At 39.3% G+C, this 41,823-nt stretch carries 36 protein-coding genes, 1 tRNA gene and 2 pseudogenes; 18 read left to right on the top strand and 21 right to left on the bottom strand.

Annotated features, from left to right (window positions below):
* Positions 1 to 318: 318 nt before the first annotated feature.
* Together FNW02_RS31325 and FNW02_RS31320 are read left to right on the top strand one after the other, a co-directional pair.
* Positions 319 to 744: pseudogene (locus tag FNW02_RS31325) on the top strand (beta/alpha barrel domain-containing protein); the annotation flags it as partial.
* Positions 745 to 1,220: 476 nt separating this feature from the next.
* Positions 1,221 to 1,595 (top strand): hypothetical protein, encoded by a 375-nt coding sequence (locus FNW02_RS31320; protein ID WP_348535473.1) that lies wholly within the window; start codon positions 1,221 to 1,223, stop codon positions 1,593 to 1,595.
* Positions 1,596 to 2,167: 572 nt separating this feature from the next.
* Here the strand turns inward: FNW02_RS31320 and FNW02_RS31315 are convergent.
* The 3 genes from FNW02_RS31315 to FNW02_RS31305 all read right to left on the bottom strand — a co-directional run bounded on the left by FNW02_RS31315 (position 2,168) and on the right by FNW02_RS31305 (position 4,409).
* The gene (locus FNW02_RS31315) at positions 2,168 to 2,443 is read right to left on the bottom strand and encodes a hypothetical protein (RefSeq protein ID WP_191761348.1); all 276 of its coding nucleotides are present in this window, start codon (positions 2,441 to 2,443) and stop codon (positions 2,168 to 2,170) included.
* A gap of 733 nt (positions 2,444 to 3,176) precedes the next feature.
* Positions 3,177 to 4,061 (bottom strand): indole-3-glycerol phosphate synthase TrpC, encoded by an 885-nt coding sequence (gene trpC / locus FNW02_RS31310; protein ID WP_191761342.1) that lies wholly within the window; start codon positions 4,059 to 4,061, stop codon positions 3,177 to 3,179.
* Positions 4,062 to 4,130: 69 nt separating this feature from the next.
* Positions 4,131 to 4,409, bottom strand: a complete 279-nt coding sequence (locus tag FNW02_RS31305; RefSeq protein WP_191761341.1) for a HetP family heterocyst commitment protein — start codon at positions 4,407 to 4,409, stop codon at positions 4,131 to 4,133.
* A 2,125-nt stretch (positions 4,410 to 6,534) separates the two neighbouring features.
* On the opposite strand from FNW02_RS31305, the gene FNW02_RS31300 reads away from it, so the two are divergent.
* Complete coding sequence (locus FNW02_RS31300; protein WP_191761340.1) at positions 6,535 to 7,422, top strand: response regulator; 888 nt, start codon at positions 6,535 to 6,537, stop codon at positions 7,420 to 7,422.
* A 271-nt stretch (positions 7,423 to 7,693) separates the two neighbouring features.
* Here FNW02_RS31300 and FNW02_RS31295 read toward each other — a convergent pair whose 3' ends face one another.
* The 3 genes from FNW02_RS31295 to rsmA form a co-directional block, all read right to left on the bottom strand.
* Complete coding sequence (locus FNW02_RS31295; RefSeq protein WP_191761339.1) at positions 7,694 to 8,023, bottom strand: DUF3082 domain-containing protein; 330 nt, start codon at positions 8,021 to 8,023, stop codon at positions 7,694 to 7,696.
* Positions 8,024 to 8,095: 72 nt separating this feature from the next.
* On the bottom strand, positions 8,096 to 9,049 hold the full coding sequence (gene ispE / locus FNW02_RS31290; protein WP_191761338.1) for a 4-(cytidine 5'-diphospho)-2-C-methyl-D-erythritol kinase: 954 nt from the start codon (positions 9,047 to 9,049) through the stop codon (positions 8,096 to 8,098).
* A gap of 33 nt (positions 9,050 to 9,082) precedes the next feature.
* Positions 9,083 to 9,898, bottom strand: coding sequence for a 16S rRNA (adenine(1518)-N(6)/adenine(1519)-N(6))-dimethyltransferase RsmA (rsmA, locus tag FNW02_RS31285; protein ID WP_191761337.1), 816 nt, complete (start codon positions 9,896 to 9,898; stop codon positions 9,083 to 9,085).
* Positions 9,899 to 10,080: 182 nt separating this feature from the next.
* On the opposite strand from rsmA, the gene FNW02_RS31280 reads away from it, so the two are divergent.
* The 4 genes from FNW02_RS31280 to FNW02_RS31270 all read left to right on the top strand — a co-directional run bounded on the left by FNW02_RS31280 (position 10,081) and on the right by FNW02_RS31270 (position 11,078).
* Positions 10,081 to 10,308 carry a type II toxin-antitoxin system RelE/ParE family toxin gene (locus FNW02_RS31280; protein ID WP_348535472.1) on the top strand — a complete coding sequence of 76 codons (228 nt, stop codon included), beginning with the start codon at positions 10,081 to 10,083 and terminating at the stop codon, positions 10,306 to 10,308.
* A 74-nt stretch (positions 10,309 to 10,382) separates the two neighbouring features.
* Positions 10,383 to 10,481, top strand: a complete 99-nt coding sequence (locus FNW02_RS40255) for a helix-turn-helix transcriptional regulator (protein WP_431356830.1) — start codon at positions 10,383 to 10,385, stop codon at positions 10,479 to 10,481.
* A 3-nt stretch (positions 10,482 to 10,484) separates the two neighbouring features.
* On the top strand, positions 10,485 to 10,694 hold the full coding sequence (locus FNW02_RS31275) for a HigA family addiction module antitoxin (protein WP_348535476.1): 210 nt from the start codon (positions 10,485 to 10,487) through the stop codon (positions 10,692 to 10,694).
* Between the two features lie 108 nt (positions 10,695 to 10,802).
* Positions 10,803 to 11,078, top strand: coding sequence for a Pepco domain-containing protein (locus FNW02_RS31270; RefSeq protein ID WP_225226029.1), 276 nt, complete (start codon positions 10,803 to 10,805; stop codon positions 11,076 to 11,078).
* 115 nt (positions 11,079 to 11,193) lie between these two features.
* Here FNW02_RS31270 and FNW02_RS31265 read toward each other — a convergent pair whose 3' ends face one another.
* Positions 11,194 to 11,832, bottom strand: a complete 639-nt coding sequence (locus FNW02_RS31265; RefSeq protein WP_191761336.1) for a Uma2 family endonuclease — start codon at positions 11,830 to 11,832, stop codon at positions 11,194 to 11,196.
* A 223-nt stretch (positions 11,833 to 12,055) separates the two neighbouring features.
* Here FNW02_RS31265 and FNW02_RS31260 point away from each other — a divergent pair.
* Positions 12,056 to 12,633 (top strand): annotated as a pseudogene (locus FNW02_RS31260) (Uma2 family endonuclease).
* Between the two features lie 123 nt (positions 12,634 to 12,756).
* On the opposite strand, the gene FNW02_RS31255 reads toward FNW02_RS31260, so the two are convergent.
* Complete coding sequence (locus tag FNW02_RS31255; protein ID WP_191761335.1) at positions 12,757 to 14,226, bottom strand: site-specific integrase; 1,470 nt, start codon at positions 14,224 to 14,226, stop codon at positions 12,757 to 12,759.
* Positions 14,227 to 14,522: 296 nt separating this feature from the next.
* Here FNW02_RS31255 and FNW02_RS31250 point away from each other — a divergent pair, with 296 nt between their 5' ends.
* Complete coding sequence (locus FNW02_RS31250; RefSeq protein ID WP_191761334.1) at positions 14,523 to 15,155, top strand: superantigen-like protein SSL4; 633 nt, start codon at positions 14,523 to 14,525, stop codon at positions 15,153 to 15,155.
* A 51-nt stretch (positions 15,156 to 15,206) separates the two neighbouring features.
* On the opposite strand, the gene FNW02_RS31245 is transcribed toward FNW02_RS31250, so the two are convergent.
* Positions 15,207 to 15,527 carry a CopG family transcriptional regulator gene (locus tag FNW02_RS31245; RefSeq protein ID WP_191761333.1) on the bottom strand — a complete coding sequence of 107 codons (321 nt, stop codon included), beginning with the start codon at positions 15,525 to 15,527 and terminating at the stop codon, positions 15,207 to 15,209.
* Entirely contained in the window at positions 15,524 to 16,114 is a 591-nt protein-coding gene (locus tag FNW02_RS31240) for a ParA family protein (protein WP_191761332.1), read from the bottom strand. Before FNW02_RS31240 ends, FNW02_RS31245 begins: the two co-directional genes overlap by 4 nt.
* Positions 16,115 to 17,835: 1,721 nt before the next feature.
* Between FNW02_RS31240 and FNW02_RS31235 the strand changes: the two genes are divergently transcribed.
* A complete protein-coding gene (locus FNW02_RS31235; protein ID WP_191761331.1) occupies positions 17,836 to 19,503 on the top strand; it encodes an MBL fold metallo-hydrolase in 1,668 nt (555 codons plus the stop codon).
* A gap of 66 nt (positions 19,504 to 19,569) precedes the next feature.
* On the opposite strand, the gene FNW02_RS31230 is transcribed toward FNW02_RS31235, so the two are convergent.
* The 8 genes from FNW02_RS31230 to FNW02_RS31195 form a co-directional block, all read right to left on the bottom strand.
* A complete protein-coding gene (locus FNW02_RS31230) occupies positions 19,570 to 19,881 on the bottom strand; it encodes a DUF6679 family protein (protein ID WP_162397257.1) in 312 nt (103 codons plus the stop codon).
* 213 nt (positions 19,882 to 20,094) lie between these two features.
* Positions 20,095 to 20,259: a hypothetical protein gene (locus FNW02_RS31225; protein WP_191761330.1), complete on the bottom strand. Its 165-nt coding sequence runs from the start codon at positions 20,257 to 20,259 to the stop codon at positions 20,095 to 20,097.
* 186 nt (positions 20,260 to 20,445) lie between these two features.
* A complete protein-coding gene (locus FNW02_RS31220; RefSeq protein WP_191761329.1) occupies positions 20,446 to 20,661 on the bottom strand; it encodes a hypothetical protein in 216 nt (71 codons plus the stop codon).
* A 314-nt stretch (positions 20,662 to 20,975) separates the two neighbouring features.
* The gene (locus tag FNW02_RS31215; protein ID WP_191761328.1) at positions 20,976 to 21,764 is read right to left on the bottom strand and encodes a Nif3-like dinuclear metal center hexameric protein; all 789 of its coding nucleotides are present in this window, start codon (positions 21,762 to 21,764) and stop codon (positions 20,976 to 20,978) included.
* A 77-nt stretch (positions 21,765 to 21,841) separates the two neighbouring features.
* Entirely contained in the window at positions 21,842 to 22,591 is a 750-nt protein-coding gene (locus tag FNW02_RS31210) for a hypothetical protein (RefSeq protein WP_191761327.1), read from the bottom strand.
* Between the two features lie 302 nt (positions 22,592 to 22,893).
* Positions 22,894 to 23,307, bottom strand: a complete 414-nt coding sequence (locus tag FNW02_RS31205; RefSeq protein WP_191761326.1) for a secondary thiamine-phosphate synthase enzyme YjbQ — start codon at positions 23,305 to 23,307, stop codon at positions 22,894 to 22,896.
* Between the two features lie 12 nt (positions 23,308 to 23,319).
* A complete protein-coding gene (locus FNW02_RS31200; RefSeq protein WP_191761325.1) occupies positions 23,320 to 24,402 on the bottom strand; it encodes a glycosyl transferase in 1,083 nt (360 codons plus the stop codon).
* Positions 24,403 to 24,655: 253 nt separating this feature from the next.
* Complete coding sequence (locus FNW02_RS31195; RefSeq protein ID WP_191761324.1) at positions 24,656 to 25,846, bottom strand: aminotransferase class V-fold PLP-dependent enzyme; 1,191 nt, start codon at positions 25,844 to 25,846, stop codon at positions 24,656 to 24,658.
* A 133-nt stretch (positions 25,847 to 25,979) separates the two neighbouring features.
* Here FNW02_RS31195 and FNW02_RS31190 point away from each other — a divergent pair, with 133 nt between their 5' ends.
* The 8 genes from FNW02_RS31190 (at position 25,980) to ftsH2 (ending at position 37,359) form a co-directional block, all read left to right on the top strand.
* Positions 25,980 to 27,440, top strand: coding sequence for a TM0106 family RecB-like putative nuclease (locus FNW02_RS31190; protein ID WP_191761323.1), 1,461 nt, complete (start codon positions 25,980 to 25,982; stop codon positions 27,438 to 27,440).
* A 274-nt stretch (positions 27,441 to 27,714) separates the two neighbouring features.
* Positions 27,715 to 28,899: an esterase-like activity of phytase family protein gene (locus FNW02_RS31185; RefSeq protein WP_191761322.1), complete on the top strand. Its 1,185-nt coding sequence runs from the start codon at positions 27,715 to 27,717 to the stop codon at positions 28,897 to 28,899.
* A gap of 351 nt (positions 28,900 to 29,250) precedes the next feature.
* Positions 29,251 to 30,846: a serine/threonine protein kinase gene (locus FNW02_RS31180; protein ID WP_191761346.1), complete on the top strand. Its 1,596-nt coding sequence runs from the start codon at positions 29,251 to 29,253 to the stop codon at positions 30,844 to 30,846.
* 102 nt (positions 30,847 to 30,948) lie between these two features.
* Complete coding sequence (locus FNW02_RS31175; RefSeq protein WP_191761321.1) at positions 30,949 to 32,472, top strand: protein kinase domain-containing protein; 1,524 nt, start codon at positions 30,949 to 30,951, stop codon at positions 32,470 to 32,472.
* Between the two features lie 132 nt (positions 32,473 to 32,604).
* Positions 32,605 to 32,678, top strand: a tRNA-Asp gene (locus FNW02_RS31170).
* Positions 32,679 to 32,861: 183 nt separating this feature from the next.
* Positions 32,862 to 34,304, top strand: a complete 1,443-nt coding sequence (gene gltX / locus FNW02_RS31165) for a glutamate--tRNA ligase (protein ID WP_191761320.1) — start codon at positions 32,862 to 32,864, stop codon at positions 34,302 to 34,304.
* A gap of 193 nt (positions 34,305 to 34,497) precedes the next feature.
* A complete protein-coding gene (locus tag FNW02_RS31160) occupies positions 34,498 to 34,995 on the top strand; it encodes a hypothetical protein (RefSeq protein ID WP_191761319.1) in 498 nt (165 codons plus the stop codon).
* Positions 34,996 to 35,472: 477 nt separating this feature from the next.
* Positions 35,473 to 37,359: an ATP-dependent zinc metalloprotease FtsH2 gene (gene ftsH2 / locus FNW02_RS31155; RefSeq protein WP_191761318.1), complete on the top strand. Its 1,887-nt coding sequence runs from the start codon at positions 35,473 to 35,475 to the stop codon at positions 37,357 to 37,359.
* Between the two features lie 715 nt (positions 37,360 to 38,074).
* Here ftsH2 and FNW02_RS31150 read toward each other — a convergent pair.
* From FNW02_RS31150 to FNW02_RS31140, 3 genes are all read right to left on the bottom strand, one after another.
* Positions 38,075 to 38,689, bottom strand: a complete 615-nt coding sequence (locus FNW02_RS31150) for a hypothetical protein (RefSeq protein ID WP_191761317.1) — start codon at positions 38,687 to 38,689, stop codon at positions 38,075 to 38,077.
* Between the two features lie 177 nt (positions 38,690 to 38,866).
* On the bottom strand, positions 38,867 to 39,511 hold the full coding sequence (locus FNW02_RS31145) for a sigma-70 family RNA polymerase sigma factor (RefSeq protein ID WP_191761316.1): 645 nt from the start codon (positions 39,509 to 39,511) through the stop codon (positions 38,867 to 38,869).
* A 717-nt stretch (positions 39,512 to 40,228) separates the two neighbouring features.
* Positions 40,229 to 41,677 carry a WD40 repeat domain-containing protein gene (locus FNW02_RS31140; RefSeq protein WP_348535475.1) on the bottom strand — a complete coding sequence of 483 codons (1,449 nt, stop codon included), beginning with the start codon at positions 41,675 to 41,677 and terminating at the stop codon, positions 40,229 to 40,231.
* Between the last annotated feature and the right edge of the window lie 146 nt (positions 41,678 to 41,823).

Below are 41,823 nucleotides of genomic sequence, written 5' to 3'. Positions count from 1 at the left end.
CCGTTTTGAAGGGTTTGCTTTTTCGCTCAATAGCTGCTCTTTTTTAACTTCAGCTTAGTTAATTATTTTAATTGACGCATGCCACTTGCTCTATCATGGCTTTCAAACTATAATCTTTTCATGGTTCAGTTGCCTTTGCGAACTGCGCTTTCCAGCGCCCTCTCTCAGGCACTTATCCAATATAACGAGCCTACATAAGTTTGTCAACTGTTTTTCCATCTATTTTGGAAAAATACTTTTGCCATCGTCTGTAATCAATACACCGCCAGCTTTTTAGCCTATATTATTTCTCAATATCCATTAGGAAGCTACAAAGTTTTGACCAATTTTGCTGTTTTGCCGCCAAGGCTTGTGTTAGACCCACTCTTGCGTGACTGGCTTTTGGAAGATCTTGGCCGCGGCGATCGCACTACTAGTGGTCTGTTAGCCCCAGATGCAACTTCAGCAACAGCGAGGTGGATCGCAAAAGCACCTGGGCTGATTGCTGGCTTACCTGTTGCAGCTAGAGTTTTTCAGCTTTTAAATCAAAAAATTAGCTTTGTGGCACTTACCACCGAGGGTGCAAGGTGTGAACCCGGACAGCTCGTCGCGAAAATTGAAGGTTCCCTTGATGCTTTGCTGAGTGGCGAACGCCTTGCTCTCAATTTAGTTATGCGTTTGAGTGGTATTGCTACTCTCACTAATCTTTATGTTCAAACAATTGCCGATTTTCCTGCTCAACTCGTCGATACCCGCAAAACTACGCTAAGGGATAACTTTTGATGAGTTTAGCTAAAAATTATAAGTGGTACGAACAGCTTTTAGGAAAATATAGTTATTACTGAAAATGTGTCAGGAACCGATGACGACAAAAAAGTTAGATTGATCAATATATTTACAGTATTTTCAATTATTTTTAACTAAATCAAACTACGTATTTATATCTAATTTTTACTAGTTAAAGTATCAGGATATATAGCTTTTAAGAGTGCTTTGGTAAGCGCTCCCATAACATAGTATATGCTAAATCATCCTTTATAGCTATACTGGACAAGCTTTCAGAACTAGAGATATGTAGTTAGCAAGAACAGGTATAAGTAAATATAATCTTCGTGTATCTCCCAAAGTTTGACTTACAGTGGTTTCACTGCGCTCAAGCTTATAACAATAAGTATAAAAAGGATATAGAGTTTACATCTTTATTACTTATGTTTTTGAAGAGATTTAGTAGTGTATTAGCAGTGATTGCATTATCAGTTAGTGGTACAGCGATCGCTCAGACAACTAATAACTATATTTATATTGAAGTGGGCACAGATAGTCATGGGAATCCAATTACTCTAGATTTGTCATCTATCAAAGGAACCGAGTATATCCTCTTATATAAGCATGGTGATAAAACAGTAAAAACAACTCTTTATGCTTCCTGTAATGAAGGTAAATTGTTTTCAAAAAGAGTTTCTCTTTATACATCAACTGGACGACTAACTAGTGATAATAACACCGAGCGAGAGATTTTTCCAAAGCCTGGGACTGCTGATGCTGGCTCTATGGAGATTGTTTGTCAGGCAGCAGGCATACACAAGGATTACTCAACTCAAAACCAAAAATTTTGAGCAAACCTACTTAATTCAGTGGATATAGTAAGTAAAAAAAGTAGAGAAAAAGGAGAACGTTATCTACAAAAAAGTAGAATATTACCTTTATATAACTAAATAGTGCGAAATTTGTACTATTTAATTACAATAAATCTTAATACTTATCCCCTTGATTTATACTGGGGATATTTTTGTATATGAGTGTTTTATTTTATTTATAAAAATTGTCCATATGCTGTACAGGCGCAATTAGACAAAGTATCTGTCAATAAAAAAGTATATAATACTTGTTCATAAAAATCTTAAACAAGTTGTTTCAATTAACACATAATTACAATTAAAAACTTCAAGAAAATGTTAATAAAATTATAAAAATATAATATACATAAAAACGGAAGAGCAAATTACTCTCCCGATTGACTTTTTAACTAATATCAATATCTACAACAATGTACTTAATATTTAATCAAAATACAATGTAAAACTCTTTGCCTTACTGAAAGATTGATTTTTAACTTTTCAGTACAAGTTTATAGAAAATTAATATAAGCTATTAGCTTTTATGTGTCATTTAATGACTACTGACAATTCTAAAATGTGAAATAGCTCCAGTTATGGCTGCTGCCTCCACTATAGTTATAGCTTCCACTATGGCTGCTACCTCCACTATAGTTATAGCTTCCACTATGGCTGCTACCTCCGCTATATTTGTAGCCTCCACTATGGCTGTTACCGTAGCTTCCAAAATATTTACCTCCCTCGATAGTTTGCATTTCTTGAGTGGCTAGTTCATTAAGAAAGCTTTCCGAATCACGAAACAGATCATAACCAGCAGATTGTAGTTCTGAAATTTTTACATTAGTCATTGGGCTAAGTCCTTTGTTCTAAAGTAAGTATTTTTACATCACAAGTAAGATTAGACTATGTTTCGTCTAACCCTAATTCTGATGCTTGCAAATTGCCTGAAACAAATCAAGTATTTAGAATTAATTGCTTAGACATAATTAATAGAGTTTTGGCTATATATATTTTGAGACTAGGGTTTGAGTTACCAAAAAAGATATTCATTGAAAATTTGCTGAGCTCAATTATTAATTGACCACGGTATAGTTGTTACGAAGTAGCTTTATCTTCTTAGAGTTGAGATGAAAGTTACAAAAATTGGTGCACTACAGCAAATTTATCATTTAGAAAAGAATTGTTGAGTTTAATTGGCTGTAAAATCTACTTAAAAGCCAAATATAAAGCTTTCTTTCTTCAGTCACTATTGGTATGGTGAGCGATATTGGAAGCAGTGATGCCAGAATGACCAGGAATAAATAAAAAAGGCTGTAATTGCCGAAGTAGCAATATTTACTATTAAATCCTTTAGACATTAATTGTTAAGATTTTTGCACAAATAAATAAAGCATAATTACTTTGATTATGTCTCACAATATTATTTTTGGTCAAAATCCTAGAGTTGTATTTGTGGTTATTGAAATTTCACAATTACTTTATCAATCCTGATTGATGGAAGTAAATTTTTATTAAAAGGAAACTAGTATTGAGATAGTTGCCATGATTTAAGAGAAGAAACTAAATCTCCTGTTTACCAGGTTATCTTCCTTTTGCTCCTTTTTTGAAGGAGTCGTTGTAAGCTGGAGAATCAAGTCTGAGCAAACTACGCACAGCGTGCTCTAAATCGTCCTCTTCAACTAAAGATTCTCCCATTACAACTGCTTGTGTACCAGCCTCAACGACAAAAGATAAATCAGCAGGTGTATATAGCCCTGATTCACTAACGACCATAATGCCCAAACTTTGAAGTTGCGATCGCCTAGCTGCTAGTAGTTGCTGAGTGGTATTGATGTCGATGCTAAAATCTTCTAGACTCCGGTTGTTAATTCCTACTAAACGTACGTCATCAAGCTTTAAGACTCGATCCAGCTCAGCTAAGGTATGTACTTCTACTAAAGCATTCATTCCCAAATAGTGAATTACTCCCAACAAGTGTTGGAGTTCTTTATCTGAAAGAATTGCTGCGATCAACAGCACTGCATCTGCGCCTGCTGCACGTGCTAAATAAATTTGGCAAGGGTCTAAAATGAAGTCTTTGCATAATAGAGGCAGTGATACTCGATAGCGGATAGCACGCAAATTCTCAAAACTGCCTTGAAAAAATTCCTGGTCTGTAATGACAGAAATACAAGTTGCGCCACCACGCTGATAGGCTCTAGCGATCGCCACTGGGTCAAAATCTGATCTGATAATTCCTTGAGTTAAAGACGCTTTTTTCACCTCTGCAATGATGCACGGTCGGTAAGGACTTTGTTGTAAAGCAGTGAAGAAATCTCGCACGGTTGGAGCAGCACTCACCTGGCGTGGAAAAGAAGCCCAAGTCATCTCTTGCTGGATCTGTGCGACTTCATGCTTTTTCTGCCATACTATCTCTTTGATAGGAGGTTGCAAACGGCTATTAGGGGTAGTAGCGAAGTAAGTCATAAGCTGCTGTGAATAGGGAGTTCAATATGTTATCTTTCCCAACTTGGCATAACATCACGTTTGTATTTTTCAGAGTTGAAGCCAAGTTGATTTGAGATCAAACGCTTCTACCGTCTCACTATCAGTTTGATTTGGCTTTGAGCTTGTAACTAGGCAGTTGTTTTTGAGCAACCGATAATAAGTGCGGTAAGGTATGTATTCTATCGGGTTATAGCCAACAAAACGCAGGATTAAAACACATGCCCAGGAATATTTTCCCGCAAGAATTGCGTTAATAATTTGCTCAATCTGTTCATTATTGATTTTTCTACCCATTTGTGTTTGGTAATCAGTAATGTTTTGAGTCATAGTATGCACCTTTTTGTGTAAATTAAAACTAATCTATGTCTGACAGAATTTCTCCTTTATTTACCGAATTTACCTAGTCATTTTATTTCTGTAAGGGAGCAAAATATATAAATTTCTGCTGAATATTAGGTAGTAATGTAAATCACAAAACATAATAACTTTTATCAGAATATTTTGAATTAATATAATGCAAATGTTTGATGCTCAAGCCAGTTTAACTATATGAAAAAGAAAATTTTGGTACCATAGCACAGGTTAAAAAACAAATGACACTGCCTAGACAAGCATATACTTTTACATCCGATAAAATTAAGAGTTATTTCCAATTGATATTTTAAGGAGAGGTGGGTTTAACTAGCCTAATAAATATCTAGTTAAACCCACTCTTATAAATAAACCGTATTGCAGAAGCTGCTTCTTCGTTAAGCTTACTTAATTTCAGCAATAGATATATGAACATTTTTTTGATAGATATGTCTATTCTTTAGGTCTTTATTTGTTTTTTAGTAGAGATTAACTTTGACTTAATGAAAGGTGCTTGGCTACCATCAACATCTAAATGTTGATGAAACTTTCCTCATAGTTTTTTCAGCAGTTGTGCTGTCCTCTAAACAAGCCTTTGAGAATATATAAGTAGATATGATTTAAGGGTTACATTAACAATAAAGTACAAGTTGGGGTATCACATAACATAAAGAATCCAAAGTATTTACAATGAATAATTTGTTAATTAACTCATCCATTTCTTTTAATTTTTTTATGGCTCCAATATCTAATTAGGCAACCTAATAAGTTTATATCTAATGATAGTTGTTATTTATAAATTTTTCCGACTTTAAGTAGTGCGATCATAAACAAGTATTATATAATACAATATATCTGCGTCTTTTAAATAGTAAAAATAACAAACAGATAGATTGAAAATACTGAACCAAAGCTCAAAAACCAATTTTTCCTCAAAGTCTGATCGCAATCATAGCAGTGTGGAGAATTGTTTGGAGTAATTAGGCGGTCTTTATAGTAATTATTATTATGTGTTTTCCTATACATGTATTTTTAGTATTTACTACTACTTTTGAGAGATCCCAAAATGTACATACTTAATTCATTAATAAAAAATGTATTCCTTATGACGGATGACTAGACATATTATTATGTAGTTAAATCCCTGAATGAGCAACTTAAGAGAAGTTAATTTATGAGCAATTACAAGTAAAAATTTGCTTATTTTAGAGCAGATATAGCTTAATTAGAATTGACAAAATTATCTTAATGTGGATTCAAGTTTAACCGATGTTCATTCTCTTGATTGTAAAAAAAATACAGGTTGAGTAACTATAATCAAAGTTAGTAACTGGTTTCAGCTTGTCTGTTATGTTTTGGAATAAAACTTTTAGAAGTTGAATTAATGGATATGCCGAAAAATCATACAGTTAAATGTGACTCAAGATTACAAGTCACTTAATACTTGCCAGTTTAAAGTTAATTAGGCAAACTATCATAGACTAATCAAGAGTAAAATCAATAGGTATTAACTCTTTATTTTAGTTACAAGTTAAAAAATCAATGAGTTTTTCAGTATCTTAACTTTTGATTGAAGTCATAATCTTGATCTATTTTTTTATGTTGACGAATTTTTTAAATTTAGTAGTAATTTGGTGATTTTCTAGAATACAGATGTAAAAAGTGGTTATAAACCCTAGGAGTCAGTTTAATATTTGAGTATTTACTTGCAACTATTATAACTGTACTTATTAGTGCTGAATTGTTTGCCAATATTTTTTTATATTACCAAAGTGCAATATCTTGCTATTTTATTGGTAAAATCAAAGTTAATAATCCTAATTTTTTTCGCTTTTTCCTGATTTGTTTTTGTCAAACCAATAATTGAGACCAAGCTTTTAGGAAGCTGTGATGATCAGTTTACTAATACTTATAGATTTAATGCATTAACAAGGAGTGATGAAAATTCTGAATTGTGACGAGTTTTAGTAAAACAAAAGCTCACTGAGTTATGAGTTGTTAGTTAATAAATATCTTCAACTCAACATTTACAGGTCTTGTAAAGAGTATTCGGCACAGAGTTTGGTAATTATTCCCTGCCAAAAATCCTAGTGATGGAAGAATGATGCACGAATCGAAAACAATCCTAGTAATTGAAGATGATACCGATACCCGCAATCTCTTCTTAGATGTTCTTGAGGCTCAAGGTTTTTACACAATAAGTGCTGAAAACGGTATTGCTGGTATACAGCAAGCTCAAAAACATCTACCCGACTTGGTGATTTGCGATGTTCTGATGCCAGATATGGATGGTTATAGTGTTCTGACTACGCTCCGTCAAGATCCTGTTACAGCGATTATTCCCTTTATTTTTCTCACTGGTAGCAACACTCAGGCTGCTGTTCGTAAAGGCATGGAGTTGGGGGCAGACGATTATCTTACTAAACCTTCTACTATTGAGGATTTGCTCAGAGCGATCGCTGTGCGATTAGAAAAGCAAGCTTTACTTAGGCACTGGTACGCTACCAACTCTTATCCAACCTCTGAACCACTACCTTTATCGGTAGATTCTGAGTCAATCTTTCCGTTGGTTCCTCAACTACAAGCAGTTTTCGATTTTATTGAGGATAAATACAGCCAAGGAATTACTTTGTCTGATGTAGCTAAGGCAGTTGGTTATTCATCTGCTTACTTGACTAACCGAGTCAAAGAACTAACAGGAGAACCTGTGAATGTTTGGATTGTCAAGCGCCGAATAGCAGCAGCACGTCCTTTACTTAAAGATACTAACCAGACAATTGAGCAGATCGCCACTACACTGGGCTATCAAAATGCGTGTCATTTCTCTCGCCAGTTTCGTCAATATAATAATGGACAATCTCCTAAGGTCTGGAGAAAACAACATCAACTTCTTCAAGCTACCAGAAACGTAAAGCTGCAACTCATAAAAACTCATGGTCAGGTGGGAAATCTCGTGCCTTTAAGTTGCTCATCAAAAGTAAATTACTAGGCTATTTTGCGCTCAAATTACACATTTTTTCATTTTTTTCATGGGGAGCTACTACATAAGTTAGGCTCCCCAACTTGTATTACAGCAGAATAAAGGTGTTAGGAGTTGGGACAATACTACTTAAGTTTTGCATTTTCAACTCGGAATTTGATCTGGGCAAAAGGTCAGCTAGCGCTTGGCGTACCCTACGGGAAAGCAAACTACAAAGCAGCGTTACCCAGAAAGGGTTAAAGATTATATGAGTCTATATGCAATTTAAATGTGTAACAGCTTAGTTTTGATTACCTTTACGCTTGGTCAACTGCTGCACTAATAATTGCACTCCTAAAGCCAACAAACCAACAGCTACTATACCAAAGACCCCAGTTCCTAAAGCAAAAACGCCGACAACCAGAGTACGAACAGCAGAGGAAATTTTTACCACTAATGGATTTACTGAATGAATGGGTTTGGTAGCAAAATTTGTGGCGATCGCAATCATCAATGAATACACTGCAAAACTCATTCCTCCAGAAATCACCGCTCCTGTTATACAGCGTAAAGGACTCGCTGTAACTTTTACTTGAGCTTCTGTTTGTTGAATTACATTTGGATCACTCATAGTATTTCAGATTTTAGATTGAGTTATTAGGGATAATTCTTGTCCCATTTTTCATTAAGGATAAAGCTTTCTCTAAACTGACGATGCTACATGAATTCCATGTGTAGTCATGCGGGTCACAAATAATTCTAAATTTTCGTCAGAAATGGCTTCCTGCAAATGTAGCTTAACTGCTTGTGCTTGTTGTTCAGATTCTACTAGAGCGAATACTGTTGGGCCAGAACCAGACATCATTGTTCCCAAAACACCTTCTTGAGTTGCAAATACTTCTCGCAGTTGCAAGACTTGGGGATAGGCGGGTAACACTACGCGCTCTAAATCATTGTGCATTTTTTGAGCAATTTTTGTTGAGTCTTTATCCAGGATAGCTTTAACTATTTCTCCTGAATGGACTGCACTAGCACGTGCTGTCAAACTCTCGGTATCTCTAATATAAGAATTGCCAAACTGTTCTCTATAGGTTTTGTATGCCCAAGCGGTGGAAACTTCTAGGCTGCGGTATTTCGCCAATACTATATATATATGATCTAAACTTGGCAGGGCAGAAAGTTGCTCACCTCTACTTGTAGCGATCGCTGTTCCACCCGCTATACAAAACGGCACATCTGAACCGAGTGTAGCTCCCAACTCCTCTAATTCTGACTGAGTTAGTCCCAATTTCCATAGTAAATCTATCCCCACCAAAACAGCTGCGGCATTTGTAGAACCACCAGCTAATCCAGCAGCTACGGGAATATGCTTCTTTATAGTGATTTCTACACCTCCATATTTACTAAAAGCTTCGGGAAATTGCGTCGTCATTAGTTCTGCTGCTCGGTATGCTAAATTACTTTTGTCTGTAGGTACTTGTGGATGTTTGCAGTGAACGCGAATGGTATCAACGCTTATGGAACGCACATCTATTTGATCGGCAAGGCTGATACTTTGGAGTATCATCGCTAACTCATGATAGCCATCAGGGCGATCGCCGATGATTTCCAAATACAAGTTGATTTTGGCAGGGGCAATTAGGGAGTAGGAACGCATTTTGAGTGCTGAGTGCTAAGTGCTGAGTTGTAACTACTCAGGGGTGAGTAAATTAGCCAGTGTTACCCATTGGTTAACGCTGAGGTCTTCGGCACGAACTTGGGGATTTATTTCTAATTGTTCCAGTAAGTGGGTCAGGCGATCGCGTTCTACAACTGATTGCAAATTATTTCGTAACATTTTCCGCTTTGCGCCGAATCCCAACTTTACCAAATTTTCTAATCGTCTTGGGTCAAGCGCTGGTATTTCTATTTTTTGAGGATACAATCGCACGACTGCTGAATCTACTTTTGGCGGTGGGTGGAATGCTGCTGCTGGAACTGTACAAATTAACTCGCACTTAGCCAAATACTGCACCCGCACACTTAACGCCCCAAAGGCTTTTGATCCTGGTTTAGCATACAACCTTTCTGCTACTTCTTTTTGTACTAACAACACTATCGAGTCAAATGGTTCAGGGTTGGGGTTAGCGATCGTACCCAGTAGTTTCTCGATGATTGGGCCTGTGATGTTGTAGGGAATGTTAGCTACTACTTTGTTTGGCTTTTGGAAATTGGGAAATGCTGCCAAATGGGATGGTAAATCTAGAGTGAGAAAGTCCCCTTGTAGTAGTAGAAAATTTTCAGTTTTACCCAGTTGTTTAGCTAAGAGTTTGCACAAGTTGTAATCTATTTCAACTGCGACTAGAGATTGTACCAAGGGTAGTAAACGGCGAGTCAGAATGCCGGTTCCGGGCCCTATTTCTAGGACGCGATCGCCTTCTGTACATTCTGCTGCTTTAATAATTGCGTCCAGAGCCTTTTCACTTTTGAGCCAATGCTGAGCAAAGAGCTTGCGCGGTCGTACCATTGATTTTTCTTTTCCTGTCTAGTTTTCAGCTTTTTCTAAAAAACCCGTTTCTTACTTTTTTCTTACTTTTGAGGTTTGTTTTTTTGAGCTTTTATCAGTTTTAGTATTGACATTAGATATTTTATATGGTAATTGCTTTACTAAAATAGCATAACGTCCGTGCTATTATGTTAGTTATGATAGTGTCATTCAAAGACAAGGGCACTGAAGATATTTTTGATGGGAACGATTCAAAAGACGCTCGAAAAACTTGCCCCATTAACCTTTGGAATGTCGCCCAAAGAAAACTAGATCAACTAAACGCAGCAATTTCTTTAGATGATATGAAAGTCCTACCGGGCAATAGGTTAGAAGCCTTAAAAGCAGAGAGAAAAGGGCAGCATAGTATTCAGATTAATACTCAATATTGAATATGCTTTGTGTGGGCAACAGAAGGAGCTTGTGAGATTGAAATAGTCGATTATCATGATTGAGGTATGCTGCAATGAGAGTGCCCAAATATCGTCCTCCCACTCATCCTGGGGAAATTTTACTCAAGGATTTTTTAGAACCTTTTGGGATATCACAAGCTGAACTTGCTTAAGCAATTCATGTTCCCTATCAGCGAATCAATGAACTAGTAAATAGAAAGCGTGGAGTGATACCAAGTACTGCTTTGCGGTTAGCAAAATTTTTTGGAAATAGTGCTGAGTTTTGGTTAAACCTTCAACAGAATTGGGAACTTTACCACGTCTTCAAAGAAGAGGAAGACCTTAACGCCATACTCAGGTTCACACATAAAGAACAAGTTACTTAATTAGTTAGGCTTAACTAGCTGTAGTTCGCTTATGTGGAAAACGAAATCATAATTTATACCGTTGTATATATATTTATGGGAAAATTTTAGCTAAACACTTAAGGCATTATGTCAGAAACACCTTCAGATACCATTTGGATTGTTACCGATGAAACTCCTCAAATATCGATTCCTGAAGGTGCAAAAGGTGAGATTAGCATCGGCAGGGATTGGAGAGACGAAACTTTGAGAGAACCTACTGGTAGCAAAGGGGTAGGAGATGCAGTTAAGGTTAGCGCTCAAAAATTAGAGCAAGAAATGACTCACTTTTTGCAAGTAGTGGGACGCTTGTTTAGCCATGCCGAACAGCAAGCTGAAGCGATCGCTGCCAGTCAGATAAGATAGGCAATGCGTACAATCATAGCACTCACCTCAATCAAGCAATATCTAAAGCCTTATCACACCCATTAACTGAGATTGCTGAGTATATTTTTAATCTCTGCGCCTCTGCGTTATGAAATCATATTTGCTCTCTCACCCAAACACGAAATGCTTTCATCGCCTCATTCCTACCATCAATTTTACTCCGTATTAAGTATTCAGGAACAGTTTGAGCAACGAGTAAATCGGGAAAAATAGAACTAGTAACAGATTTTACATATTTACCATTAGTTAAAACGTTGATTTCTAGCTTAGTTCCATTCCACCGCCACAATTCAGGGACTCCCAATACTTCATAATTATTAAAGCGAGTGCGAGAGGTAATATCAATTTCAATTGCTAAATCTGGAGGTGGATCAATTGTTAAATCAATTATGTCCTTACCTCGAACAGCAGCTTCGTTTTGGATGTAGAAACAATCATCAGGTTCTACTCCAGCATCCATTTTTTCTTTATCAAAAGTTGTAGACCCCAAACTCCAAAATTCAATATCGAGTTCTTCTAGGAGAATTTCTACCAAATTTCCAATGATTTTTTTACTTACTTCATGCTCTGGTAATGGAGCCATTATTTCCAGCACCCCTTGACTGTAAGATATCCGAGAACTGCGATTTTCTCCCAAATCTGCCAAAATATGTTTATATCCTGACCAGGATATATTTTTAATTAGCAACTGATGACCAGCAGGTACAATTAGTTGGTTGAGTTCAAGTAACATAACCTTCCTCGCTTCTCAAGTTAACCTACCTAGTAACTAACTTCAATAAATTTCAATTTTGACATGAAGCTAGAATAAATTTTAGGTTTTATAATAAATTACTGTAACTGTTTTCTATCTGTATTTTTTGTATATATAACATTAAGTATGATCTGAATTTATTCATATATATTAGCTTAAAATTATAAGTATATAGGTCGATGTCATCCCCAATATAATCGCCATGACAGCCATTACAGTCAACTTCAACTCAATTTTTTAACTAACCGATGACCAATTTTATCGACTGTGTCGAAAGAATCCAGATATAAAATTTGAGCAGAACGCCAACGGAGCAATAATCATCATGCCACCCACAGGAGGACAAACAGGAAATCGCAATTTTGAAATTGCTGTCGAATTTGGTATATGGAACCGCAAAACAAAATTAGGCGTCTGCTTTGATTCTTCCACCTGTTTTAAACTACCTAACGGTGCAAACGCTCCCCTGATGTTGCTTGGATACAAAAAGATAGATGGGATACACTCACGCCCGAACAAAAAGAAAAGTTTCCTCCCATTGCTCCAGACTTTGTTTTAGAGTTAATGTCACCGACCGATAGCTTGCAAGAAACCCAAGCTAAAATGCAAGAATATATAGATAATCAAGTAAAACTTGGCTGGTTAATTAACCGTAAAGTACGACAAGTTGAAATCTATCGCCAAGGCAAATCAGTAGAAGTTATAGAATCTCCTACAGAGTTATCAGGAGAGGATATATTACAAGGTTTTATTTTAGATTTGCAAATTGTTTGGGAATAACTTGATATAGCATTTACTAGCCGATTGGGGTACAAATTTATCAATGTTTATCTGTGGTTAATTACAACTTCTGTGTACGTCACTCAACTGAAAACTGCTATATTTGCAATGATACTCTGCAACTTAACTCAGCAATTCACCTAATTGGTGCTGAATTAACAACCCTTTGAGGGTTGCATTTTCAGCCTTGAGTGCATTATTTTCAGCTTCTAACTCACTAATTATCGATTTTAGGGCTTCCTTCGTTATACCTTGCCTATGAATAACTACTTCTTGATAAATTTCTAAATTAGCATCCTCATTCATCCATCTTTGATAAGTCTTGGTATGCTCTTGTACCGTATGCCCCATGTAATCTGCCATTGTCTTGATGGGGACTCTCAAACGATGTCCACGGATTGCATAAGCATGACGTAAATCATAAGGACTAAACCCTATACCAGAGGTTCTAAATTTTATATGAATTTTTGCAGTCTTATTACTAAGTTTTCCTTGATTATAAGGAAATCTAATATTCTTTAAATCAAACAATTCTACCCAATGGGGATGTAATGGGGGAATGCCACAACTGCGCTCACCAGTCTTAGTACCCTCTGTAAGGCTAGGATTCAGAGTTACTAAATGAAAAGTATTTGCTGTTTTTAGGAACGCTTCTACATCTACAGCGAATAATTCATGTGGTCTTAATCCATAAGTTGCTAACATACCATACGCCCATTGCCATTGTTCTGGTTGTGTCATGTTATCCTTACTAGCATAGGCTGATAATGGCATACCTATTTTGAGAAATCCTTGAAGAATTTCCTCATCTAACGGAACTTTCCGAATAGTAGGATTAGGCTTAGGAGTTGCATATGTATTTATTGTTTTAAATCCATTAACACCGCAGAATTTACAAAACTTTTTTAGTTGCCATGCCAAAAAGAACCTAGCCGATGTATTAGGCTTAGTCTTTTTTAGTGCTTCCTCTAGTGCATCTAAAGACATGGGAACATCTTGAGGGAGTTTTTTAAGATGCCTCATGTAATGACTTTCCCAAGTACATATTCCTTGCCTGTTATTCTCATGAGTTTTCCAAAATTCCTTTTCATATTCCTCAATTAATTCTCTGATGAGTCTAGCGGGTTTTTCCTCATCTAGTAACTCTATTTTCTGTGCTTGCTTACCTAGCAAATATGGCGTCCACTGAAATTGCTTTGTCATTAGCGATAAATCTAATTCGCGCGCTTTAATTACAGCAGTTTTTACTCCAGCATCATTAGCAACAAAACCAAATGAAATGGTATATTGCCTATTGGGACTACTATTTTTTCCAATATCACCAGGTTTACATGGAAAAGTCCCTTGTAAACCAATAGATTTATCACTAGTTAGCTTCAGTTTAATCTTCACTCTATCTAGACTTAAAGCAAAGTTAGCTTGCTGAACAGCGTGTTTTATCCTGAGATACTCACGCTCTATCTTGGCTCCTTCGTCTGATGCAGAGTGTTTAGATTTCCATTGCTTCCACTTAGATGGCTCCCATTGCTCAATTGGTGTACCATCCCATTCGCCTTTACGGGGATCATGTGTGCTAGATTTGTTGCTAGGCATAAGTATTTCTGATTACTTTTTAGTTTGATGACATAAAGCTTGCTACATAACCAAAGTCTGCCTGGACTATGAGAGATTATTGATTTTATAGTTTGGTTTATCAAGCTATCTCAATGTAGCCACAGATTTTTAGTCTATGGTTGAGTTAGTTTTGAAAATAGCCAATATAAAGTAAAAAAGTAAAGCTTCGCAAGCAGGTTTTAGGATAGAAGCTTCATATACTCAAAATTCGCAAATTTATACGGAATTGATACCAGCAACACTGAAGTTGATAAAAAACCTAGCAGTAAAAGACTATGAGCCAAATTATTAACACCAGCAAAAAATATCTTTTACCCTTTATTGTTGTAGCGATCGCAGCCAACCTCAGCAGTTGTAATTCTAACTCTACTGTTCGTAGCATTGACAGTGAAACACCAGCGCCTATTACAACACCAAACTTTACATCATCACCAGCGCCGATTACAACACCAAACAGCGCGACTTCTCCAACTCCAAGCGTAGCTCAGTTGAGAGATAAATCTCCTAATAAAGAACTTTTGAGGAATACACCTTCTTCAACTTCTCAAGCTGCCGCTAGCAAAACTACCAACGTTACATTATACACAAGTGATGTTCAATGTCAAGCACTGGTTCCAGAGAAGGTTTCAGTATCGGCTGAAGAACCTGTGACAAATGCAGTGGGTAGAATTATAGCGAAACGAGATACAAGCGACTTTAGTTTGTCTGGATATCGTGTCAATGTTAAAAATGGCATTGCTACAGTTGATTTAAGAATATCTCCTGAGTCAAAGCGGCAACTAACCTCTCTTTCTAGTTGTGAACAGTTTGCTCTGTTTGGCAGTCTCCGCAAAACTTTAACAAGTAATGCCCAATGGAATATTAAAGAAGTTCGCTTCACTCAAAAAGGTGAGGAAATTGTTTTTTAACACGCAAGTCTCTTAACTCTTTTGATACCAACTTCGTGTTACATCGGTTCACTACTGTCCGTCTTGACCTTGACTTTTAGATAACAACCACTGCTCAACCAACTCTGTTAGGATATCGCTCATCTGCCGCTCTTGGGAAGCAGCTGTTGCCTTAAGTTGTCGATGCAGTTGTTTGGGCAGATATATAGTTGTACGAGTATAGTCGGGACTGGTGCTTTTGCTTTGAGAAGTGAGCTGATCGTCGGTTAAGTGTGGCTTGTCTTTGGAGTTCTGATGGTCTTCAGCCACTCCTCGGATTTCTCTTCTTTGTTTACGACTACGAGCAGCATCAATCAGGTGATCAAAACGGCTAGTTTTTTTCTTATTGTTCAAAGTAATATCTCCTTTCCAGCTTCGGCATAACATCGCCACGCAATTTGAGCATAAGGGTCTTTGACAGCATTGACTGGAACACCTTCTAAAGCGGCTCGTTGGAACACAGCCAGCCGTCGAATTCCCGACTTGAATATAGGTAGTCCTGCTTGTTCCAGAGATGTTCTAGCTTCTTCTCCTGCCTTATTTGGATTTGGCGGGATGAGAGTCAGCAAAATTTGATAGTTTGTCTTTAGTTCTTTGAGTGCGTCAACCATTTGCAGTGTTGCAGCTAAAGCGATCGCATCAGGAGTTGTAGGTATTACCAGCAAATCACATCCCTCTGCAATAGTTTTTAGTTCATCTGGATCGGGTCGGGCTGGCGTATCAATTACGATATGCTCATAAAGTCTCGCCAAACGTACCCCTTGCTTTTCATCAGTAACTTTGAATGGTAAGCAACCTCGGTTAGACCAATCCAAAGCACTGCGGTTGAGATCGCCGTCTACTAGCAGTGTGTCAGCTTTATTCTGAAGGTATGTAGCTAGGTGTAAAGCTGTTGTAGACTTACCAACACCTCCCTTGAAAGCCGCTACAGTAATAATCATTTTCGATTTAAACGCAAATAATTCCAAGATTTTACAGCATATCTAAACATCTGGACATTTAACTGTTAAACCAAAACATCTAAGCATCTAAATGTTTAGATGCTTAGATGTTTTGTACACTAAAAAACAGCACATAAGATTTATGTATGCAAATATTTAGTACATAAAATTTTTTCAGTAAAGTGTGGGTTAATAAAACAAAATATACTAAGTATATAAATTCTACACATTCACAAAAGTAGGCAGAAGATTAAATCAAATTATCTTGTCACTCATGCAAATCATGCGAAACACATTTTGCAAACCTATCAAGAACGCTATAGGAAGCCAAATTTATTTAATAAGTCAATAGGTTTAATGGTGGGTCAAAGTATTCTCATTAACGAAGAAGATTTTTGGCTTAAAAATCGACGCTTAATGCAACCAGCATTTCATTGAAAGCAGCTTGCAAATCTCAGTTCTTTGATGGTGAGATGTACATAATCCTTATTTCAAGAATTATTGGTTACTTTTTTCCACTTGCTACCACAGAAAAGTATGGTGAGCATAAAGAAAAACTGTATGTAGTTGTTAACTAAGATGTCGCAAGTATTTTTTAGGATATTGTGTACTATAAATTACTAAGATATATAAGTTTATTTGCGTAATAGCGTAATCAAGATAGCGATCGCCCTCAAAACCAAATTTTATTTAAATTAATAATAAATAAGTACAAAAATTTAAGTAAAAATTATGAATCCAATTAGGCTGATGAGTTGGGAATTGTTAACTGGGTAAGACTTCCCAACTTTAATTCCTAATAACTGATCGCCAAGTAAGTATTATCTGCATGGATAGACAGGTTAACCGAAAGGTTCTACAATCTGACTGATTGTGGTAAATTTACCTATTGTCCAATCAACATAAGCATAGTAAAGATTTCCTAGTGATTCTGCCATGTCACAGAAGCACTAAATTAATATAGGAAAGTCTTGAGTAAAGGGCAGCAAACAAATGGATGTAAAACTGATATTAGCTGGATTAACAGTTATATTTACGATTTCGTGCCTGTTTTTTGGCACAAAAAATGGATTTTATGATTCAGACAACTATCACGGTAATGGCTCTGCACATTGATAAAAATCTAAGAGCTTGCTAGAGGCAGACGTAGACGCCCGGAAGGTAGTGAGGCTGCGTTGCAAAGAGAAGTTGGAGCGGCAGCTTCGAGAACTCTGTTTGGTGTTGGCGGAGTCATCGCCAACACTAAACACAAGTTCAGTAACCGCTCTGAACTTCGGGGAGGGTTAAGCCCAACCTAGACGACTACGTTCTCCCAAGGGGTTTTCGTACCCCTAGAAAGAAACAAGCTAGGCGTTGGCAGAGCCTCTTGCTCCAGAAGCGTCCCTAAAGGAAGAGTGCCGGAAAGACTTATCGTCAGATATCAGAACTTCGGCAGATACTTTACGTAAGAGTGGGTTAACTCTTTACGCTCAGAACTTTAAAAAGGAAAACAGGCAAGGGGCGAAGTACCTGAGCAAATAGTTTGAGAGATATTCCTTAATTAACTTTTCCGAACCAGTGCGGGTTCGGTGGAGGCGTCCTCCCCAATCAAAAATTCGCATTTTCAAGATCTAGATCTAGGTACGCACTACGAAACTTAACCTAGATCACAAAACCAAAATCCGTGTAGTTTTTGGCTTTTGGGACATGTTCATGATGATGAGGTTTGAGGGGAGGAGAGCATGAGGGATAATCTGTCGGCATCCTCTCGCGTTGATGCTGGAGAAGTAGGTAGTGAATTAGAATGTTTGCCTTATAGCGTCCAGCATAACGATGAGGGTATATGTTTATTGATCAAGATGGGCCCACACCGCATCTTGTTAGACTGTGGTTTGGGAGATATTTCATCGCTGGCAAGGGGACTGAGTAAGTCGGAACGTCGGGGTAGTTCGCCCCTACCAGCAGATTTAGTATTGATTAGTCATGCCCACCCAGATCATGCTAGAGGTTTACTAGCCCTGCATAAAGCTTTTCCACTGTTACCCATCTATGCTAGCGAGGTAACTAGCAAATTATTGCCGTTAAATTGGCAAGACCAAGCTCATACGGACATTTCCCAATTTTGTCAAGCGTTGCCTTTGCGATCGCCTGTGGAATTTCAAGATGGTCTGGTGGCAGAATTATTTCCCGCAGGGCATCTTCCCGGAGCAGTAGCGATTATGCTCACCTACACTACCCAGCAACGCTCTTACAGACTACTGTATACAGGAGACTTTTTCTTATCAAACTCTAGGCTGGTAGAAGGTTTGCGTTTAGAAGAACTACGGGGATTAGACTTGGATGTGCTGATCATTGAAGGTAGTTATGGCACATCCCGTCATCCTCACCGCCGCAACCAAGAAAATCAACTAGCAGAGCGAATTAATAGAGCTATCGCCGACCATTGTTCTGTACTACTTCCCACACCTGCTTTAGGATTGGGTCAAGAACTGCTGATGCTCTTGCGCTCTCATCACCACTTCACAGGACGTGATTTAGATATCTGGGTAGATGGTGCTGTCGCCACTGGATGCGATGCGTATCTGGAACTGCTACCTCACTTACCTGCGTCAGTACAGAATTTCGCTCGCCATCAACCATTATTTTGGGATGAACGGGTACGTCCTCGCGTACGTCGGTTACAGCCAGAACATCGTGCCACTGTGGGCAATTCTCCCTGTATTGTTCTCACTGACTCTACTGCTGATTTGAGTCAGCACTGCCAACCTGATACTGGGCCTTGGCTAATTCTTCTACCAGAAAAAATTGATATAAAAGTTAACAAACAGTATTTAGCACCCACAACTATTGAAACCTATCTGTTGGCTCAACATAGTGATGGCCCTGGTACTACCCAGCTAATTCATAATTTGCGACCCCAGCATGTCATATTTGTCCATGGTTCCCCTGCTTACTTGGCAGACCTCACCAGCTTAGAGGAGTTGCAAAACCGTTACCACGTACATTCTCCTGCTGCTGGTACTTTAGTCGAACTGCTTATTGGCGATACATTTTTACAACCAGCAGCACCAGAGACTAATTATGAAGGCGAACTAACTGAATTGGGAACAGTAATCACAATTACTTTACCCGAAGCAATTGCAACTGATTCGCGCTGGCAACAGTTTGCTGATACTGGTTTAATTGAAGCCCGTTGGCAGGGGGAAGAACTAGTATTGCGGGGATTATCCCAACGAGAATTGCTCAACCAAAGTAGCGATCGCTTTACATGGTCTGAAGTAGACTGCTGCGGTACTTGCCGACACCAAAGAGGACAGCGGTGTTGGAACCCTGCTTCCCCATTGTATAACTTCAAGGTAACTCTTGAAGGTTACTGTCCAGCCTTTGAAGGTTTAAATGATAGTCAATAGTCTAAAGTCAAGAGTCAGTAGTCCAAAGCAATTAACTTTGACCCTTAACCCTTGACCTTTGACCATTTATTCTGGATTTGAGTCTGTGTATCGATTGCGGATGCGCTCAGCTTCGGGACAATCCTCTGTTAAGAGAGGTTCTACATTACCGCGCGGCACTGAAGCTAATTTTTGTGTTACAGCGCCAATGCTTTCGAGACGAACCATCTCCTCCCAAGAACAAGTTTCGTCTTCTTCTTCTGTTTCGTAACGTAGAGTCACTAAATCCCCTTCTATATCGAGGATGCGGGCGCGTTCAATCCAGCGTTGCTGGTCCCGCAAGAAAACACACACCTCCCGCCCATCGCAACACAATTGATAAATCTTGCGGTGTAGCATGTACTGCTTCTGCCTTTTTAAACAACGTAGTTAAACCTGTCAAAATTTGGGTTTTACCCCAGTAGATTACACTCTTGAGAGGTCAATTCTAAGGTTCACAACTAGTGTGTCTCGTGACCCAATCCTAATACTTGCTTACAATTGCCAAGTCTAAGGATACTTTGAGCCAAAAACCAATGTTGTTGCACCAGTTGAACTTGAACTCTTTCAGAGTCATTCTAGGGAACGTTTACTTCTGTAGAAGTCCAACGATTCAGGAGTTGTCTTACCCAACTTAATACTTGCTGGTGAGTTCTTACTACCATTATGTAATAATAAATACTCCAAAACTAGCATTGATTGCGGTTGTTCGAGTTGCCTAATTGTAATCATTGGCATTGCTAGAAGTCCGGGGACTTGGCTGTACTTTTACCCCCATGTATTTGATCTTAACTCATTCTCTCGCTGACCTGAACGGTTTTAAACAACAACACCCGAAGAGTTTTGAGTTTAGGGTTGTTGCTTGATGTGACACCTCCACCTCCAATCAACAATACAGTACTAGAGTCACCTATTGTTGAAGTATCAGCAAGATTTGTGCGTTATCGGAAATTCTATGAGCAGATTCGAGGACGCTTCTCGTTTAATTTGACCTGCGCGAACCGCATCGTATAGAGATGCAATGGCTGGTAAATCCTCTGACTGATAGCATTTAGTCGCCAGAACTTGATGGAGTAGACCCTCAGATTCAACACTAAGATATCCAGTTTGAAAAGCAGATTCAACGAGTGTGCGAATCATGTTGATTGGGGCAGAGTGAGCAATTTGTTACCTCTAGTGTGTAACATTCTCCTCTTTTACTAATTGATATGAAACATTAGATCACGGTGATTATAGTTACTTAAATTAAGTGATCTAAATCACACAGTATATTGCAATGGTCATTTTTAAATTTTTTGCTGAGATCATAAACGGTAGATTATAGATACATGACTTTGTAGCATACAAGTTGTAAATACGCAAAAAATATAAGTATTTTAATATACATGTCAATAAAGTTATACTAATTTATGATTAATGTATAAAAAATTTTTAACAAACAAGTAATCAAGTAATTAAGTAAAAAACTGGCGGAAATCTTCATCTTCATGACTCAATTGTACTGAGTCTAAATTTAAGAATCCAAATTTTTGCACCAAGCGATCGCAAGCGGGGCGTTCGGTAGCATAGTGTCCGGCGTCAATTAAGATTAAACTGCGATCGCGGCTTTCTTGAAACTGATGAAACTTGCAGTCAGAGGTCAGATAAGCTTGAGCACCAGTTTTGACTACCGCTGAGATAAAACTAGCCCCGGAACCACCCAAAACTGCAACTCGTGAGATTGGCTGCTGTAAATCAGCGGTTGGGGAAACAATTAAATTAGGGGGAGTAAGTCGAGTTTGAATTGCTATAAGTAATTCCTGTAAAGTTAGAAATGGCTCTAACATACCAACACGGCCATATCCTAATCCTGCTTGTGTAGGTACTATGGGAGTGACTTCTTTGAGTTCTAGAATTTGAGCCAACACATCAGCAGTACCATCCTCTACTTGGTCAAAGTTCGTGTGGGCACTGTAAATACCAATATTGTGGGTAAAAGCTAACCGTACCATCTCCGCGATCGCCTCACCACTAAGTAAGGACTTGGGGGGACTAAAAATTAACGGATGATGGGCAAAAATCAGATTAGCATCAAGAGCGATCGCTTCTTGCATTACCGCCAAAGTTGGTGTCAAACACACTAATACTCGTGCTCTTTTTTCTAACACTCCAGGTTCAACCTGCCAGCCACAATTATCCCAGCTTTCACACCAAGCAGGATTTGCCCATTCTTCAAACCAAGAAATTAACTCAGCAATTTTCATAATAATGTTCTAAGCAATTATTTTGGATACAGCCAGAATACTTGCCAGTGATATATTTTACAATTTTAAATTAGTACTTAGTGTGTCTGTGGCTGAATATTCAATTTTAATGCTAACTGCTGGCGCATTTCCTGGAAAGGTTTATTCCAAACAGGGTGAGCATTCCAGTTCCAAGTCGCTACTGGGATAAGTTGTTCTTGAGCAAGATAAGTTAGTAGACGGTATTCATCTTCCGGTTCACGGGAAAAAGTGAAGGGATTACGGTAGCCTGTGTCACACAATTTATAACATTTGACCTGACCCTGATTGATACGTTGCAAAAGTTCTTTACCTTTAGCAAGCAAATAATCTAAAAAAACTAAACTGAAAGGCTCCACATGTACACGAGTTTGTGGCTCTTTTTGTACCCATCTTGCCCAGTCGAACCCATACATAAAATCGTGAACATAGCGAAAGCGGATTTCTGTTTTAATTCCAAACATCTCTGATAGAGATACCATCTTTTCACCAAAACATTTTAAAAAAATAACCGCACCTTCATCTGCTACCAAAGCCTGCCTGAGCATACTATTTACCATAAAATCAAAATCCCAGAAAATGTTTTCTGGAAAGCTTTGTAGCTGAGCATGGACTATATCTTCTAAAGTATCTCGGAAAGTTGTAAGTATTTGAGTATTAGTGCTTTTTTGAGCCGTTAAATATCCCAGTTCTGCAAAGCTAGTAATTCTAGTCTTTTGGGGATTAAGTGACAGCAAATTAACAGATTGCTGGGCAAGTATTTCGTCAATAAATTGGAAAGAATTAGTGGGTGTCAGGTCTTGCTTCATAAGTAATTTAAATAGACCATACAACTTCCTATAAATAATAGTTTAAGTTAGCAGAAATCGAATATTAAATTAATATAAAAAACTTAACTTTTTAGTTAACAAAATGACATGCAATGCTCAGTGTTTAGTTAGTTGCACATAAAAAATTTTCGCCAAAAAGCCATGATGGCGAATGTTCAATCATATCACTGCGAACTTTATGAAATTATACACAAAAGGTACACAGCAAGAATAGAGCATTTAAACTCTACAGATTAATGCTCAAAGAAAAGTTATCAATAGGTTCTAAATTTAAAACCTCATTAGCTAGAAATGTGAACAATCAATTCTCTTGTATGACTGCGCTGGCGATGTTCCCAAATATAAATTCCTTGCCAAGTTCCCAATACTAAATGACCGCGATTAATAGGGATATTTTCAGAAGTGTGAGTAAAAGCTGTACGAATGTGTGCAGGCATATCATCGGGGCCTTCGGCATCGTGGATGTATTTACCCGATTCTGGTACAAGTTTTGTCATAAAGTTAGCTAGATCCACAAGAACGTCAGGGTCAGCGTTTTCTTGGATTACTAAACTAGCTGAAGTGTGGCGCAAAAATAGAGTACAAAGGCCAGTTTCTATTCCCGATTCGGCAACTATAGCCTCAACTTTTGCAGTGATATTGTGAAAAGATTTACCAGTAGTAGAAATTCTTAGAAGTTTTTGGTAGTGAGTCATATATATTAAAGTTTAATTACTATGAAAGTAGTCGATGACAGCGTGAGCGATCGCTTCATTACCATTCTTAGCAATTGGTTGAGATTGTTTGGGCTTTTGAGGTAATTCATAGAGGAAATTCCAAGTTCCTTGAAAAAACTCAGATGGTTTGATAACTTGATGCTGGTTGTAATTAGTTATGCCTTCTATTATAAAAGTTGCTTCGGCAAAGTTTTCACGTGGGATGGTAACAACAGGTACTTCTAGTAGTGTGGCTTCAGAAAAAGTGCCGTAACCAGGTTTAGAAATAATTCGTCCACAAATGGGTATAAAATCCACAGGGCGGTATTTACGATTGCTAATTTTCACTAAGTTAGGTAAGTCAGGTGCAAATTCATCAAAGACAATGAATTGCCAATCTGGAAATCGTCGCAGGTTGTCATAGGGAATTTGCTGTAAACCCAAGCCGCCAAAAGTCAGCAAAATGGTTTTTTCGATTGGTGCAGTTATTCCCCAAACAGAGCGTAAATCATCCGCAGAGTAATGAGGAGAACCACCAGTTAAGCCAACATCTGTGATATTCTTAAAAGCTGACATTGGTTCGTGAAAGGGGAGACGAAATAAGCGATCGCACTTTGAGTACCAATCACCAATCCAGTCAGCAATGGCAATAAATTCGCCACCCCAATCCCGGTAAATAAAGTCCCAGCCAAAATTACTCATCATCCAGCAAGGAATGTTTGCAGCCTGAGCAAACCCAGGGGCTAGAAAGGGAATATCTGCCAAGATGAGATTAACGCGATTTTGGCGAATAAAATTAACTTCTGAGGCAATCAGTGAATTTTGATGCTTTTTAATATCTAGCAACTTTTCTAAAGTCGCTTCTTTATCCATTGTTAAGCTATCTGCTTGCACCACACCCAAATCAAATGCACGGGGACGATGGATAAAATCGCCTGCTATGTAACATTCTAATAACCAGCGTGGAGCAGTGGTCGCCAAAATTAGTAAAATTTCTGGACATAACTTTTGAATTGTCGCAGCTACAGATGCCGTGCGGGTAGCATGACCAAAGCCGTGGTTTGTGATGGCTATGTATAAAATTGGGCGTTCCATTTTGGAATTAGGAGATGGGATTCAGGAGTTAGGAGTAGCTCTGTCAAGATAGATCAAAAATCTGCTTGCGTCCCTATGATTGCTAGATAATCTGATTTATTGCCTACGTGTATTTGTGGTTAATAAGTTAATTTTTATCACCACAAAGACACAGAGAAAACTGAATCTTGAAGTTACACCTTGACAGAATTAGAGTTAAGAGGTGATAGGTAGAAATTAAAATGATAATTTCTATATTGATAACTCATAACCCTTAACTGATTTTGCAAAAACTTTGAATTGCTTCAACTAGTAGGTCAATTTCCGATTCTAAAGTAAAGTAATGGACGCTAGCGCGTATACAGTTAGGACTGGCAATTGTCCGAGTTAATATCTTTTGTGACTCTAGGAATTGCACTAACTTAAGACTTGCTTGGGGCTGCTTGGTAAGTTGAAATGAGACTATACCGCTTTGGGGTGGGGAAGTCTTCAAACATCTGACATCGGGTAAAGCTATCAACTGTCGCCAGAAATAGTCACTATTATGGCAAATTTGCTCATAACGTTCCTGTGACGTTCCCCATTGCTGATGAATTGCGATCGCTTCCCTTAACCCGACATATAGCGGATAAGCTAATGTAGACACTTCGTATCGTCGCCCATCTGGAAGCCAGTCCACAGGTTGAGATTGACTATCGACAACAATGCCACGCAAGCCAATAAACGTAGGTTTTAAGCTTTCTCGTACTTCTGGTCTAACATATAAACCACCCACACCCGCCGGCCCACATAACCACTTGTGTCCTGTGAAAGCATAAAAATCTACCCCCAATTCCGCTAAGTTTAAAGGCAATGCACCCACCGACTGGGCAGCATCAATCAGCAATAAAGAATTATTAACTGTGCATATTTCAACTATTTTGTCAAGAGGTAAAACTTGGCCTGTGTTCCAGAAAACATGACTTAGTACTACCAGGCGGGTATTAGGGCGCAAGTATTGGGCAATGACTTGCACAGGGTCGCCCTCATTTAAAGTTGCCATCAAGGGACAGGTAGTAACTTCTACAGCAAATCTGCGGCTAATTTCCTGTGCAGTAGCAATTATACCTGGGTGTTCGCAATCGGAGAGCAAGATATTGTCGCCAGCGTGCCACTCGATACCCCACATGGCGATATTACAACCAACAGTGACGTTTTCAGTGAAGGTAATTGTTTCAGTTGGTACATGTAACTCAGAGGCGATCGCTTCTCTGGTAGCTTTAATCTGGGGGGCTATCCAGCCATAGGCTTCATTCCCAAAGGGCCCTATGTGCTGAATATGAGCTTGAGTTTGGGTAATGGCATCCATTGCCCCTTGAGGCATCGGCCCTTGTCCACCGTAGTTGAAATAAGTCTTATTTGCTAAAGCGGGAAATTGCTCTCGATGAGGATGCAACCTAGTTTGTGAAATAGAAATACTAGTCATACAAATTTTGGATGAAGTCAAAAGTCAACGGTCAAGTGTCCTTCTTGTCCCTTCTACTCCCCTATTCTCCCACTCCATTATTAGTTGTCTGGGTTTATCGCAGAGAATACTAAATTATTGTTAACTTAAAGGGATGTTAATTAATGCCGAACTCTTACTACAATACCAACGCTGTAAGCGCCGACCTTTTTTAGATACTCACGGTGACAAAAGTCAGCGAGATACTCCTAATGAACTGTTGTGGAAACTACAACAAGACAAAATAGCTCATCAGTTGAGTATCTTGGCAAAATTGACCTATCACCAACCAGATTATCCATACGGAAACTGGGAAGCGGGAGCAGCAGCGACTTTAGAATTAATGCAGCGTGGTATTGAGTACATTCATAAAGGAGTGCTGTTAGCAACTTATTCTGAAGGATACACCCTGCTGAGCCGTCCAAATTTACTCGTCAAGCAGCCAGGACAGTCCTGCTTTGGAGATTGGGTTTACGTCCCGGCAAGTATTGAGTTAGGTAAGCGCCCTAAGCAAGAATATCAAGTTGTTGCTGCATTTCACGCCCAAGTATTAGCAACAGTGCAGAGACGTAGACCCGAAACAGCTTTGCTGATGTTGCGAACCAAAGACAGAAGCTATGCAGTAGATTTGGTCAAATGGATGCCACAGATGCAGCAGATTCTAGAGGAGTTTATTCAAGTTTTAGAAACGCCGGCAGCGCCAGAAGTGTTTATTTCTCGTCAAAAGTGTAATCTTTGCCATTGGTATAGTCAATGTTATGCGATCGCCCAATCTCAAAAACATCTCTCATTGTTACCAGGAGTAACACCCATTCGCTACACTCAACTTCAAGCCCTCGCCATCACTACACTGGAATCTCTGGCCAACACTAGTCCCACCACCCTAGAAAACCTGCTTGGTTTCGACAGCGAAGTCGCGCCCAAGCTAGTAGTACAAGCTCAATCTGCACTGGAAAGACGACCGTTTATCTTACCCTACCCACTACCAACAGCAGATATTACATTCACAGCACCCATAGAGCTTTACTTCGATATTGAAGCACAGCCAGATTTAGATTTAGATTATCTCTTAGGAGTTTTAGTCGTTAATCGCAAAGCTAACACAGAGCAATTTTATTCCTTCATGGCAGAAAAACCAGAGGACGAAGAATCAATTTGGCAGCAATTCCTGGATTTAGTTTGGCAATATCCCGAAGCGCCGATTTATCATTTTTGTGTTTATGAATTTGATACAGTCAAACGGCTAGCAAAGCTTTACCGTACTCCATACTCTTCAGTACATCCGGTTTTGAACCGATTTGTGGATGTTTACGAACAGTTAACGCAAAGTGTCGCCTTACCAGTAGAAAGCTATGCCCTGAAAGCAATCGCCCGTTGGTTGGGCTTTGAATGGCGTGATAAAGAAGCTAGTGGAGCTAAGTGTATTTATTGGTATGATCAGTGGTTACAAACAGGCGATCGCACCTTACTAGAAATTATCCAACGCTACAACGAAGACGATTGCCGCGCTACCCGCAGCGTGAAAGACTGGCTTGTCAATTTTGTTCAGGATGAATATGGTACACGATTTGCTTGAGCATCCTGCAATCTTCCACCAGTGCCAACAACTGCCTCAAAATGAACCTAGGACTACTAGCTAAAGTCTTCTAATAATTACGCACAAAGAGTTTAAATCCACTTTTTTATACTTGAGCTATTGAACTGGAACTCCAGTTACAAGCGGGCTAAGAGGCTAATCGAGAATACTACAAGACATCAGTATTTTGAAACTGGTAAAACGATTGATACTCTTAACTCTTAGCTTGAACGTGATATCTTATTTTATGATTTTTACACAGCAATAGCTTTTCATGCAGCTAATGAGAAAAATCTTCACCTTGCCACGGATTATTTACTTTGTTATCTCGATTTTAACTATCAGCCTCTTATTCACAAATTTAATCACAGGCCCTATTGAGATTAGTGGTATAGACTTTATTGGAGAAACCTCTTTCATAAAAGGATTAACTTTCCAAAAAACTGAAGTCGGAGGATTATCTGGAATTACCTACGACACAAAAAATGAACTTTATTATGCCATATCCGATGACCGTGGGCAAAAAGCTAACGCCCGTTTATATACTCTGAAAATTGACCTCAGTAAAGGTTCGCTAAAAAATGGCGGGGTTGTTCCTGTCGGTGTAACCACATTATTAAATGAGAATAATCAAACATTTTCTCCTGGTAAAATCGATACAGAAGGTATTGCTTTAACTAATAAAGCAACTGTATTCATTTCTTCAGAAGGCGATGCCGGAAGATTGATTAATCCTTTTATTAAAGAATTTTTACTATCTTCTGGTAAAGAAATTACAACATTACCCATACCAAAAAAGTTTTTGCCTGATAATAATGGTCAGCAAGGTATCCGCAATAATTTGGCGTTTGAAAGCCTCACCATCACACCTGATCAAAAGCATCTGTTCACAGCTACCGAAAATGCTCTAATTCAAGATGGACTAGCAGCTAAACCCAAGATTGGTACTCCTTGCCGGATTTTGCAATACAATCTGCTTACTAACCAGCCAGAAAAGGAATTTCTTTACCAAACTGAACCAGTCACACCATTTTTAAATATAACTGGCAAGTTCGCTAGTGGATTACCTGACTTACTTGCACTCGATAATCAAGGACACTTTTTGAGTTTGGAGCGATCTTTTACTGGCTTGGGATTTGCTATTTTCCTATTTCAAGTTTCTTTAGAAGGAGCTGATGATATTCGCAATATTGACAGCCTATTGGCAGTTGAATCCAAAAAAATCAAACCCGTTCAAAAAAAACTACTGTTAGATTTAAGGACTCTAGATGTACTGCTAGACAATATCGAAGGTTTAACTCTTGGTTCTAAGCTACCTGATGGACAGCAAGCATTAATTCTTGTTAGCGACAATAACTTTAATTCCTTGCAACGTACACAGATACTAGCTTTTAAACTCAAAATTGAAACACCGTTAATCAGGTTATTACGCCGTTTTTTTCCAAATTTTAAACGTTAGTTCAATAAAAGTAAAAGCGATAGTCCTGCGGAGTCACTTCACTACGTTCGCGTAGCGTGTCGTAGACAGAGGATGTGCCAACGTGAACACGTCTTTTCCTTGTTCAGTTATTTTTGCTTGTTTCTGTGTATTCACGGTATAAACAAGACAACTTAACCTTGCCTATTTATCGTTTCAGTGAAATTCCTCAACCACGTAACTTAATAAATATGTTACATAATGTTTAACCTTTTTTGTAGCGATTTTTATCTAAAATGATTAAGTTCCTAAAATCATTAAAATCTTTCCCAAATCTAATTAACAATTAACAAGATTTTATTAAATATAGAATCACAAAATCAGTTGGATAATATGGTAAGGCAAAAAGCCGAATTAGACATTTACCTCGGAAAGTTTTTAAACAACCGTTATTTAATCAAAGATTTAATTGGTAAAGGTGGCATGGGTAGAGTTTACCTCGCGGAAGATGCTGCTAAAGGTGGTATGCCCATTGCTGTAAAAATTTTATCACTTAGTCTGGCGAATCAGCAAATGTCACAACGATTTGCCAGAGAAATTTTTATTGGCGCTCAGTTAGGCCGAAAAAGTAAACACATTGTGCGTGTATTAAGTTACGGTGTTACTGAAGAAAAAGTTCCCTTTTATATAATGGAATATCTCCAAGGGAAAAATCTAAAACAGATTTTGAAAATTAAACCTTTAACAATATCTAAATTTTTGACTATATGTAATCAAATATGTTTAGGTTTACAATGCGCTCATCAAGGTATCAGCCTTAAAGGAGAAATTTATCCGATTGTTCACAGAGATATTAAACCAGAAAATATATTCATTAGCGAAGATAATAAACACAGGGAAAGTATTAAAATACTTGATTTTGGCATTGCCAAGTTTTTAACAGAGCGGAGTGGGATGACGCTGACTGATTCTTTTATCGGCAGTTTACCTTATTGTTCTCCAGAACATATGGAAGGACGCAAATTGCTAGATGTAAGATCTGATATTTATAGTTTGGGAGTGCTGATGTTTGAAATGCTGACAGGAAAACATCCATTTCAGACAAAAAGTAACTCTTTTGGGACTTGGTATCAAGCACATCGTTTTCAGACACCACCTACAGTTGAAGAAATTAGTCCGCAAGTAAAAATACCGCAAGAATTACAAAAATTATTGATGAGTTGTTTAGCTAAAGAAGTAAGCGATCGCCCTCAAAATATTAGCCAGATATTAGACATTTTAGAAAAGGTTCAGATCCAGATAAAAAATGATATTGTTACTACAAGCAATAGCATTCAACTTGCCTCTCCAGTACAATTAGTACCAGTCACGTCATTATCAGAAAAAGAGTGTTTACAGAAAAATTGGCCTAAGAACAAACCAATTGCTCCAATTGGCTTTCCTTATTTATTACCTACATCTCAGGGCACTATACCAACTTTCTGGGCAATGTTACCTAAACAAGAAATTGCAAAATTTTTGGATAAAACATATGGCACTGAATTTATTACTAAAATGAATTTATATCCAATGCTGTTGTGGGTAACAGTACTATATGATGCTCAGCTTTCTCTAACTCGATGGTTATCTTATTTTTTAGATTTAAAAGATAATAAAGGAGAAAAAATAGCGCGTTCTTTATCAGAAATAGGTTACTACCATCTTCTATTTTTCCCTCTAGAAAACCCAAATCGCTGCTCCCACGTAATGACTTTAAATCTCACAGCTATTCAGCGCCAACAGCTTACAGATTGGTTAGATATGAGTCAAGAATCAAATAATTTTATTCTGCCTAAGCAAGCTAAAAGTATTCTCAAAGCAGAGTATGAAAAGCTAAAGTTGGATATAATACGAAAATTAGTAGTACACCAAACAAGCGAAAAAGTAAGTTTAAAAGATTGGATGAATAAATTACTGGGTATTTTTTTTAAACTTTTATCACATCATTGAAAACTTGTTAGAAGAGATGAAGATTTTCGCTATCAGTAAATGATGTGATTTTTGTATTGTAATTTATAATTTTAAATTGCGTAAGCAGCAGAGGTTATCAAAGTGAATCAAAGCCCATTTGCGTCTCCAAGTAATACGGGGTTGCTTGCCAATCGTTATCAACTTAAGCAGTTAATTGGTAGCGGTGGCATGGGTGAAGTTTTTCTAGCCGATGATATTTTGTTAGGAGGAACACCAGTTGCTATCAAATTTTTGGCTAAGACTGTTGCTAATACCAAGATGCAACAAGACTTTGCTCGTGAAGCTTTAATGAGTGCAGCTTTAAGTCAAAGAAGTGTACATATTGTGCGGGCGTATGATTATGGTGTGAGCGAAAAAGGTCAACCGTTCTACGTCATGGAATACTTGTGTGGCAAGAGCTTAAAAGATTTAATTCCACTTTCATTGCCAATGTTTGTAACACTCTTACGCCAAATTTGTTTAGGCTTGCAGTGCGCTCATCAAGGTATTAATATTGATGGCAAAGTTTATCCATTAGTTCATAGAGATATTAAGCCTGCAAATATATTAGTTATTCCCGATCCAATATTAGATAAATTAGTTAAAATTCTAGACTTTGGTATTGCCAAGTTTTTAAACTATACATCAACCGCCAGCACTAGCAGAGAGTTTAATGGCACTTTACCTTATTGCTCACCTGAACAACTAGATGGAGAAAAATTAGATAGTCGTTCTGATATTTATAGCCTAGGTGTAATGATGTTTGAGATGCTGACAGGCAAAAAACCCTGGCAACCAGAAACCGATTACTTTGGTGCTTGGTACAAAGCGCATCACTTTGAACCACCACAAGCGATCGCAGATGTTAATCCTAGTCTCAAATTACCTCAAGACCTAGATAATTTAATCATGGCTTGTCTTGCTAAAAAAGCAAGCGATCGCCCGCAAAATATCGCCCAAATCTTGCGCGGATTAGAAAGTTTAGGACAGCAAAACTATCTTAGTTTACCCAAAAATTTACCTGCTAAATCTACCCCTAGTAGCCTCTTACTTTCTGGTTTATCTACCACAGTAGAACAAACCTGTTGGCAACTTCTTTGGCCTCAGGATAAACCAATTCAAGAAATTGTATTTCCCAAACTTCTCGATATCAAACAAGGATTTGTTGCAGCACTATGGCTGATGTTGCCCAAACACGAAATTAAAAACCACACTTTTTCTAGCCGTTACAACCAGTTTATCTTCATCAAATCCCCCCACCCAATGCTACTTTGGGTAACTCTACTCTATAATCGGCAACTGACTCCTAAGTGGCTACCCTGCTACCTAGATATGCAAAATCTCCAAAATCGTAGGCTGGTGAATTCTCTAGCTGAAAATAAAGACTACCCTTTGATTTTCTTTACTCTGGAAGCACCACATACCTGTACTAATGTTATCAGTAGCCACATCGATCCAACTCAGCGGCAAATGTTGAAAACTTGGGTTAAACAGAGTCAGAACCTACCACCCTCTTGTCAACCTCATTTAAGCAAACACCTGTTAAAGCAGCAATATAAGCAAATGCAATCCCAATTATTACAGCGTTTGGAATCAAAACCCCTTGTAGTATCAGGGCATATTTGATATAAAAAAACCACGCATACCAGGGGCGTGGTTTTTTAACATGGGGAAGAATTGCACATCAACTTAAAGTTATTGGCTTTATTACTTGACAAGTAGAAAAAAAATAGGCATAATAACAAAGTTGCCAATTAAGGGACTGTAGTTCAATTGGTTAGAGCACCGCCCTGTCACGGCGGAAGTTGCGGGTTCGAGCCCCGTCAGTCCCGTTACAAATTCATAAGTTCTGAGTCCTGAGTATTATAGGAATTAGACATAGGTAATGATGATGACGCAAAGTCAACAGTTCTTAGACTCAGTACAAACGCGATCAATCCCATCTCTAAGGACTCAAAACCAAGGCTTAGTTATAAGCTAAGATTTATCATTTCTTGCGAAAGAGAGAATTAACTGTGACTGTTAGAGTCCGTATTGCTCCAAGTCCGACTGGCAATTTACATATTGGTACAGCCAGAACAGCTGTATTTAACTGGTTGTTTGCTCGCCACCACGGTGGTAAATTTATCCTGCGAATAGAAGACACAGACCTAGAGCGATCGCGTCCCGAATACACTGAAAATATTCTCGAAGGGCTGCGCTGGCTGGGACTAAACTGGGATGAAGGGCCACTTTTTCAATCCCAACGCCTAGATCTGTACAAAGAAGCAGTACAAAAACTGTTGGATCAAGGATTAGCCTATCGCTGCTATACCACCTCTGAAGAACTAGAAGCTCTCCGAGAAGCCCAGAAAGTTAGAAACGAAGCACCCCGCTACGACAACCGTCATCGTAACCTCACCCCAGAACAACGCGCCGCTTTTGAAGCAGAAGGCCGCTCTTATGTGATTCGTTTCAAAATCGAAGATGGGCAAGAAATTGTCTGGGATGACTTAGTACGGGGAAAGATGTCTTGGCGAGGTAGCGATTTAGGTGGTGATATGGTTATCGCTCGTGCTTCTGAAGAGGGTAGTGGTCAACCACTATACAACTTTGTAGTTGTAGTGGATGACATCGATATGCAAATCACCCACGTCATTCGGGGAGAAGACCATATAGCCAACACCGCCAAGCAGATTCTACTTTATGAAGCTTTGGGTGCAAACATACCGGATTTCGCTCACGCCCCACTAATTTTGAATATGGATGGACGCAAGCTTTCTAAGCGCGATGGCGTCACTTCCATTTTTGACTTTAAGCAATTGGGTTTTACTGCTGAAGCCTTGGTGAATTACATGACATTGCTGGGTTGGTCGCCGCCAGACTCGACTCAAGAAATATTTACCTTAGAAGCAGCAGCAAAAGAGTTTAGCTTTGAGCGCGTGAATAAAGCAGGCGCAAAGTTTGACTGGGCAAAGCTAGATTGGTTAAATAGTCAGTATATTCACAATACGCCAGTAGATAAACTCACAGATTTGCTCATACCCTTTTGGGAAGTAGCAGGGTATAAATTTGATGGCGGACGCACTCGCCCCTGGTTGGAGCAGCTAGTAGCTTTAATTAGCCAGAGCTTGACTCGTTTGGTGGATGCTGTACCAATGACACAACTGTTTTTCAGCGACATTGAATTTAGCGACGAAGCCAGTACACAACTCAAGCAAGAAGGTTCTGCTACGGCACTCCAGGGTATAATTACAGGCTTAGAAAACCAGTTGCAACTGTCGGAAGCCTCTGCTCAGGACATTATTAAACAAGTGGTAAAAGGGCAAAACGTGAAAAAAGGCTTGGTAATGCGATCGCTCCGAGCCGCTTTAACCGGAGATGTTCATGGCCCTGACCTCATTCAATCCTGGTTGCTACTCAATCAAATCGGTTTAGACAAGCCACGGTTGAATAGAGCCATAACAGAAGCTAGTTAGCGTAGGGGTAGCCCGCCGCAGGCATCGCTTCCAGATTTGAGGAATATTTAAGATTTTAGGGACGCACAAACAAATGTGCGTCCCTATTGTTGAGTTAGAGCAATTTTAAAAAAGTAGTCAATTATCCACATATTGGGAACTAAGGGTGTAAAATTCATGTCTTTAATAACACTTAGAAACGAACGTAATTACAATGCGAAAAAAAGCACTCAATAGAGGGATGAGAATATCGTTTATGATGGTTACACTCTTCATTACATCAGCAGTTATTACCACATCCGATGCTGAGGAAGTACCAGCGATATTTGGAGATGTCACTATTGACCGCCAATTTTCTCCCGATCCTATGACAGTTCGCGGTATGAGTGGTGGCTTAGTATCTGGGAACCAAGTGGCCGGAAAAGACGAGACGGCTACAGGCCCTTGTAATGGATTTGTTGATGAAACACCAGACCATACCTTGGCACTGACAAGTAAATTTGACTACTTGAGGTTGCAAATACAAAGCCCTGAAGACACCACCATGATTGTTAAGGGCCCCGGTGGCACTTGGTGTAATGACGATTTTGATGGCAAAAATTCCGGCATTATTGGTGAATGGCTTCCTGGAAGTTACCAAATTTGGGTTGGTTCCTATAACCAAGGCAAGTATCTCCCTTACACTCTACAAATTACAACAGAAGCTAAGTAAGTAAAGGGATAGAGGAATAATAACAGCACACTTAAGTTTTCTTTTATTTTATCGTATATTTACTGAATTAACTTTATGTTGGTAGTAAGCTTGAGCTAAACATCTCAGTAAAACTCCGCATGTAGTTTGGTTGATTCTGTTTCAGACGCACCAAGCGATCGCTAATTTTGTGTATCTACTATTCAATATTGCTGCTTTCTAGCTTCCACAGATGATTTGAGCAGCGTCACCTTATGGTGCTTTCATTTGAAATTCTCTGCTTGTTTATCCAAGCTGTATTAAAATTAAGTTAAATTTGATTAAGATTCTTGATGGCATCGTCGTAATGCCTTGATGGCTCTATGGCAATGCATATAAGACATCAAATTAAACAAAATGGATTTATAAACATCCGTTTCACAGCTATATAGTGACAGAGTGAGCACCATTCGGTTGCTAAAGCTGATGAGTTGTATAGGCATCTAGAGGCAAATTAAAATGAAATTCTCTTGGAGAGTCCTAGTACTCTGGACATTGCCGGCTTTGGTAATTGGCTTTTTCTTCTGGCAAGGAGCATTTGCTGGCGCTCCTGCGGACATGAGTAAGAATGCCGCCAATACCCGTATGACATATGGTCGCTTTCTAGAATACTTAGACGCTGATCGCGTTACCAATGTGGATTTGTACGAAGGCGGTAGAACAGCAATTATCGAAGCCGCTGATCAAGATATCGAAAATCGTACACAACGGTGGCGGGTAGATCTGCCTGTTAACGCTCCTGAGTTAATTAGCAAGCTCAAACAAAAAGGAATCAATTTCGATGCTCACCCCATGCGGAACGATGGCGCAATCTGGGGACTATTGGGTAATCTTATTTTCCCAATTTTATTGATTACTGGATTGTTCTTTTTGTTCCGACGCTCTAGCAACCTTCCCGGCGGGCCAGGTCAAGCGATGAACTTCGGTAAATCTCGTGCTCGTTTCCAAATGGAAGCAAAAACCGGCGTCAAATTTGACGACGTAGCAGGGATTGAAGAAGCTAAAGAAGAACTGCAAGAAGTTGTTACCTTCCTTAAACAGCCAGAAAGATTTACCGCTGTAGGCGCACGCATTCCCAAAGGAGTGCTGTTAGTTGGGCCTCCGGGAACTGGTAAAACTCTCCTAGCAAAAGCGATCGCAGGGGAAGCAGGCGTACCATTCTTCAGCATTTCTGGTTCGGAATTCGTGGAAATGTTTGTTGGTGTAGGTGCATCCCGTGTGCGCGACCTCTTCAAAAAAGCTAAAGACAACGCTCCCTGTATTATCTTTATTGATGAAATCGACGCTGTAGGACGCCAGCGGGGTGCTGGTATCGGTGGCGGTAACGACGAAAGAGAGCAAACTCTCAACCAACTGCTAACCGAGATGGACGGCTTTGAAGGCAATACTGGAATTATTATTATTGCTGCTACCAACCGTCCCGACGTATTAGACTCAGCGTTGTTGCGTCCAGGACGCTTTGACCGCCAAGTAACTGTTGATGCACCAGACATTAAAGGGCGTTTGGAAATCTTGCAAGTCCACGCACGCAACAAGAAACTAGACGCAAGCGTATCACTAGATGCGATCGCTCGCCGCACTCCCGGATTTACTGGCGCTGACTTAGCCAACTTACTCAACGAAGCTGCCATTCTCACCGCCAGAAGACGCAAAGAAGCGATCACCCTCCGCGAAATTGATGATGCTGTGGATCGGGTAGTCGCAGGGATGGAAGGTACTCCCTTGGTAGACAGCAAGAGCAAGCGCTTAATTGCTTACCACGAAATTGGACACGCTTTAGTTGGAACTTTGTTAAAAGACCACGACCCTGTACAGAAAGTTACCCTCATCCCACGAGGACAAGCACAAGGTTTAACTTGGTTTACTCCTAACGAAGAACAAGGGTTGATTTCTCGTTCCCAACTCAAAGCCAGGATTACAGGCGCTTTGGGTGGTCGCGCTGCCGAAGAAGTAATTTTTGGCCCTGCGGAAGTAACAACAGGTGCAGGTGGAGACTTGCAGCAGTTATCAGGAATGGCAAGGCAGATGGTGACACGTTTTGGGATGTCTGACCTAGGCCCGCTGTCACTGGAAAGCCAACAAGGAGAAGTATTCTTGGGTCGTGACTGGACAACTCGCTCTGAATATTCTGAATCTATCGCCTCGCGCATCGATGCTCAAGTCCGGGCGATCGTCGAAGATTGTTACGAAACAGCCAAGAAGATTATACGTGACCATCGCACTGTCACTGATCGTTTAGTAGATTTGCTTATCGAAAAAGAAACTATTGATGGCGAAGAATTCCGCCAAATAGTAGCTGAGTACACGGATGTACCGGAGAAACAGCAGTACGTACCGCAGCTGTAATAGCTGTTAGGAAATCATAAAAATGGGTATGGTAGCAAAACCATACCCATTTTCTTTTGCAAGATGAAAGCTTGTAGTAAAGGGCTTTACCCCTTTAAAGCCTTATGCATAGGAATAAATTGCTCAGTACGAACAAAATTTTTATCTTGAATTTGGCGTTGCTAAGTAAAAATATGAATTAGCCTGGTGTAGAAAAGCAGAGTAGAGATGACACACAGCCAAAGCTTGATAGCATTCGATTTAGAGGTTGTTTGAAAAGTGGTTGGCTGTATCTTTGCACTTGTTGCTCCCCCCTAACCCACGCCAGTCGCTCATGGGGAGCCACCCCCTTGCGGAGGTTGCCGACGCTCGTTCGCGCAGCGTGTCGCAGACAAGACTCGCTCTCAGCGTTGGCGAAGCCTCTCGTTCACGAAGTGTCTCCGATAGGAGAAGAGAAGGCTTTACGCTGCGCTATCCGTTGTGGGGAGTGGCGTGGAAACCCCCTTGGCGCAGCCTCAAAGTAGAGAAGACCGCGCTGGCTACCCTTGAAAAGGAGGGAATTTGATTCAAAGTCCCCCTTGGAAAGGGAAGCCACTGTGTTGGGGAGACAGCGCCGTGGGCGGGTTTCCCGACTTGAGGCGACTGTCGTCGGGTTTCCCGACTTGTAGCAAGTGGCGTGGATTTAGGGGGATCTCAAAATATTTGATACATCACTAAAGACTTTTCAAACATCCTCTTAGTCCTGTTCTAAATTTAACGCCTCATCTACTACTGCATCTGTAAACTTTTTGCTTTTCAAATATGTATGGTAAGCTGCCACTGGCAAAGTTAACACATCACTCCAGGCTTTCTCTTGTTCATGAAAATATAGAGTTTTAGAGTCTTTTGTAGCAGATAAACTTCTATGTATTTCTGATATTTCTGGTGGCAATTTATCAATTAACCCGTGATAATAGTCTCCTACTGTCAGCAGATAGTCATAAATTTGGCGGGATATTCTTTTACCAACTGACTGTAACAAGTTACAACTTAATGCAGGAATTATGTGCCAAGTCTCAGCTAGCAAATCTTGATCTAGCCCTGATATTTTTGCAGGAATTAACAAATCTACATCACTTAGCAAATCTGTTTTTACAGAGAACATCATCACAGAAACAATCAGCCATTGTTGTGTTTCTATGAGTGGTTCAAGGTCTTTGACAATCATCACATAGCGTGGCGGAGAGTTATTTGCCAAAAATCTTTGTACTGAAGAAGAGTATAAAGTCTGTTGCTCTTTACTTGAGAACTCTAGAGGACTTTGCACCAAGCGACTCACTTCCCAGATTTCTCCAGGTTGCGGTGTTGGCATATTATATCCTTGCCTGTTACTCAAGTTTATACGCATAAATCTATATTTCCCGACGCGAATGGCTTACGAGTTGGGATTGTGAGTTTAGTTGTATCCATATATAAGTTAACGAGCGATCGCGTCCAATTATAACGACTTGTTTTAATCTTTATAATTCTGGACAATCGCTTTCTTTATTTACCACTGCTTTGTTGAGCGATCGCGTCCTGTCTTCTGCTTGCAATTTGCTTGTTGTCGCTTAACATCTTCAAATTTCAGTAATCCTAGCATCTCAGCAATGCGTCCTACAAGTTCCTCCCATCGTTTGGATATTTCACCCTGACTAACTTCTAATTCAGCAGCAATTTGAGTTTGGGTTTTCCCATTAATCTTCTCTTGCCACAGTTTGAGATACTTTTGATGAGGATAACTTTGATCAAGTTGGTAAATTGCCTCTATCGCTTTAACAATTAAATCTGCCCGCTCTGTTGCTTCTAAAGTACAAAATTCATCGGGAATCGTATCTAACAGCGATATATCTGTTCCAGGAATGTTGCAGTCTAAACTCTGACAATTTCGCAAACTTTCTTTACGAACAAAATCAATAATTTCGCATTTAGCTACTGTAGCCGCCCAGTGAGAAAATTCTTCTACTCCACCTTGTCGAAACTTAGCACCTTGAACAGCTTGAAAAACTTTTAAATGAGCCGACTGAATAGCATCCTCCCAAGATAAGCCTGTATTCCTAGTATATTTGCGAGCAATCTTTTCCAGGTTATGGCAATAGCACGAGTCGCGCAGTAGCTCCTGATAATAACATTCTGATTGTTGTTTTGATATCATCTGGCACGTCCTTCTTTGTCAGGCGCTATGAGTTCAGCAGTAGGCCATTTAAAAAATTTGGACATTACTGAATCAAAATATGATTTCGGTGAGCAAAGAATAATGATTGGTATAAGTACAGGGTCGGTCTTATGCTTTAAATATTACAGCTTGAGCATCTTAACCAACTTGGTAGAGTCAAACAAGATTTTGCGTTTTTCATGCGATAAAATGACTTATTGTTTGCTCTTGCATGGTCTAAGTTTTCAAAGTTTGTAATTACAGGCAATGATAAAATTCAGTTTTCAGCCTGTTATTTCGCTGCCATCATGCTCTGGTAGTTTGCTTAAACTGGTGTGAAGCGATCGCTCTGTGTTTAAACGACAACCTCCTGTAATGTCTCAGACCTTCATCACACCTAGCATTGCTTAGGTTTGAAAATTGTAATAACAAGAGCAAGACATAAGTATGTTCTTACTTTTGAACATTAAATGAATGTTACAGAAATGAATGCAATAGTTTATTATTCTTAAATAAGTATTATTTATATTTACTTTTGTCGAGTGTATATTATCTGATAACTTCCACTAGTAGTAAAGAAGTTGCAATGCAGCGTCTCTACAGAAATTAGCGGTCGTGAAATTGTCTTATCCCAAGCGTATTGGGCTACTAGCCCAGAATTTGGATTATGGGCGGGAAGGGTACTAATTGAAATTAGTATTTCGCAGAACTTCCCAATTAACAGCTATCAGACTCAGTTCCTTCAACTGCTCCCAAAGCCAAAAGTGTTGCTCGCTGCGACTCCGTTAAACCCACGACAGCTGTAATGTTCATGTCCTCATAAGGCTTTGGACTTCTAAGAATTTTGAGACACTGACCAGTCTCGGTATCCCAAAGCTGGATAGTCTGGTCTTCACTACTGCTAGCGAGGATGGGATTTTGTCCTGGGCGAGAATGGATAAAAGCGATCGCATAAATCCATCGTGTGTGACCCTTCAAAACCCTCAAACACTCCCCAGTTTTGACATTCCAAATCCTCACGGTTTGGTCAGTTCCCCCACTTGCCAGAAGGCGACCATCAGGACTGAAAGCTACAGTAATTACAGCGCGAGTATGTCCCTCAAAGGTTCTTAGGCATTGGCACGTCTCGAAATCCCAAATTTTGATTGTTGCATCTTGACTGCTACTTACTAAGGTTTGCCCATCTGGGCTGAATTTAGCTGACCAGATCCCGTTTGTATGCCCACGAAAGGTTTTAAGACATTCCCCTGTAACCACGTCCCAAGCTCGAACTAGGGCATCTGCACAGCAACTAATTAGCATCTTGCCATCGGGAGTATAAACAAGTGAGGAGACAATATTGGTATGACTACATAACACACCTAGGCACTGCCCAGTCTTGACATCCCAAATTCGCACCTGTTTGTCACTACCACCACTGGCTAGAGTTTTACCATCTGGACTAAAGGTGACTGAAAGCAACCAGTTTGTATGACTCTGCAATATGTGCAAGCATTTTCCTGTATCTACATCCCAAATTCTCACCGTTTCATCGGCACCTGCGCTAGCAATGGTCTTACCTTGAGGATGGAAAGCCACGGTTCGCACCCAATTAGTATGTCCCCTTAAGGTTTTGATGCACTGACCAGTGTGAATATCCCAGAGTTTAACGGTTTGGTCTTCACCACTGGCTAAGATTTGGCTGTGATCAGAATCAATTGATGGAGATGTGGCTAATGCCCACACACCGCTACCATGTCCGCAAAAAGTTCTGAAACACTGGCCTGTGCGAATGTTCCAAAACTTTACATTTTGATTATCATCACTGACAATCAAAGTTTGTCCATCAGGACTGAATGTTAGCGATCGCACAGTGTGGGTGTGTCCTTGTATGCTTTTCAGGCATTCCCCAGTGTAAATGTCCCAGAATCGAATCGTTGTGTCACTGCTGCCGCTTGCTATTGTTTTACCATCAGTACTACAAGCTACACACCAGACATGGGTTGTATGGCCGTGGAGAATATGTAGACACTGCATTGCTTCTACATTCCAAATCCTCACAGTCCCATCAGCACTACCACTTACTAACATTTTGTCATCTGCGCTAAATGCTACAGACCAAACAATACTCGTGTGTCCTTGGAGAGTTTTTAGGCACTCTCCTGTATTGACATGCCAAAGTTTGATCGTATGGTCGGCGCTACCACCAGGGTAAACGCATCTAAGTATAGTACATAAATACTAAGAGAGATAAAGGCAGCGATCGCTCATGGTATAGAGGTTGAGCAATAAGGCTTTGATGGTAAAGTCATTGTAAAAGTAGCAATATTGCC

This window comes from Komarekiella delphini-convector SJRDD-AB1, from assembly GCF_014831675.1.
Lineage (GTDB): Bacteria > Cyanobacteriota > Cyanobacteriia > Cyanobacteriales > Nostocaceae > Komarekiella.
Note: the sequence above shows the minus strand (reverse complement) of the source record. Positions and strands in the feature narration are given on the sequence as shown.

What these genes read in the sequence shown, in the direction of transcription:
- FNW02_RS31315 (WP_191761348.1), bottom strand. Translation starts at nt 2,443, where the DNA reads ATGACTAATGTAAAAATTTCAGAACTACAATCTGCTGGTTATGATCTG.
- trpC (WP_191761342.1), bottom strand. Translation starts at nt 4,061, where the DNA reads ATGACTTACTTCGCTACTACCCCTAATAGCCGTTTGCAACCTCCTATC.
- FNW02_RS31305 (WP_191761341.1), bottom strand. Translation starts at nt 4,409, where the DNA reads ATGACTCAAAACATTACTGATTACCAAACACAAATGGGTAGAAAAATC.
- FNW02_RS31300 (WP_191761340.1), top strand. Translation starts at nt 6,535, where the DNA reads ATGATGCACGAATCGAAAACAATCCTAGTAATTGAAGATGATACCGAT.
- FNW02_RS31295 (WP_191761339.1), bottom strand. Translation starts at nt 8,023, where the DNA reads ATGAGTGATCCAAATGTAATTCAACAAACAGAAGCTCAAGTAAAAGTT.
- ispE (WP_191761338.1), bottom strand. Translation starts at nt 9,049, where the DNA reads ATGCGTTCCTACTCCCTAATTGCCCCTGCCAAAATCAACTTGTATTTG.
- rsmA (WP_191761337.1), bottom strand. Translation starts at nt 9,898, where the DNA reads ATGGTACGACCGCGCAAGCTCTTTGCTCAGCATTGGCTCAAAAGTGAA.
- FNW02_RS40255 (WP_431356830.1), top strand. Translation starts at nt 10,383, where the DNA reads ATGAGAGTGCCCAAATATCGTCCTCCCACTCATCCTGGGGAAATTTTA.
- FNW02_RS31270 (WP_225226029.1), top strand. Translation starts at nt 10,803, where the DNA reads ATGTCAGAAACACCTTCAGATACCATTTGGATTGTTACCGATGAAACT.
- FNW02_RS31265 (WP_191761336.1), bottom strand. Translation starts at nt 11,832, where the DNA reads ATGTTACTTGAACTCAACCAACTAATTGTACCTGCTGGTCATCAGTTG.
- FNW02_RS31255 (WP_191761335.1), bottom strand. Translation starts at nt 14,226, where the DNA reads ATGCCTAGCAACAAATCTAGCACACATGATCCCCGTAAAGGCGAATGG.
- FNW02_RS31250 (WP_191761334.1), top strand. Translation starts at nt 14,523, where the DNA reads ATGAGCCAAATTATTAACACCAGCAAAAAATATCTTTTACCCTTTATT.
- FNW02_RS31240 (WP_191761332.1), bottom strand. Translation starts at nt 16,114, where the DNA reads ATGATTATTACTGTAGCGGCTTTCAAGGGAGGTGTTGGTAAGTCTACA.
- FNW02_RS31235 (WP_191761331.1), top strand. Translation starts at nt 17,836, where the DNA reads ATGAGGGATAATCTGTCGGCATCCTCTCGCGTTGATGCTGGAGAAGTA.
- FNW02_RS31230 (WP_162397257.1), bottom strand. Translation starts at nt 19,881, where the DNA reads ATGCTACACCGCAAGATTTATCAATTGTGTTGCGATGGGCGGGAGGTG.
- FNW02_RS31225 (WP_191761330.1), bottom strand. Translation starts at nt 20,259, where the DNA reads ATGCCAATGATTACAATTAGGCAACTCGAACAACCGCAATCAATGCTA.
- FNW02_RS31220 (WP_191761329.1), bottom strand. Translation starts at nt 20,661, where the DNA reads ATGATTCGCACACTCGTTGAATCTGCTTTTCAAACTGGATATCTTAGT.
- FNW02_RS31215 (WP_191761328.1), bottom strand. Translation starts at nt 21,764, where the DNA reads ATGAAAATTGCTGAGTTAATTTCTTGGTTTGAAGAATGGGCAAATCCT.
- FNW02_RS31210 (WP_191761327.1), bottom strand. Translation starts at nt 22,591, where the DNA reads ATGAAGCAAGACCTGACACCCACTAATTCTTTCCAATTTATTGACGAA.
- FNW02_RS31205 (WP_191761326.1), bottom strand. Translation starts at nt 23,307, where the DNA reads ATGACTCACTACCAAAAACTTCTAAGAATTTCTACTACTGGTAAATCT.
- FNW02_RS31200 (WP_191761325.1), bottom strand. Translation starts at nt 24,402, where the DNA reads ATGGAACGCCCAATTTTATACATAGCCATCACAAACCACGGCTTTGGT.
- FNW02_RS31195 (WP_191761324.1), bottom strand. Translation starts at nt 25,846, where the DNA reads ATGACTAGTATTTCTATTTCACAAACTAGGTTGCATCCTCATCGAGAG.
- FNW02_RS31190 (WP_191761323.1), top strand. Translation starts at nt 25,980, where the DNA reads ATGTTAATTAATGCCGAACTCTTACTACAATACCAACGCTGTAAGCGC.
- FNW02_RS31185 (WP_191761322.1), top strand. Translation starts at nt 27,715, where the DNA reads ATGCAGCTAATGAGAAAAATCTTCACCTTGCCACGGATTATTTACTTT.
- FNW02_RS31180 (WP_191761346.1), top strand. Translation starts at nt 29,251, where the DNA reads ATGGTAAGGCAAAAAGCCGAATTAGACATTTACCTCGGAAAGTTTTTA.
- FNW02_RS31160 (WP_191761319.1), top strand. Translation starts at nt 34,498, where the DNA reads ATGCGAAAAAAAGCACTCAATAGAGGGATGAGAATATCGTTTATGATG.
- ftsH2 (WP_191761318.1), top strand. Translation starts at nt 35,473, where the DNA reads ATGAAATTCTCTTGGAGAGTCCTAGTACTCTGGACATTGCCGGCTTTG.
- FNW02_RS31150 (WP_191761317.1), bottom strand. Translation starts at nt 38,689, where the DNA reads ATGCCAACACCGCAACCTGGAGAAATCTGGGAAGTGAGTCGCTTGGTG.
- FNW02_RS31145 (WP_191761316.1), bottom strand. Translation starts at nt 39,511, where the DNA reads ATGATATCAAAACAACAATCAGAATGTTATTATCAGGAGCTACTGCGC.